This window comes from Rhizobium sp. FG113 (assembly GCF_057809895.1).
This window is the reverse complement of sequence record NZ_JBMDKV010000017.1, coordinates 57106-113961: the sequence shown is the minus strand read 5'-3', so window position 1 is coordinate 113961 and position 56856 is coordinate 57106. Positions and strand designations below refer to the sequence as shown.

Annotated in this window: 53 protein-coding genes and 2 pseudogenes (2 of these 55 cut by a window edge); 10 read left to right on the top strand and 45 right to left on the bottom strand. The window is 57.8% G+C overall.

Going from position 1 to position 56856, the window contains the following annotated elements:
- The 8 genes from ACODTZ_RS28415 to ACODTZ_RS28380 form a co-directional block, all read right to left on the bottom strand.
- Positions 1-276, bottom strand: the start of a protein-coding gene (locus ACODTZ_RS28415) for a hypothetical protein (protein ID WP_011982959.1). Its footprint begins 324 nt before the window's first position; the window shows 276 of its 600 coding nt (coding positions 1-276); the start codon lies at positions 274-276; its stop codon lies off the left edge, out of view.
- Between the two features lie 410 nt (positions 277-686).
- On the bottom strand, positions 687-1022 hold the full coding sequence (locus tag ACODTZ_RS28410; RefSeq protein WP_011982958.1) for a hypothetical protein: 336 nt from the start codon (positions 1020-1022) through the stop codon (positions 687-689).
- Positions 1019-1909, bottom strand: a complete 891-nt coding sequence (locus ACODTZ_RS28405) for a DUF7007 domain-containing protein (RefSeq protein ID WP_011982957.1) — start codon at positions 1907-1909, stop codon at positions 1019-1021. The genes ACODTZ_RS28410 and ACODTZ_RS28405 overlap by 4 nt, the downstream gene beginning before the upstream one ends.
- Positions 1906-2379: a hypothetical protein gene (locus tag ACODTZ_RS28400; RefSeq protein WP_011982956.1), complete on the bottom strand. Its 474-nt coding sequence runs from the start codon at positions 2377-2379 to the stop codon at positions 1906-1908. The genes ACODTZ_RS28405 and ACODTZ_RS28400 overlap by 4 nt, the downstream gene beginning before the upstream one ends.
- Positions 2380-2475: 96 nt before the next feature.
- Positions 2476-2949, bottom strand: coding sequence for a hypothetical protein (locus ACODTZ_RS28395; RefSeq protein WP_011982955.1), 474 nt, complete (start codon positions 2947-2949; stop codon positions 2476-2478).
- Positions 2950-3040: 91 nt separating this feature from the next.
- A complete protein-coding gene (locus ACODTZ_RS28390; protein ID WP_055971816.1) occupies positions 3041-4831 on the bottom strand; it encodes a ParB/RepB/Spo0J family partition protein in 1791 nt (596 codons plus the stop codon).
- Between the two features lie 685 nt (positions 4832-5516).
- Positions 5517-5942 (bottom strand): type II toxin-antitoxin system VapC family toxin, encoded by a 426-nt coding sequence (locus ACODTZ_RS28385; RefSeq protein ID WP_055971813.1) that lies wholly within the window; start codon positions 5940-5942, stop codon positions 5517-5519.
- A complete protein-coding gene (locus ACODTZ_RS28380; RefSeq protein ID WP_055971985.1) occupies positions 5942-6196 on the bottom strand; it encodes a type II toxin-antitoxin system Phd/YefM family antitoxin in 255 nt (84 codons plus the stop codon). Before ACODTZ_RS28380 ends, ACODTZ_RS28385 begins: the two co-directional genes overlap by 1 nt.
- A gap of 268 nt (positions 6197-6464) precedes the next feature.
- On the opposite strand from ACODTZ_RS28380, the gene ACODTZ_RS28375 reads away from it, so the two are divergent.
- A complete protein-coding gene (locus tag ACODTZ_RS28375) occupies positions 6465-7202 on the top strand; it encodes an NYN domain-containing protein (RefSeq protein ID WP_055971810.1) in 738 nt (245 codons plus the stop codon).
- Between the two features lie 155 nt (positions 7203-7357).
- Here ACODTZ_RS28375 and ACODTZ_RS28370 read toward each other — a convergent pair whose 3' ends face one another.
- From ACODTZ_RS28370 to ACODTZ_RS28335, 8 genes are all read right to left on the bottom strand, one after another.
- Positions 7358-12466 carry a lactate dehydrogenase gene (locus ACODTZ_RS28370; protein ID WP_055971807.1) on the bottom strand — a complete coding sequence of 1703 codons (5109 nt, stop codon included), beginning with the start codon at positions 12464-12466 and terminating at the stop codon, positions 7358-7360.
- 103 nt (positions 12467-12569) lie between these two features.
- The gene (locus tag ACODTZ_RS28365; protein ID WP_055971803.1) at positions 12570-12971 is read right to left on the bottom strand and encodes a DUF3085 domain-containing protein; all 402 of its coding nucleotides are present in this window, start codon (positions 12969-12971) and stop codon (positions 12570-12572) included.
- 631 nt (positions 12972-13602) lie between these two features.
- Positions 13603-14241, bottom strand: a complete 639-nt coding sequence (locus ACODTZ_RS28360) for a hypothetical protein (protein ID WP_082496417.1) — start codon at positions 14239-14241, stop codon at positions 13603-13605.
- A complete protein-coding gene (locus ACODTZ_RS28355) occupies positions 14238-15311 on the bottom strand; it encodes a hypothetical protein (protein ID WP_055971800.1) in 1074 nt (357 codons plus the stop codon). The genes ACODTZ_RS28360 and ACODTZ_RS28355 overlap by 4 nt, the downstream gene beginning before the upstream one ends.
- Before the next feature lie 95 nt (positions 15312-15406).
- Entirely contained in the window at positions 15407-15991 is a 585-nt protein-coding gene (locus ACODTZ_RS28350; RefSeq protein WP_082496416.1) for a DUF1419 domain-containing protein, read from the bottom strand.
- 42 nt (positions 15992-16033) lie between these two features.
- Positions 16034-16711 (bottom strand): hypothetical protein, encoded by a 678-nt coding sequence (locus ACODTZ_RS28345; protein ID WP_489029792.1) that lies wholly within the window; start codon positions 16709-16711, stop codon positions 16034-16036.
- A gap of 38 nt (positions 16712-16749) precedes the next feature.
- Positions 16750-17355 carry a DUF1419 domain-containing protein gene (locus tag ACODTZ_RS28340; protein WP_055971793.1) on the bottom strand — a complete coding sequence of 202 codons (606 nt, stop codon included), beginning with the start codon at positions 17353-17355 and terminating at the stop codon, positions 16750-16752.
- A 128-nt stretch (positions 17356-17483) separates the two neighbouring features.
- Complete coding sequence (locus ACODTZ_RS28335; protein WP_055971982.1) at positions 17484-18458, bottom strand: DUF3991 and toprim domain-containing protein; 975 nt, start codon at positions 18456-18458, stop codon at positions 17484-17486.
- 713 nt (positions 18459-19171) lie between these two features.
- Here ACODTZ_RS28335 and ACODTZ_RS28330 point away from each other — a divergent pair.
- Entirely contained in the window at positions 19172-19474 is a 303-nt protein-coding gene (locus ACODTZ_RS28330) for a hypothetical protein (RefSeq protein WP_055971979.1), read from the top strand.
- A gap of 604 nt (positions 19475-20078) precedes the next feature.
- On the opposite strand, the gene ACODTZ_RS28325 is transcribed toward ACODTZ_RS28330, so the two are convergent.
- Positions 20079-20579, bottom strand: a complete 501-nt coding sequence (locus tag ACODTZ_RS28325; protein ID WP_055971790.1) for an ATP-binding cassette domain-containing protein — start codon at positions 20577-20579, stop codon at positions 20079-20081.
- A 154-nt stretch (positions 20580-20733) separates the two neighbouring features.
- Between ACODTZ_RS28325 and ACODTZ_RS28320 the strand changes: the two are divergent.
- Positions 20734-21384: pseudogene (locus ACODTZ_RS28320) on the top strand (CobW family GTP-binding protein); the annotation flags it as partial.
- 47 nt (positions 21385-21431) lie between these two features.
- Here the strand turns inward: ACODTZ_RS28320 and ACODTZ_RS28315 are convergent.
- Genes ACODTZ_RS28315 through tnpA form a run of 4 tightly spaced genes read right to left on the bottom strand, consistent with a single transcriptional unit; the run spans position 21432 to position 24402 of the window.
- On the bottom strand, positions 21432-21983 hold the full coding sequence (locus ACODTZ_RS28315; RefSeq protein ID WP_055971787.1) for a YecA/YgfB family protein: 552 nt from the start codon (positions 21981-21983) through the stop codon (positions 21432-21434).
- On the bottom strand, positions 21980-23530 hold the full coding sequence (gene tnpC, locus ACODTZ_RS28310; RefSeq protein ID WP_055971785.1) for an IS66 family transposase: 1551 nt from the start codon (positions 23528-23530) through the stop codon (positions 21980-21982). Before tnpC ends, ACODTZ_RS28315 begins: the two co-directional genes overlap by 4 nt.
- 48 nt (positions 23531-23578) lie before the next feature.
- Positions 23579-23911 carry an IS66 family insertion sequence element accessory protein TnpB gene (gene tnpB / locus ACODTZ_RS28305; RefSeq protein ID WP_210309521.1) on the bottom strand — a complete coding sequence of 111 codons (333 nt, stop codon included), beginning with the start codon at positions 23909-23911 and terminating at the stop codon, positions 23579-23581.
- Between the two features lie 20 nt (positions 23912-23931).
- Positions 23932-24402, bottom strand: coding sequence for an IS66-like element accessory protein TnpA (tnpA, locus tag ACODTZ_RS28300; RefSeq protein ID WP_055971973.1), 471 nt, complete (start codon positions 24400-24402; stop codon positions 23932-23934).
- 85 nt (positions 24403-24487) lie between these two features.
- On the opposite strand from tnpA, the pseudogene ACODTZ_RS28295 reads away from it, so the two are divergent.
- Positions 24488-24835, top strand: a pseudogene (locus ACODTZ_RS28295) (GTP-binding protein); the annotation flags it as partial.
- A gap of 200 nt (positions 24836-25035) precedes the next feature.
- On the opposite strand, the gene ACODTZ_RS28290 reads toward ACODTZ_RS28295, so the two are convergent.
- The 12 genes from ACODTZ_RS28290 to ACODTZ_RS28235 all read right to left on the bottom strand — a co-directional run bounded on the left by ACODTZ_RS28290 (position 25036) and on the right by ACODTZ_RS28235 (position 37312).
- On the bottom strand, positions 25036-25347 hold the full coding sequence (locus tag ACODTZ_RS28290) for a hypothetical protein (RefSeq protein ID WP_156381129.1): 312 nt from the start codon (positions 25345-25347) through the stop codon (positions 25036-25038).
- Between the two features lie 167 nt (positions 25348-25514).
- A complete protein-coding gene (locus tag ACODTZ_RS28285) occupies positions 25515-25814 on the bottom strand; it encodes a hypothetical protein (RefSeq protein WP_055971779.1) in 300 nt (99 codons plus the stop codon).
- 715 nt (positions 25815-26529) lie between these two features.
- The gene (locus ACODTZ_RS28280) at positions 26530-27051 is read right to left on the bottom strand and encodes a hypothetical protein (RefSeq protein WP_055971776.1); all 522 of its coding nucleotides are present in this window, start codon (positions 27049-27051) and stop codon (positions 26530-26532) included.
- A gap of 167 nt (positions 27052-27218) precedes the next feature.
- Positions 27219-27653, bottom strand: a complete 435-nt coding sequence (locus ACODTZ_RS28275) for a transposase (protein WP_055971773.1) — start codon at positions 27651-27653, stop codon at positions 27219-27221.
- 2164 nt (positions 27654-29817) lie between these two features.
- Positions 29818-31032 (bottom strand): plasmid replication protein RepC, encoded by a 1215-nt coding sequence (repC, locus tag ACODTZ_RS28270; protein WP_055971766.1) that lies wholly within the window; start codon positions 31030-31032, stop codon positions 29818-29820.
- Between the two features lie 156 nt (positions 31033-31188).
- Positions 31189-32160: a plasmid partitioning protein RepB gene (repB, locus tag ACODTZ_RS28265; protein WP_055971763.1), complete on the bottom strand. Its 972-nt coding sequence runs from the start codon at positions 32158-32160 to the stop codon at positions 31189-31191.
- Positions 32157-33383 (bottom strand): plasmid partitioning protein RepA, encoded by a 1227-nt coding sequence (repA, locus tag ACODTZ_RS28260; RefSeq protein ID WP_055971761.1) that lies wholly within the window; start codon positions 33381-33383, stop codon positions 32157-32159. The genes repB and repA overlap by 4 nt, the downstream gene beginning before the upstream one ends.
- Before the next feature lie 587 nt (positions 33384-33970).
- Positions 33971-34735, bottom strand: a complete 765-nt coding sequence (locus tag ACODTZ_RS28255; RefSeq protein ID WP_055971758.1) for a YoaK family protein — start codon at positions 34733-34735, stop codon at positions 33971-33973.
- A 265-nt stretch (positions 34736-35000) separates the two neighbouring features.
- On the bottom strand, positions 35001-35648 hold the full coding sequence (locus ACODTZ_RS28250; protein ID WP_147182402.1) for a helix-turn-helix transcriptional regulator: 648 nt from the start codon (positions 35646-35648) through the stop codon (positions 35001-35003).
- Positions 35605-36675, bottom strand: a complete 1071-nt coding sequence (locus ACODTZ_RS28245) for a tyrosine-type recombinase/integrase (protein WP_055971749.1) — start codon at positions 36673-36675, stop codon at positions 35605-35607. The genes ACODTZ_RS28250 and ACODTZ_RS28245 overlap by 44 nt, the downstream gene beginning before the upstream one ends.
- Positions 36672-37058, bottom strand: a complete 387-nt coding sequence (locus ACODTZ_RS28240; RefSeq protein ID WP_055971746.1) for a type II toxin-antitoxin system VapC family toxin — start codon at positions 37056-37058, stop codon at positions 36672-36674. The genes ACODTZ_RS28245 and ACODTZ_RS28240 overlap by 4 nt, the downstream gene beginning before the upstream one ends.
- Positions 37058-37312 carry a type II toxin-antitoxin system VapB family antitoxin gene (locus ACODTZ_RS28235; RefSeq protein WP_055971743.1) on the bottom strand — a complete coding sequence of 85 codons (255 nt, stop codon included), beginning with the start codon at positions 37310-37312 and terminating at the stop codon, positions 37058-37060. Before ACODTZ_RS28235 ends, ACODTZ_RS28240 begins: the two co-directional genes overlap by 1 nt.
- Positions 37313-37584: 272 nt before the next feature.
- On the opposite strand from ACODTZ_RS28235, the gene ACODTZ_RS28230 reads away from it, so the two are divergent.
- Positions 37585-38538 carry a DUF1403 family protein gene (locus ACODTZ_RS28230; RefSeq protein ID WP_489029783.1) on the top strand — a complete coding sequence of 318 codons (954 nt, stop codon included), beginning with the start codon at positions 37585-37587 and terminating at the stop codon, positions 38536-38538.
- 2 nt (positions 38539-38540) lie between these two features.
- Entirely contained in the window at positions 38541-39242 is a 702-nt protein-coding gene (gene scpB, locus ACODTZ_RS28225) for an SMC-Scp complex subunit ScpB (RefSeq protein WP_489029781.1), read from the top strand.
- Between the two features lie 204 nt (positions 39243-39446).
- On the opposite strand, the gene ACODTZ_RS28220 is transcribed toward scpB, so the two are convergent.
- The 5 genes from ACODTZ_RS28220 to ACODTZ_RS28200 form a co-directional block, all read right to left on the bottom strand.
- Entirely contained in the window at positions 39447-40862 is a 1416-nt protein-coding gene (locus tag ACODTZ_RS28220) for a UvrD-helicase domain-containing protein (RefSeq protein WP_489029779.1), read from the bottom strand.
- Positions 40855-42588, bottom strand: a complete 1734-nt coding sequence (locus ACODTZ_RS28215) for an ATP-dependent nuclease (RefSeq protein WP_489029777.1) — start codon at positions 42586-42588, stop codon at positions 40855-40857. Before ACODTZ_RS28215 ends, ACODTZ_RS28220 begins: the two co-directional genes overlap by 8 nt.
- Before the next feature lie 55 nt (positions 42589-42643).
- Positions 42644-44041 (bottom strand): hypothetical protein, encoded by a 1398-nt coding sequence (locus ACODTZ_RS28210; RefSeq protein ID WP_489029775.1) that lies wholly within the window; start codon positions 44039-44041, stop codon positions 42644-42646.
- An 88-nt stretch (positions 44042-44129) separates the two neighbouring features.
- A complete protein-coding gene (locus ACODTZ_RS28205) occupies positions 44130-45452 on the bottom strand; it encodes a type II toxin-antitoxin system HipA family toxin (RefSeq protein WP_489029773.1) in 1323 nt (440 codons plus the stop codon).
- Between the two features lie 3 nt (positions 45453-45455).
- Positions 45456-45812: a helix-turn-helix domain-containing protein gene (locus tag ACODTZ_RS28200; RefSeq protein WP_489029771.1), complete on the bottom strand. Its 357-nt coding sequence runs from the start codon at positions 45810-45812 to the stop codon at positions 45456-45458.
- A gap of 354 nt (positions 45813-46166) precedes the next feature.
- Between ACODTZ_RS28200 and ACODTZ_RS28195 the strand changes: the two genes are divergently transcribed.
- Positions 46167-47021 (top strand): HAMP domain-containing protein, encoded by an 855-nt coding sequence (locus tag ACODTZ_RS28195; protein ID WP_489029769.1) that lies wholly within the window; start codon positions 46167-46169, stop codon positions 47019-47021.
- 404 nt (positions 47022-47425) lie between these two features.
- Here the strand turns inward: ACODTZ_RS28195 and ACODTZ_RS28190 are convergent, their stop codons facing one another.
- Together ACODTZ_RS28190 and ACODTZ_RS28185 are read right to left on the bottom strand one after the other, a co-directional pair.
- Complete coding sequence (locus ACODTZ_RS28190) at positions 47426-48940, bottom strand: MFS transporter (RefSeq protein WP_489029767.1); 1515 nt, start codon at positions 48938-48940, stop codon at positions 47426-47428.
- The gene (locus ACODTZ_RS28185; RefSeq protein ID WP_489029765.1) at positions 48937-49446 is read right to left on the bottom strand and encodes a GlcG/HbpS family heme-binding protein; all 510 of its coding nucleotides are present in this window, start codon (positions 49444-49446) and stop codon (positions 48937-48939) included. The genes ACODTZ_RS28190 and ACODTZ_RS28185 overlap by 4 nt, the downstream gene beginning before the upstream one ends.
- A 111-nt stretch (positions 49447-49557) precedes the next feature.
- Here ACODTZ_RS28185 and ACODTZ_RS28180 point away from each other — a divergent pair, with 111 nt between their 5' ends.
- The 3 genes from ACODTZ_RS28180 (at position 49558) to ACODTZ_RS28170 (ending at position 51556) form a co-directional block, all read left to right on the top strand.
- Positions 49558-50445 carry a LysR substrate-binding domain-containing protein gene (locus tag ACODTZ_RS28180; RefSeq protein ID WP_489029763.1) on the top strand — a complete coding sequence of 296 codons (888 nt, stop codon included), beginning with the start codon at positions 49558-49560 and terminating at the stop codon, positions 50443-50445.
- A 79-nt stretch (positions 50446-50524) separates the two neighbouring features.
- Entirely contained in the window at positions 50525-51115 is a 591-nt protein-coding gene (locus ACODTZ_RS28175; RefSeq protein WP_489029761.1) for a DUF433 domain-containing protein, read from the top strand.
- A gap of 3 nt (positions 51116-51118) precedes the next feature.
- A complete protein-coding gene (locus ACODTZ_RS28170) occupies positions 51119-51556 on the top strand; it encodes a type II toxin-antitoxin system VapC family toxin (protein WP_489029759.1) in 438 nt (145 codons plus the stop codon).
- Positions 51557-51805: 249 nt separating this feature from the next.
- On the opposite strand, the gene ACODTZ_RS28165 is transcribed toward ACODTZ_RS28170, so the two are convergent.
- The 5 genes from ACODTZ_RS28165 to ACODTZ_RS28145 all read right to left on the bottom strand — a co-directional run.
- Positions 51806-52588 (bottom strand): AbiJ-NTD4 domain-containing protein, encoded by a 783-nt coding sequence (locus ACODTZ_RS28165; RefSeq protein WP_489029757.1) that lies wholly within the window; start codon positions 52586-52588, stop codon positions 51806-51808.
- A gap of 31 nt (positions 52589-52619) precedes the next feature.
- Positions 52620-54365, bottom strand: a complete 1746-nt coding sequence (locus ACODTZ_RS28160; protein WP_489029755.1) for a DUF262 domain-containing protein — start codon at positions 54363-54365, stop codon at positions 52620-52622.
- Positions 54366-54518: 153 nt separating this feature from the next.
- Entirely contained in the window at positions 54519-55379 is an 861-nt protein-coding gene (locus ACODTZ_RS28155; protein ID WP_489029753.1) for a hypothetical protein, read from the bottom strand.
- Positions 55380-55709: 330 nt separating this feature from the next.
- The gene (locus tag ACODTZ_RS28150; RefSeq protein ID WP_489029751.1) at positions 55710-56507 is read right to left on the bottom strand and encodes an ABC transporter ATP-binding protein; all 798 of its coding nucleotides are present in this window, start codon (positions 56505-56507) and stop codon (positions 55710-55712) included.
- A protein-coding gene (locus ACODTZ_RS28145; RefSeq protein WP_489029749.1) for a FecCD family ABC transporter permease crosses the window boundary here: on the bottom strand, positions 56504-56856 show its 3' end. 742 nt of this gene lie beyond the right edge of the window; the window shows 353 of its 1095 coding nt (coding positions 743-1095); its start codon lies beyond the right edge, outside the window; the stop codon is at positions 56504-56506. The genes ACODTZ_RS28150 and ACODTZ_RS28145 overlap by 4 nt, the downstream gene beginning before the upstream one ends.

The following is a 56856-nucleotide window of genomic DNA, read 5'->3' as shown; positions in this document are numbered from 1 at the left end:
ATAGGCGCCAACGACACGCTGGAGATGGATCTGCATCGCCCGCTCGCCCAGGCCCTCGGAAAGGCTGTCTGCGGTTTCGATAATCAGCCGCTCATGCAGATCGCGGATGCCGCCGCTATCGACCACGGCGGTCCCGAAACTCTCCGCGATCAGCAGTGCCTGTGCGGTATCGGGGCAAGTGAGCCGAACCATTTCGAGGGTGGCTCCCTTGCGGAGCTGGACGACGCGTGCCGACGGACGGGGCGACTGACGGGAGGGGGTAGCGGGCTTTGCCATGAGGGTTTCCTCTTCGGGTTTTCCTCCGGGGACCCGAAGCGGCCCCTTGCCGCTCCGTCCCTCGGGTGCGGTCTGGAAAAGCCGGCGGAATGACGGTTGCTTCAGGGTCCGGGGCGGCCATGACGAGCGTCATCGGCCTGCGGCCAAGCGGGGTGCAGCCCTGCGCGGGACGCGGGATGGTGATGTGAGACAGGCTGTTCCGGCCGCCGCGCGGCGCGATAGCGGCCTTGAAGCAGACGGCCGCCGGTTTAGACCGCAACACAACCGAGGGGCGGAGCGGCAAGGGGTTTAAGGCATCATTGGAAACGCGTGGTGGGATACCCGCCCGACAATGACGCGCCCTCACCACAATTGGCGATCACCGTGTCAGCACCCCGGGTCCCCTTCGCAAGACCGTCCCTGCGAGGTGCTCACGCAACCCTGCGGCCGGCCTCTTCGCCGAGTTTTCGACGCAGCGTGTCGATCGCCTGCTCCTGACGAGCCAGTTTGCCGGCGAGCCCATCGAGTTCAAGACGCCGCTCGAATTGAAGCCGATCGAGATGTGCCTGAAGCAGCATCTGGTCGTTTCGGCACCACCGCGTACCCGACCGCTTGCGGGATGAGTGTCTCGCCTTTGCCTTCTGTGTGATCGTAATGCGTTCGGCGCGGCATGCGATCTGCCGATGAACGAGATCGAGGTGCCGGCGGGTGTCCCGATGGGCTGCCTCCATTCGCTTCAACAGCACGCGAGGATTGACGGGTTTCATCCGGCCGTCCTCCGCGCCTTCCAGCCCACGAAGCTCGACGAACCGTCGTAGAGTTGATGACGGCCCGGATCGATGACGAAACCGAGCGGGTTCCGGGTGCCATATTCGGGACTTGGCACAAGATAGCGCCGCTCCCCGGCAGAAAGGTCGCGTTTCCCGCCGAGCGTGGCGATCACTTCGGTCATGCCTTGATGCTGGTCGGAAAGGATGGCGGAAATGACCACCCAATCGTCTGCATGCGCGGTGTCGAAAAGCCTGCGGGCCTTTTCCCAGGATTCGGCAGGATCCAGCACGCAGCCGTTGATTGTTTCCCACGCATCCGGCCAGCTATTGCGGATCGTATTTCCGGCGATCCGGCGCTCGTAGCTGGTGAATAGCTCCGGGAAAGTCACGGCGACGATCGCCCATTCGGCATCTTCTTCGTACCACGGGGTCTCCTTGCGAAGCGAAGGATGGATTCGCAGATTGCGTTCCATCGACAGGTGAAATCCGCCGTGACCGGCCGTCATGTGTGACGTCACACCCTCGGCATAGACCGTCGCCATTTGCGAGGCGCCCCATGGGGTGCTGCAGGCGATCCGCCTCTCGACACGGTCAAGACCTGCAAGCTCGCGACGGTGTTCGGCCGTCTCGAACACGCGATCGCGGAATGCCGCCTCGTCGTCCAGCCGGCGTTCGTGACCGTAAAAATCGGCTCGTGTCATCTCCGCGAGTGGCCGGTACACACGCCAGGCACTGGCAAGGAAAACGCCGCCATCAACCAACGGCAGCATCGCGAGCGTGATATCGCCGATCCGGGCGACCGGGAAATCATCAGCACTGCGCGCGAACTCGACCCCTGAATTTTGGGGGGTCATTGCATCATGGGCGTTGGCTTGCCTGTTCATGCCACCCTCCCCTCGATCCGGTCAGCGGCAACCTCATCCGCGGTGACCTCGCGCAACATCGTATTGCTGAAGCCACAGCTCCGTACCCAGATCTCGGCATGGGCTTGATCGGCCGCAAGATGCAGGAGTTCAGCATCCTCGGCATCACCGTCAAGAATACGGATGGAGCCGACCTGAGGCCGTTCAAGCACGGCGAAAGTGAGCACGCTGCCGACGGAAAACATCCTGAAGTCGGCGCCGATGATGGCACCGAGATCGTCGATACCGTCCGTGGCAACCTTGAAACTTGCGGGAATGCGAGACTGTGCCATGACAGTACGGCTGCGTTTACGCACCAGCCGTCCAACCGCATTGTCGCGTTTCCATCCGGCAAGCGTGTGAATTCTGTCCTCGGACGGGCGAGGATTGCCGTCCGACCAGGAAATGACGGCGCCGATCGGCGCAAGGTCGAAGATCATGAGTGCGGACATCTATGTCCTCCTTCTCGATAAGGGAATTGAACACGAAAGCGCCGCCGGACAGGCCGGCGGCGGTAGATGATTTCGATGTACAAAGGGAATGGCGGCTTATGCGGCGGCCTTGTCCTCGGACGGGCTTTCCTGGCTGCGCGTTACCTCTTCCAGCACGGCGTGCGGATGCCGGTGGCGGGCGAGCCATTCTTCCGCCGCGGGATGATCGGCAGCGACATGAACGAGCTCCGCGCCCTCGCCGGCGCGATCGAAGATGCGGACCGAACCGATCGCCGGACGCTCCACCACGGTGAAACTCAGGGAGCAGGCGCCAACATCGAAGGTGCGATAGACACGCAGCACGATGGTGCCCTTGCTGCCATGGTCGCCTTCATGGATGGTGAAGCAGTCAGGCGCGGTGTAGCTGCCACGGGTCTGGCTGGGCTGCTTGCGGATCAGGCGGCCGGAGCTGTTTCTGGTCCTCCAGGCAGCGAGTTTTTTCTTATGGCGCTCCGGCGGCTTGGGCGTTCCATCAGACCAGGACACGATGGATCCGATCGGAACGAGCGTGAAAACGAGAGACGCGGACATGCGATTTCTCCTGAAGATTTGAGGATCTGTAAACGAAACCGCCGCTGGTGATAGGCCGGCGGCGGAAACGATCTTGATGAGAGCACCGCCCCTATTCGGCGGCGATGCCGTAGGCACTGTCTTCGTCGTCGGACTCCGGAGTGTGCGATCCGTCGTCCGTGTCAGCCGGATCCTCGCCCGGTTCATCATCGCCGGCTTCGGACGGGTCGCTGTCAGCCACCTCGGTTTCAGCCTCGGCATCCTCGGAGACGGCAATCTCCTCCTCGTCACTGCCCGAGCCGTCGTCATCGGCGTCGATGACCTCGCCACGCTTGATCAGATCTGCCACGTCGCCGGCCTCCGGCGCGAAGAGAGCCGAAGCGTGCACGAAATGGCCGTCCTGGTAGTGGTCGACCAGCGCAGCGCGGGTTTCCCTCACCTTCTGGCGCGGAACGACCGAAGCGTCCTTGCAGGATGCTTCCAGCGCCTGGCGCGACAAGCAAAGCAGGAAGTCTCCGGTTCCCATATTCGGCAGATAGCCATCCGCCCCGATGGCATCGCCCGCAATCCGGGAGATGACGCCGCTGTTCGACATGCCACGGCGGCATGACAGCACCTCAACCAATGTCGAGCGGGCAACGACCCGCAATGTGTCGAGATCGAAGGACAGCTTGCCATTCTCGTCGATCAGGCGAACGACATGACGGGCGAAACGCTTCTGGCCGAAGACAGTGTCACCCGCGCCGGAATCGACGCGTACGTTGGTCCCGGCAAAGGCCAGGACGAGCAGAGCAAGCAATGTATCGTCCTCAATCGGCGCGCGACCGAGCGCCTCATGCAGGGCGTCCGTGCGGAAATCACCGACCATGTCGAGACCCTTCTGGGTGACATCCGGGCGCGGCTTTGCCCCGACGATCGTGTCGTCGGCCTCGCCGGCACCGCCCGCCGTCGCACCACCGGCGCCCTTCGGCTTCTTCACCTCGGGGAGACGATAGTGGACCGTCTGCACTTTCCCGTCACGATCGAGATACATGCCTGCATGGTCCGATTTCTGTGGCTTACCGTAGACACGCTCTGCCTTCTTCGGCAGTTCGGGCTGTCCCCAGGAATTGACCTCGACGATGGCACCGCGCTTGGGCAGGTTGGCGGTCATCCATTCGTGCTGAGCACCGAGGAAACCTTCAACGTTGGCTGTGTAACGCGTGTCCTCGTCAGCGGGAGCGAAGAGGTCTTCGACCCATTCGACACCATAGGCGGCCGCAAGATCGTCGCCGAAGCTCGCATCCTTGGCGTACATGCGCTTCTTGGCGAGCGCATTGGAGATCTGGTGCCAGGATGCCCGCTCGCCCTTCTTCGGCTTGTTGGCCTTCCAGACCTGCTTCTGTTCTTCGACGCTGGCGGCTGCGATCGTGCGAAGCTGCTGCTCGGACGGCATGTCGCCGAGCGCCATCTGATCGAGCATCGCAGGCAACACATTCGCAAGCAGCCTGAGCTTGCGGACCTGCCGTACCTGCAAAGTGAGCGCCAGCGCGATCGCTTCCTCGGTCCAGCCGAGAGCGACGAGGCGTTCGACGCCGCGCCATTGGTCGACAGGGTTGAGCGGCTCGCGTGCCGTGTTTTCCACCATGGAGCGCATCGCACCATTGTCGTTTGCCGCCTCATCGACGAGAACCTGAATTTCCTCGAGGCCTGCGGCGATTGCCTGGCGCACGCGGCGATGGCCGGCATCGATGATATAGCCGTTGCCACCATCCTTCTCGGGTTCGACGACCGGTGGCTGGATAATGCCGACGGCCTTGATGGTGGCCAGAAGAAGCGCATCGGCTTGTGCCGATGATTTCGACTGACGGGTCTTGTCGGGATTGTCTTTCAGCGCGCGTGGATCGAGCGTGACAAGATACATGGGTTTCTCCTTGACCGGATGCGGAGCGGCCCTTTGCCACTCCTGTTCGCGTCTTCTTTTTTCCGAAGACACCTTCCGGCCCGCGGGGCGGCCGGACCGGCGCAACTGCGGCCGAGCGTCCCTGCGGCGAAGGACAAGCGGGGCCGACGGCCTTGCGAAGGACGAGTTGCCGGGATGCGGCAGGCGGCAGTTGAGCGCAAGCGTCGGCGGGAGGACCGATCTGCGACCGGTTCTTCTTCCCCCTTTTCTTCCTCCCTATTCATTTTGCGCCCACGGATCGAAAGGGACAGGGCGATGCCACCTCTTGCGAGGAGCGCGACAGCGGAGTTGAGCGGAAGACAAAAAAAATGGGCCCTCGGAAACCGCGGCCCATGAAGTGTGGAGATTTTGAACCTCCAGAGGGGAACAGCTGATGCGACGGAACTGGGAGGTGACCGTCCAAATGCATCAGCTGTGTGCTCTATGGCTAGTTTCTGAGCAGACAGAAACTATTTATTGTGCAATGCAGCCATGCGAATGCTGCACCGCCTTTATGAATGGACCCAATTGCCGAGCACAGTTCCGCTGAGCACATGCCCGGAAACGGGTTGGAATTCTGTGGTCCGGATGCTGCTTTGCCCGAAGATTGAGCGCTTTCGCGGTTTCGTCGCGATGTCTTGGGCGAACGAAGTCTACCACACCGCTGCTACGTGAAGGGATCCCACGGATTGACAAGTTTCACGCCCATACCCGCAAAATCCTTGATGTTGCGCGTGACGAGTGTCATGCGCCGGGTGAGCGCCGTCGCGGCGATATAGGCATCGTTGATCGGCTTGGGGTCAGGCACATGCCATTCGGCTGCCTGCAAGGCCGCCGCCTCGTCAAGGGGAAGAATGCGACCCGAGAACGCTGTGATAACCGTGTTGTCCAGCCAGTTGCGCAATACCTTCCCGGCGGCGCTATCATTGTGTTCCACCAACCGCACGCCGATCTCAAGCTCATGCAGCACGACGGAAGAAATGAACGTTTCGTCCGGATCTACGGTTTCATTCCAGACCACGACATTGGGATGTGCCTTGCCGCTCACAATCTTGCGCAGTTCGGAGACAACATTCGTATCGAGCAACAGCATCAGGTCAGGTCAACTGCCTGCGCTCGTTCCGTCCGCGGCGAAAGTGGCAAGTCAATTTCGCCCGCACCCGGTGCGGCCAGCATGTCGCCAAGCGTCCGCATTTTTCCGGTCAGCCGTTTATATTCGTCGAACGACAAGAGGACATGCGCTGGCCGTCCTCTGTCGGTGATAATGACTGGACCCTCGTTGGCCGCGCGTTTTGCACGGCCAAGATCGTGATTGAGTTCCCGGCCTGAAAGCGTGGTGACCGTCATGACAATCCTCCAAAATATCGTGGTTACGTAACTACATTTAGCTCGCATCACCTTAAATTGCAAGATAAGCCACGCCAGCTGGCGCATAGAATGCGGGAACGAAATCCTCGCGTACTGGTATATTGCGCTCCCGTTTGTCGGATGCGCAACCCTCGCCAATCACTTAGACGGGCCACCGCGTGTGAAGAAAAAACAACGCGCTTGCCACACGCCACCCACTCGTTGATGCTGGATTCCCGTCAATTGTGATAGGCAGGATGCTTTAAGCATGGCAGAATCCCGTTCGCCGCGGCTTGCGGTACTTATCGACGCTGACAACGCGTCTGCGAAAATCGTTGATGGCCTGTTTGAAGAAATTGCCAAGATCGGCGAAGCGAGTGTTCGACGCATCTATGGCGACTTCGCCAATGCCCGTTCAAAGGCGTGGACCGACGTTCTCGCAAGACACGCAATCATTCCCCAGCAGCAGTTCGCCTACACGGCCGGCAAGAATGCTTCCGATATCACGCTTGTCATCGACGCGATGGACCTGCTGCATAGTGGTCGCTTCGACGGTTTTTGCCTGGTATCTTCCGACAGCGATTTCACCCGCCTCGCCTCTCGCATCCGTGAACAAGGCATCGACGTCTTCGGTTTTGGAGAGCAGAAGACGCCTGAAAGTTTCAGGCAGGCCTGCCGGCGTTTCATCTATACCGAAAATCTGTTGCCCGTGGCTGCCGCGAACGGGACAGATGCGGTACAGGTGACAGCCTCCCTCCAGCCCCCGACAGCCGCCACGCCCATCATCAGGAAGGTCATCGCCCAGATGGAGAGCGAGGATGGATGGGTACCGCTTGGCGCCGTCGGCAATCAACTTGCAAATCTCGCTTCGGATTTTGACCCGCGAACTTATGGGTTTCGCAAGCTGAGCGATCTCGTGAGGAAAACGAACGCCTTCGATCTGGAGTATGCAGAGGGCCGCCCGCTGCGAATCCGGGTGAAGCAAAAATCAGGAAAAAAGAACTGATAGAACTTGTGTGCCGCGTGTGAGACTTAGTCGGAATATACAAATTATTTGACTATTTTGCAAATGCCAGCGGTTCTGCGTGCGTGAACAGCCAAGGACAGGCGTCAAACACGATTTGTCCCCCACGATCAGCGGGGGACAAGAGATGGAAGCGATCAGGCTGCCTGTTCAACACCTTGGCTGTCCTCACGCATCGAGGCGGCCAAGGCCTCATCGACATCGCTTAACTGGCGACGCTTCAAAGCAAGCTCTTCAGCGAAGGCGAAACTCCCGCCCTCACGTGTGCGATATGAAACGAGCCGTCGGCGAGCGTCTTCGAGGCGATGGCGATAACGATCACGCTCCTCCTCGAACCCATCGAGCGCATGTTCGAGGCGAGAGATCGCCCCGAGCGGTGTCACCGTCACGGCCAGATCGACCTCGTAGTCCGCACCGGTGCGCTGCAGCAACGTCGCATAACGATAGCCCTCGGCTTTTCCAAACCGTTCCCCCTCATAGACGAGATCGAACCCGCCGATCGATGCGAGATGAACCTCGCCGTGCTGGCGAAGCTGTACGAGCGTCAGGATTTCCCGCATCAGCGCCCGACCGGCGTCCTTGCGTTCATCTTGGACCTCACCGAGAACTGTCATGGTGAAGGAATCCGCTGCGGTCGGAATAGACCGCTTCAAGTCCTCACCGATCTCACCAATCCGGCGGGTCGCGGTTTCGATGTCACGCTCGGCGTCACGGATCTGGCGTCGAACAGCATATTGATCGTCGTCGTGCGCGGCGCGCAACCGTTCGAGCCGGGCGATATCGGCTTCCAGACCTGCCTTTTGCATGAGCCTCTCGTCACCGCTGGCGATCGCTTTCGCCATCGCGAACTGGTTGGCCTGGCCCTCGCCCAGATCCTCAAGCCTGCGGATCGAGGTGTCGCCGCTCAACGCGGCAGCGATGAACCTCGCCTTGCGCTCATTGTTCTGCCACATCGACGCATCAAGGCTGCCCTCCGTCGCGTAGGCGAAAATATCGACCTCGTCATGCTGGTTGCCCTGTCGCACGATCCGGCCCTCGCGCTGTTCGATCTGGGAAGGGAGCCACGGCACATCGAGGTGATGCAAGGCTTTCAGGCGTAACTGCGCGTTGACACCTGTTCCCATTGTCTCGGAGGATCCGAGGAGGAAGCGTACCCTGCCGGCACGCACGTCGCCGAACAAGCGTTGTTTCGCCTCGGTCTTCTTGTAGTCCTGCATATAAGCGATTTCGGAAGCGGGCACGCCGAGGCGGATCAGTTCATCACGTATCCAGCGGTAGGCCGAGAAGCGGCGTGTCTTCTCGACATTTATGGTCCCCAGATCGGAAAAGATCATCTGGGCCGCACCCGGCAGATCGTAGTCCTTGCCATCCGGGCGGCTATAGATGCTTTCACCTGTCTCCTGCCAGATCCGGAAAGCGTTGCGGACGAGCATGTTGAGTTTGTTTTCGTCCTCGTTGTCGTTCGCCGGCATGACCAGACGAAGATCGATTGCCGCATGGCGACCATCGGTGATCACCGACAAGAGAATGTCGTCACCGGGCTGCGCCGGTCCCTCTCGCATCTCGATTGCCTTGATACGCGCTTCGAGGATTTGCTGATACATCTTGAAGGCAGGCGTCGGCTTAGCGGTGACGATCTGGCGGCGGCCCGTCGAAATCGCCGGCACCCTGACATATTCGCGAAGATCGTCGGGCATCACGACGTCGGCGAAGGCGCGGAACATGGCGATCAGTTCCGGCACATTCACGAAGCTCGCAAAGCGGCTGACAGGGCGGTACTTGCCGGACGGCTGGATCTCCAGTTCCGTTGACGTATCGCCGAAGCAACTCGCCCAGGCATCGAATTCATGCAAGCCACGTTCGGCAAGCGCCTCATGTCCAAGCAGCCGCTGGATCGAGAACATCTCGCCGAGTGTATTCGTAATAGGCGTCCCCGATGCCAGAACGAGGGCTCGACCCGGATTTCGTGTTTCAATGTAACGCGATTTCACATAGAGATCCCAGGCGCGTTGCGATCCGTTCGGATCGATGCCTTTCAACGTCGACATGTTGGTCGCGAACGAAAGCTTGCGGAACTCCTGGGCTTCATCAACGACGATCTGGTCGACGCCAATTTCAGAAATCGTCAAGAGGTCGTCCTTGCGCGTCGACAGCGCCTCCAGGCGCTCTTGCAATCCCTCCTTCAACCGTTCCAGCCGCTTGCGTGAGACACGGTCCTCACTGTCGACCCGGGTTAGCAGCTCCTCATAAAGCTCCAGCTCGTCGTGGATCATGCCTTGTTCGAAAGCTGAGGGAACACCGATGAATTTGAAGGCCGAATGGGTGATGATGATCGCATCCCAGGTCGCGGTCGCGGCGCGCGATAAGAATCTCGCCCGCTTGTCCTTGCTGAAGTTGGTCTCGTCCGCGACCAGAATGTTGGCGGATGGATAGAGCGCAAGAAACTCACGCGCGGCCTGAGCCAGGCAATGGCCTGGCACGACCTGCATGGCTTTGGCGATCAATCCGAGACGCTTTTGCTCCATGATGGCGGCGGCCATCGTCATGGTTTTCCCCGCACCGACGGCATGCGCGAGATAGGTGGAGCCGGCGGAAATGATGCGCCATATGCCACGCTTCTGGTGCGAATAGAGGTGGAAGGCCGCGCTGGCGCCGGGCAGTTTCAGATGCGAGCCGTCAAAGACCCGAGGCGCGATGTTGTTGAAGCGGTCGTTGTAAATTCTGGCCAGCCGGTCGGTGCGACCCGGATCGATCCAGACCCACTTCTGAAATGCCTCCTTGATCTTTTGGAGTTTGTCGCGTGCGGCTTCGGTGTCGACCACATTCAGGATGCGCCGTTCGCCACCGATATCCTTGATCACGTCGAAGATCTGCGGCACGCGGGAGTTCAGGGCATCGGCGAGTAGTTCGCCGGCATCGCGCCGGCTGGTCCCCCATTCGGACGTACCTGCGGCACTGTATCCGAGCTGGCGCGCCTCGACCGTCCAGCTTCCCAGTTCCGGCATGTGATGGATACGGATGTCGGCACCCATCAACTCGTTGACAAAATCCACGACGTCGGCTGCGGGGATCCAGGGCGCGCCTAGGCGGGCGGTAATGTCGGAAGGCCGAAGATCAGCCGGCTGGACAGCCTGCAATGCTCGGACATTCCGCGCGAAAGCTGGATCGAGCGCCGCGGCGGCCTCCGCTTCTGTCAGTCTGGTGCGAACCGGACCAGAGAGATAGGCGTCAGAGGTCTGCCAGGAGCCGTCTGCGGGATTTTGGAAGATTGCCTCCCCGAGGTCTTCGATCACCTCCTCGGCGGACATGTGCAACAGTTCGGCGATGTGCTCGAGGTCGACACGTCCGCGTTCGTTAAGCACAACAGCCAGCGCATCGCCAGCGCTGGTGATGACAGGTGCGACCGGTGGCGCTATCACCCGTTCAGAGAAGATCGGACCGGGCTTTGCCGTGTCGGTGTCGAGGTCGTAGTCCTCAATTGACGCGACCAACCAGCAATCGGGATCGTCCCTGAACGGCGCGAGGTTCGGCTGGCGATGGCTCTCACGCATCTCACCGGTCTGTTCGTCCTCGCTGATTGAGACCGTGGTATGATTGATCGGGCCGAACTCCCGAACAAAGGCACCCCAGGCGATGCGTAACCGGACCTGAAGATCCCGCCAGGGTCGATCCTGCTCCTGGGCCTTCAGCACCTCACGAACGGCATCGCGGATCGGCAGGAGCTTGCGAATGATTCGGGCATGCTTTTCGGGGATACCGTCGCTGCTGCGACCCTTGCGGATGCCGATCGGAACGGGGGAACCGTCAATCAACTGCATGAGGTTATGCTGGCCGTCGAGGAAAAAGCTGCCTTCGCGGACTTTGGCGTTATCGGGCTTCAGGTCGACGATCTCGGCGAGCTCTTCTTCCAGATCGAGATCGATGATGCTCGGCTCGCCATCATAGAGATGTTCGGGAAGCAGAGAGATCGCGGCCTTCAGCAGAATCTCAAGGTCCTCGCCGGGACGCGGCTGGCATGTATAGGTTTCGCCAAACGGGCCGGAGGTGAGGGCATGGTCACCGAGCACAAAGACGGGATGTCTGGCGAACCAGCGATTGACACGGATCGCGCCTTCATCGGCGGTGGCTGGCCGGATTTCGTCAACGTCGAGCCAGGTGACATCGCCTTCGGGCTCACCGGCCTTGCGTTTGCGGAAGAACAGGATGTCGACCACGACATCGGTACCTGCAGCCGCGCGGAACGCGCGTTCCGGCAGGCGAATGGCAGCGACAAGGTTGGCCGATTTCGCAATATGCTCACGGGCCGTCGTATCGGCCTTGTCCATCGTGCCGTGGGAGGTGACGAAAGCGGCGAGAGCGCCTGGCTTCAGCAGATCGATCGATCTTGCGATGAAATAGTCATGCAATCTGAGACCGAGACCGCGATAGTTACGATCGGAGCGGACAGTTCGATCAGAAAACGGCGGATTGCCGATGGCGAGATCGTAGATCACCCCGAGATCGGTGCGGGCAAAATCACCATTAACGATCCGGGCCTTCGGCTGGAGGAGACGGACAATCCGGGCGGTGACCGGATCAAGCTCGATGCCGGTGACATAGCTGGATGCCCGGAAGGCCTGCGGCATCAATGCAGGGAAAAGACCGGTACCGATGCCGGGTTCAAGAACGCGGCCGCCGCGCCATCCCAGACGTTGAAGACCTGCCCACATCGCACGGATGATGAACTCCGGTGTGAAGTGGGCGTACTGCGTGCAACGCGCCAGCGAGGCGTAGTCCGTCTCGGAAACCACACTTTCCAGCGAACCGCCAAGGTCGTCCCAGCCATCCCTGAATTCGACCTCGCCGGGGCGACGGAACATGCCGCTCGCCAGTTCGGAGGCTCCGAAACCGGTAAAACGGATCAGGCGCTTCTGGTGTTCGCGCGTGACCGGAACGTCGAGCTTCTCGATCTCGTTGGCGGAGAGGATGGCGGCGACATTGATCCGGGCGCGCTCCTTCCAGCTTTTCGGAAGGTCGCGATCATCGTCATCAAGATAGAAGTTGAAACGATCGCCCATCTTGCCTGGCAAGGGTGGTTTGGCCGCAACAACCGGTAACGGGACGACATGCGCTTCAGGCGCGGTAGCTGTGTTTTCATGCGCTGCCGGTCCGGGGGCAAATTCTTCAGTCGTGCCAAGGCCAAAACCAAGCCCGGAAGAGAGCGCAGTATTGCCGAACATATCGAGGGAAAAGGGATCGTTGGACATCGGATGAATGCTCCTGAAAAAAGACGAGCGTCATCGACCGGATGAACCGGCGTGGCGCTCGCGTGGAAGGGGGAAGGTTGTGGTTGCAGCGGACGCTGATGCGTCAGCCGCGTTGGATGACCGAGATCTGCATCGCGTCTTCCTCAAAGGCGAAAGACAGATGCGTACCGCCAGGGCTGGCCGCGATCATGGCCTCGAGGCTCTCGGCATCGATGAAATCGACACCATCATCGCCCCCGAAGGTCTGGCGTTTGACCTCGAACCAGTCGTCGTTTTGCTCGGGGTGGCATTCTTCGGCATAGACGACCAATGGCTTGCCGTTTTCGGGCAACTTTCCGTTGGACATCAAATACACCCCATGATCTCCAACAAGCCAGAGGCCGGGCTTTTCGCCCTTTCCGGGTTCGAGGCCATAATAGGGATCGCGGAAGCCGCCATTGGCCTCGGCGTCGGCGCGACCACGTGCGATGACGTCGAGGACGGATTGGACCGGGAAAGTCAGCATGGTCGATCCTCCGTCAGACCGCGATGGGAAGCGGCGGGATCTCATTTGCCACCGACGCTGGTTTTACGGCGGCCGCAGGTGACGGCGGCGTTGGATCCGGATCGTCATCATTGGCGGCCAGTGGAATGAGGCGGCTTTCCGATCCGCCAGGCCGTCCTGCAAACGGTCGGCGCGATGAAGGGGGGAAGAACTTCATGGGCATGTCTTTCACCATTGGTTGGGACGAACGACCATGCCGCCGGATCTCGATCCGTCGGAGCATAGCATTCGCAGTTTCGGGATTTGGACTGGAGAAATTCGGCGCTGTCCTCGCCTCTTCAGACTTTCCAATCCAGCTTTTCACCGCTGCATTGGCGATGGCCGGTCAAAGGCCGCTTTAGCGGCGAAGCCCGCCCTTGACGGGCTGGAGCCACATGCGGCAGGGGTCTTCTTTTCTTCCCCTTCCTTTCCCCTTCACAGGGTCCGGAACCAGAAGCGACGGTCGGCCTCCAGCCGTACTCGCTTGGCGCACGCCTCCCATTCTGGCATCAGCCGCGCCTTGCAGCGTATGATAAGGCGTGTCACACGGCGCGACCGTTCGTCATCATCGCCAAACAGATCAGGGTTGGCCCTGAGGCGCCACAGAAGACGCTCATAGTTCATCGGAGCCACTCCAGACGTCCGCAACGTCGTCGTCCAGTCGAACTTCAAAGGGGCCGGGCCAGTCCCGGATCCATTGTGGAGCATCACCTTCGTGACGCAGATCATCCCTGATCTGCGCATTGGCATCCCACTCTGCCTCTGTCGGAAATCGTTCGAGGAGCAGTGACAGCGCCACGGTCCAGTCTTTTGGTTCAGAGACATCAACCTCGATCGCCTGATCATGGCGCCAGATCTGGGGCATGAATGTCAGTGTCACGCGCCGGTCTTCCAGCGAGACGAAGGGCGGACGCCGATGTCCGTCATCCAATATTTGCGGCTCGTGGTCTGGACTGTAGCTCCGGGTTTTCTCATAGTCCGGGTCGTCCGCTTCATCGACGAGATAGCCGACCACTTCCTCGGCATAGCCGGCCTCGATCACGCCGATACCGCGGGGATTGAGGCTGACGGCAAATCCGTTACCAAACAGACGTTCGTCGGCCGCGGTCATAGCGGCCCGGTGGTTTGTGGCATCGACTTCAACCTTGACCCGGACCACGGCGTAGACATGCACGAAATGCTTGCTGCACGCGGGATCGGCAGAAACCTTTGCAGTTGCCGGCGGGATGGAAGATGGTGCTTTCTCGCTCATCGACGTCCTCCTTCATGCATTTCCAGCTTCTTCAGCACGCGGGCGGCGGCATCCTCGAGCGGTGTTGCGAAGTCAGGACCATTCTCTGTCCATTCAAGCACTTCGAGAACCGCCGGGATAAATCCATAGTCGAACGGTGCATGGCGATCGATCAGCTCCCGTCCAAGATGGTCATGGATCTGGAGCGCGCAGATGGCAGCCGGGCGCGCCCAGCGCCGCAGTTCGATCGAACCGAGCTGGGTCCAGAGCAACATCAGAGCGTGAATGTTCCGCACCAGCGGCTTGTCGTGTTCGAACAGGATCCGGTAGTCCTGCATGGCCTCCCAGCAGCACAGGGCCGCGTCCAGTTGTCGGCTATCGATGTCGGCGATGGCCGGCGCAGGCGTGGCGAAGGACTCGATGAACCGGCGGATCGTGGTCAGCGAGTTGCGACCGCCAGCATCGAGCAGGAACTGGTCGTGCGGCAATCGCCCTGTCATCTGGCGGTCGATCGCACCGCGCATTCGCTCAAGAACGGGATCAGCTTTTGAGAGATCAGGCGCGCCGGGAAGGTATCTCAGGCCCTCGGCCGGCCTTTGTACCTCGTTTGCTGCGCGCAGTTCCTCGAAGAGATCACCGCTGGATCGGCCTGCGCATTCCGTCGCGGTGATCAGCATGACGCAGGCAGCGAAACTGTCGGGTCTCTGCGATGGATGCCGGGACCATTCGAGTACTCGGACTTCCGAAAGCGTTTCGGAGCGTGCGACAATGTCCTGCAGAATGAACTCCCAGGAGCTTGGTCGCAGATCGATTTCGATCCGGTCCCGACCATCGATCTGGTCGCGCCAGCATTCGGCAACGATCCGGTTCAGTTCGCTCTTCGGTGAGCGGCGAGACGTTTCATAGGCTACCGATAGATCGCCTGCGGCCAGGCTGAACGTCAGGGCAGCGCCGCTGTCGGTATAGAGCAACAGCGCGTTGTCGACCTCACCAGCATCGAACACGCTGGAGAGAACCAGCCGTTCAAGTTCGGTGATATCGGTAAGTGGGATCGCCGGGTTGATGACAATGGTGGTTTCGAGGTCGTCCATGGAACTCTCCTTTTTGGAAACGGAGAGGCCCGAAGCGATGCTCCGGGCCAGCTGATCGAAATGAAGTTTGTTGACCGCCGCGTTGCTGGTGTCAGTCAGTCCTCGGGCAACAGCTGCTGTACCTCCTCGGCACAAAGATGCGCGAGCAATTTGAGAACAGGCCGGAAGCCGGGCCTGCGAATAACGATGGTCCTGAAGCCTTCATTGCCGGGCGGCCAGACCTCGTCGGCATAGCCGCGGTCTGCGCCCGCAGCGTTCCAGATGCGTTCGAGCTTTTCCTGGCGGATGTCGGGGACAGGTTTGCCGGATTCGCGTGCAACAATCGCCGCCCGCATGGTCTCGGGCGTCACGGCGGGATCGGTGACGCTGACGAAACCGTGGAACCAGCGTTCGCCATCACTGGTCACGAGGCTGAAGAGGACGGACCGGATCTGTTCGGGACGGCGTCCGGGGAGAACAGTCAGACCTCCGGGCCGTAGACTGGCGAGGAACAAACCGGCCATCGCGCGCGCCGCGGGCTCCTGCAGCTCGAACCACTCACCGGCGTGCAGGATACCGGTGAATCGTCGCAGGGACATGGGTGCTGTATCGTGCCTCGACAGCAGCGCTCGAACTTCAGCTGCAGGCGCCGTCCCCGTGTGGATCCGACGAAACGGTGAAAAGAGAGAGGTGGTAGGCATCCGGATCGCTCCTTCGAGGATGGGGCTGGGACAGGACTGACGTCAATCCGTCTCGTCGCAGGCGAGGCTGTCGAGATATGCGGCCAGCGCTTCGGTATGCCGGTCCCGATCAAGCCAGCGGGAGATTTGCAGCAACAACGTGAAACTGTCCCATCCGGCGGTGGCGGCGATGCCCTCCAGACGGCTGCGGGTTTCATGCCCGCCGGTGTCGATACCAGGACTTTCTGGCACCGGTTGAGTTGGCTGCTCGTTCGACATTTGCTCGAGCATGTCGGTCGTCGAGGAATACTGAATTGCCGTGCCGGTAATGCGCATGACACTGCCGCCAAAGCCGTCTGCGCACATCTTCGAGCAGGTAAACGCCGCCCAGACCACGATTTCCTCGATAGTATTGGAGCGCCGCACAATATCCTGCAGGATCTCGGGCCAACCACCCTGGCTGGTGGTCAGGTCGATCTCGATATAGAAGCCACGCTCGGCCTCGTCTTTGGCATCGAATGCCGCAAGCAGGTTGGCGATATACTCGTTGAACCGGCTTTCCGATCCAGGAGAGCCTTCAAGCGCCACGCGCAGTTCGTCTTCGCGTGGTGAGATCCATTCGTTAGGACTGTTCCAGGTGCTGAAGAAGGTCCCGTCGCTCCACGCCTCTTCATCGAAAACAAGAGAGAGCATCAGACGCTCGAGCGGTGTCATGTCGCTTGCCGGGATGTCCGGCGTCACGACAGTCTCGGTGCGGTAGTCTGCCATGTCACGCCCCCTTACGCTGCGATGAAGACGGGAAGGTGGCGCAGATGCACCGGCAGTTTGGCGGCGATCTCGTCGTCGGTCAGGTCTTCAAGGAGCTTGAGTATGCTGCCGGTGGCACCGCCATAAAGCATCACTGTGCGCTTGCCGCGTGAGGCGTACGGCCAACGATCGCCGGCATAGCCGCGATAGTCGTCGGCCGTGCTGCTCCAGATATGGTCCAGCCGCTCATCCCGGGTCATGGCGCGCACCGGTCGGGTTTCGCGCTCGGTGATGGCAAGCCGCATGTTCTCGACTGAAGAGGTATCAGAGAGATCGCAATAGCCGTGGAAGTGGCGGATCGATCCATCGATGCGCAGCGCGAAGAAGACACTGGTGATCGATCCGGTCAGAAACTCGCGCATGGCGAACATCGACCCGCGGATCCACAGCGGTGGCAGGATCTCGAACATGTAATCGTGTTCGCTCTCGCGGATCTCGAACCATTCTCCGCTGTAGAGCCCAGTTGCATCGACGTTCCAACGATCAGGTCGCTGGGCGTGGCGGTCGAACATGCGGAACATCTGGTGGCGGTCGGCGACCCCCTGATAGACCTTGCGGATTGCGGGTGAGGTATTCATTTTCGGCTCCTTCGGAGTTGCTCCGGACCGATGCGCGGCGCTGTCCTCTCGACCTCACCATCCTCTTCAGTCCTTCATCACCCCTCCCGAGCCGCCGGCATCGCGTCCGGCCGGGTCAAGGGCCGGCTTCAGGCCGGGCGAAGCTTCCCTTGATGCGGCCGGCGCGTATGCGGCACGCCTTCCCTTTCCCCCCTTCTTTTTCTTCGTTCCGCCTCCCTCTCCTGCAGAGCCTCGTTCCAGTCGTCTGCAGGAGGCCGCAATCGCTGCCAGCCGCAGCCCGCTTCTTCGGCAAGGGTTCGAAGCCGATCGGCGAACGTGTCGCCCTGCGTGTTATTGTCAGTTGCCGCGACCAACTGGACGCCGGAAGAACCGGTAAGTACGCGCAGCGCCGCATCTGTTGCCGGAGACCACCCCCCGCCGGTACTGAGATAGAGGGTACCATCACGCAGACCCTCGAAGGCAGCAAGGCTCATGGCATCGATCGCCGCTTCGGTGACGCAGAGTCGGTAAGCCGCAGACCGGCCGAGACGAAACAGGACCTTTGTTCCCCCCGTCGAAAAGCCCCTCCATTCCGGGCCGCGCTCCTCCCAGCCCGTGATTGTGCCAAGATCGTTCGTGTGGGCGGCCCACATGCTGCCGTAAGGTCCTTCGCGAAGATGGTTCTGGGAAATGGCAGCATGAAGTGTATGGGGTGGCAGCAACCTTACTGCCGAGAGATAGTGCCAGGTTTGCGAACCAAGCCATGGACGACGTTGGCGGTTCCATCGGTCGACAATTGCAAGGTTTGGCCCTGGGACACGACCAACCATCCGTCTGGCGGTGTCTTGCGGGACATAGCCGATAAGCTCGGCAACGCGCTCGCGCGCTGCCTTGAACCCTCCGCCATCAAGATGGGCGACGAGCGAAAATACATCACCCTTGGCTTCGGAAAGCGGGTCGAACCAGCCGTGACCGTCATGGATCGTGATGATGATTTCGTTTTCACGGCGATACTTTACCGCCCGCCGTGTGCTCTCTTTCAGATCAATGAGGAACCCCGCCTTTTCCAGCACCGCAGAGCATGGCACACGGTTGCGAAGTTCCTCGATTTCCTTCTTTTCCATTCTCTTCTCGGCCTTTTTTGCCGCCCTCTTTTTGGGTTGCCTTCCCGCAGATTTCGCGAGACCCCATCTGTCAGCCGCGAAGAGCATGCGGAGGCAAGGGCGCGGCGGGAGTTGCTCGGAAATCGGGAGCCACAAGCGCCACCTGCCCGCTGCGGCGAAGCTTCCCTTGCCGCCGCCGGCTCGCAAGCGGCACCCGAAGGGGCAGGCCGGTTTCTTGAACCGGGCTCATCAAGGCAGGCTCGATCAAACCACTGAAAGCGGCAATGTCACTGAAGAGCGGGAGCCTCTATCCGGACCGTTGGAAGATTGGAATACGAAACTCGCTAGCCTTTCACCTGGCGGCAGTTTTGACTGCCTCAGACCCCTCCCACGCTTTCGTGGGAACATGCCCATATCCGGAATGTCGAGGGGGCGCCGTGATCGAAGATAAGCGAAGAAATTTCAGGACAAATTCAACAGGATCACATATCTTCCGCAGCGAAGCGGTACGCGCCGCTTTGGGGCGTCGAAACCCCTCATACCCGGTTGGTGCCACCCGTAAGGCATCAGACTCCTTGACCTTTGCGGTCGGGGGACCTGTGGCGTATGCAATAGGTTCTCCGGGACTAAAGGCCATGGGGCCGTGGTATGCGGTTTCGAATCCCCCGATCACCAGGGGTCAATGAGCAGTGGACGGCGGGGGCGCACCGCCGCAGTTGCTTTGGGAGAAACCGTTGGCACAGGATATTGTGTTCACTTTCTACACATACTCGAATGCCGGTGTTCGCGCCGAAGAGCGTTGGAAGCCAACCGGTATTCCGGACATTTTCTTCGACAGTCACCGAAAGGCGCAACGCGCGTTGCAAGAGATGCGCGACGATCTGATTGACGATCCCGAGATGGTGTGCCCGGTTATGAACATCGAAAAGGTGGTAACCGTTCCGATCAGCCCGGCAAGCATTCTCGCGTTATTGAACGAAGGTCTGGGATCTTTTGTCGATCGATATGAAATCGTTGAGACCATTGAGTCCAAATGAACCCGAAGCTTAAACGTTTCGACCGGGATTCTCATGAGATTTCCGCGGCGTCATGGAGAGACGCTCAATGACTATCGGTTTTCATAACAGGAGGCGTTCACATATCGAACGCCCAGGAAGAACAAACGCATCGTTCCCGGCAAAACTGGCACAAAGAGGGCCAACCTGGCTTGCCGCTTGAGATCTTCCCAGGGACGGCATCGTTGAGACTCTACGATTTTGCGGGTGCTGAATGAGCGGTTGCGGCGACTGCGAAACCAATTGCAGGATTGCGAGCGACGCACATATCAAACCTCCAATATCGGCGATTGGAATTGTGTCGATGTCATTCGGACTTGATCCGGCAAGGGCGACTTCGATATCGTCGCGTGTCACATCGCGGACCGCTTTGTGGATCGACACCTGAAGCACAGGTACTCCTGGACGCATGACCAGCACGACGGTTTCCCTGGGCGGGTATCCGGGCAGATGGCAGGTGACTCATTGACGGAGACGAGTGCGTCTTCACCAAGCGTGAGTGCATCGCGCGCCCATTGCTTTATGGCTCGGGCACTTGCGACGACGCCAGGATCGTTTCGTGACAGCGGATTGGCGAAGGTACGGCTCATGCTGGAGCACTCCGCCTGCGGGAAGCACGTGGCGCAAGCACATCGAATAGGTCGCGGATCGGTTTTTGCGGCATGTCCTGTCCGATCAGGACGACGCGGGTACTCCTGTCGTCGTCGGGCCAGGTGTGGAGGCGGTGACCCACGGCATCAAGACATCTTTCCAGATCGGCTTTGTCTTCGGCGGTAATTCTCCCGAGTAAACCCCTCCTCTGCCAGAAGCCGAGCGATATGAGGTCGATCACATGGGCGGGAAAGCTTCGGTCGATCTCCGACTGCTGCGGAAGATAGGCAAGCCGCTGGCACCGGCTCTCGCAGCGTCCACTGATCGGCTTGATAACGCCTGCAATCTCTTTAATCAGAGTCGACTTGCCCGACCCGTTGGCTCCGACGACTGCCGTCATCGATCCATATTCCATATTGCCAGTAAGATGGTGTACGGCGGGGTGACTGTCATAACCGAGAGTCAAGTCTTCGAAATGCAGGCAAATGCCGGTCATGGCCGCTCCGGAGGTTGACACTATCCAACAAGGTAATGTTATTACATGTTCCTATCCTATGTTATGTAATAACGTTTCTGCAACAGAGTGCAAGCCCGGTTCGATGCCTGCGTCCGTAATTCGCTATCAACCGGTCAATCGCGAGGACAAGATCATGACCCAGCAGACCGCCCCGACTCCCGTCATGGTGCTGACCGGATACCTCGGTGCCGGGAAAACGACCCTCCTCAACCGCATTCTCTCCGAGCCGCATGGCCGGAAGTATGCAGTGATCGTCAACGAGTTTGGCGAAGTCGGCATCGACAACGATCTCATTGTCGATGCCGAGGAAGACGTATTCGAGATGAACAACGGCTGAATCTGCTGCACGGTTCGCGGCGATCTGATCCGCATCATTGAAAGCCTGATGCGACGACGCGACCGCTTCGACGGAATTCTGATTGAAACCACCGGCCTCGCTGATCCCGCCCCTGTCGCTCAGACATTTTTCGTCGATGAGGACGTACGCGCCAAGGCCCGACTCGATTCCATCATCACCGTGGTCGATGCCAAGCATCTCATCGGCGAGATTGGCCGGGCCCATGAAGCACAGGAGCAGCTTGCTTTTGCCGACACGATCATCGTCAACAAGACGGATCTAGCTTCTCCGGAAGAACTGAAGGCGGTAGAGGACCGCATCCGCCGGATCAACCCGACCGCCAGCATCCTCCACACCCAACGCTGCGCCCTCAATATTTCAAGCCTTCTTGATAGGAGGGCCTTCGAACTCGACCGCATCCTTGAGGTCGATCCGCACTTTCGTGAGCGCAACGAACGCGCCACGTTGCCGAGGCGGCTGGTTTGTGCCGACGGCTATTGGCGAGCGGCCCGGGTGACAGCGTAGAGCTGGGTCACAGCGGCTCGGATATGGATATGAGCAGTCGCTCGGATTTTTCGTTTTTCCTGCGGTGACATGCGGAACAACAGTTTGGCGAGCTGCGGATTGACGGTCATGATCGGGGTGATGATGGGCTTGGGTGTGGCCAGCAGGATGGGTGCCCACGCCTCGCCACCCAAGCCCAGCCCCAGCGCAAAGCCGATTGCCCAAGCGTCGACGACCGTCCTGCCTTTGTCATGCATGAAGATCGGATAGTAGTCACCAGGGGCATGTGCGAGGAGGTGGTCCACTTCATCATGCCGGTTGAGGACGGTGTTTACGAGACGTTCCTCGATCGAACCGGGCTTCGTTTGTGGCAAGGTGCCACCGAAGACATTCGGCATCCAAAGTGCTGGCGCAACCGGCACGGGGCCAGCGACGATCGCCGCCAGCAAGCCGTCGATCGCGCTCATTCCGACATAGTCATTATGTCCGTCGCCGCGCAGGCGTTCATCAAGCTCATCATAGGAGACACATGGGCGATTCATGCTGCTTGCCTGGTCTGCTCGGGCGACCAATTCCAAGGAAGCAGTGTATCGAGCTGGTTGATTGTCGTTTGACCGGATACTACCCGCTCGAGGACATCGGCAAGCCAAGTCTGCGGATCAAGCCCGTTCAGCTTGGCCGAATTGATCAGCGAAGCCAGGATGGCAAAGGTCTCGCCACCTCGGGCGTTGCCGACGAACATCGAGTTTTTCCTCGTGAGAGCAACGGACTTCATCGAACGTTCAACAATATTGCTGTCGACTTCGATCGTTCCATCGTCGAGGAAGGCTGTGAGCCCAGTCCAGTGCGTGAGGGTATAGTTGATGGCCTTGGCGAGAGCCGATTGGTTCGAGATATCTCCCTTGAGGTCAAGCAGCCGGGCCTTCAATGACTTCATGATCGGGAGCGATTTTAACTGCCGCGTCTGACGGCGCTCTTCTGCGCTCTGCCCGCGGATCTGCTGCTCGGTCAGATAGACCTCCGCAAGGATCGACACGATCTCCAGGGCCTCCGATGAGCCGGTCAGCTTGACGACGTCCACGAACTTGCGTCGGGCGTGAGCCAGGCAAAATGCCAGCCGCAATGGATGCGCATTACTTTTGCCGCGCCGTTTGGCGAGGGTTTTGTATGCCGCATATCCGTCCACCTGAAGGACGCCATCAAAAGAGGCCAATTGGCGCTCGGCCTCACGGGCGCTGCGGCTCTCGGAGAAGATGTAACCAACGGCAGGAGGCGCTGGACCATTCCAGGGCCGATCGTCCACGGCTTGTGCCCACAGCTGACAAACCTTGGTTCGCTTACGCCCGGGATCGAGACGTGGGAGGCGTGTTTCGTCGGCGAAGACCCTGGGCTGTGAACGAATGAAGGCGAGAAGCCTGTCATAGAGCGGCTCGAGCCACCACGCCACACGCTCGACCCAGCTCCCGAGTGTTCCCCGATCCAGCACGATACCGTGGCCTGCGAAGATCTGGGTTTGTCGATAGAGTGGAAGATGCCATGCAAACTTGGATGTCACGACATGCGCCGCGAGTGCAGTCGTCGCCATTCCGCCATCCATGAAGCGTGTCGGCGCTGGCGCCTGCGTGATCCCGTTTGTGCAGGCCCGGCAGGCATAGCGAGGGCGAATAGTGCGCTTTACCCTCAGGATGGCGGGAACGATATCGAGGGCTTCGGTGGTCGTTTCTCCAACGCGATGCAGGTCGCCTGCGCAGCACGAGCATGTCTTGCTCTCCGGCTCGATGACAACCTCATAGCGGGGGAGATGCTTGGGGAGTGCACCAAGATTGCGTCCTGGAGCTCTCCGGGGAGATGGAAGAGGACTTTGCCCGCTATCATCGTTGGCAGCAACTGGGATATCCGCGAGGTCGCCGAGATCCAGACTAGTTTGTGTTGGATCGATGGTCGCAAGCTTCTCCGACCGAGCCCCGTGGATCAAGCGCTTGAGATAGTCTATCTCGGCTTTGAGATCAGCGTTCTCTGCACCGAGAGCACGAACCGTTCGGCTCAAATGCTCGATATTCTGCAGGAGTTGATCTTGGCTTGGCGACATGCTGGAGACTACCACATCCCCTAAAATCTTCAAGCAATTACAATTACATCATGCTGCTTTCGTCGGTCTTTTGACCTGCTGTGAGCCGATCCTCGTCCAATCCAATCCCGCGATCAGAAGGGCAAATTGTTCGGCCGACATCGTCATCGCACCATTCGTGATCGGCGGCCAAACGAACTTGCCAGCCTCCAACCACTTCGTGGCCAGGATCATGCCAGATCCATCCCAATAGACATAACGCAAGCGATCGAGACGCTTGGCGCGGAAGACAAACACGTCACCACAATAGGGATCCGCCGCTAGCGCCGACGCAACCAAAGCCACCAAGCCATTCATGCCGCGTCGAAAGTCGACGGGCTGCGTGGCTACCATGATCTTCATCCCAACAGCAGGAACTCCGATCACCGGCGACACCGGAGAGCTGCCAACATCGCCTGGGCCAACTCCGGTGCCACCGAGCCCACCACAGTCATGCGCGCACCGTCGAGCTCGATCTCAATTCTACCCGCAGCACTGCTGGCGACATCGAATGCCGTCGCGCGTTGCAGTCTTTGGCTATCGACCACATTCACCGGCACGAACGCTGGCTCCTGACCCAAGGCCTTGCCCGCTCTTTGCCCGATCAACCCAGCCTCCCGACGCCAGGCGTTCAGCAAACCACGATTGACCCCGTGCCGCCGGGCAACGGCAGAGATGTTGGCGTCAGGTTCAGCGCTCTCACAAACAATCCGCGCCTTCTCCTCGTCACTCCAATCCCGCCGCTTGCGCCGCCCGGTGATCACCTCAATCAGTCGGTACCCGCCTTCATGACGAGCCTCATGCATGGCTTCATCCATGACTCCAAGCATGGCATTAGCGTAATCCCTGGCCATCCCATTCAGCTCCTCTCGATGAAGGAGCATATCTCGCGGCCGCAATCACAAAAGAAAAGGTGGGGTGTTCGTCGCGCTCACGCACTTTCTTGAAGAGGCGCACGATCACGAGCACGACGACCATTTGACCAGCTTCTCGCTTGTCGAGCGCGATCCCCTTGATCCGGAGAAATTCTTCCCCTGGCTGCAGATGATCATCCATGCCTTTGGCCTGGATATCCTCCGTCTGAAAGGAATCATTTCCTTCTCCGGTGATGACGACCGTTTCGTCGTTCAGGGCGTCCATATGCTGCTGGAGGGAGACCATCAGCGCCGGTGGAAAGATGCAGAAGAGCGCGTCACTCGGCTCGTATTCATCGGTCGCGACCTGCCGAAGGATGTGATCACCGATGGTTTCCTCAAATGCCGGGCTCTCAGCCAGGCATCTGAGTAGGCACTCAAAGCAGATGTCCTGCTCTTTCAGACGCTGGCTTGGGCGATGGTTTGCAGTAACGTCCCGCCGGAAACCGCCTTGCTGCCGCGGCTAAAGGCCACGGTATGCCTTGGATACGGGGCTAAGTGACGAGGCCCCTATCCGACCACCAGCAAGGAGCAACAGATCATTGCTTCTACCGCGTGGTTGTCGCCGGACATCTATATATCATTCGCGTGAACCGTCAGGTTCTTCAAAAGGATCGATCGGCTGCTCACCTTGCGGTAACAATGGTCGCTCACCCCCATTCTCCGGTGATCCGAGCCCATTCGCCGAAGGCTTAGTTTTTGCTGCGATACCCGTTCCACCAAGAGTTGAAGGTAGTTCTGCCGAAATTGAGGCATTTCGATTTCGCCGGCAATCCATTGCTCGATCCAAGCCAGAAAGCGGGGATCGGTCTCCATTGGAAAGCCTGCGCTCCGAATTCGCTCGAAAACCCTTTCAGCAATGTTTCGTCGTTGTTCATTCTTCATCGGCTGCCACTCATTTGATTTGCGAGCGAAGACTGTCTATCGCTCAATCGCAAGGAATGTGCGCGGCGGCTAACGGTAATCTAGCGTGCGTATGGGCCAGTCTATGTGTCTATATTGATCAGTAATATCACGCGCCTCATGCAGAACATACCATGAGTATCTGCATTTTATCGAACAATTCCAAGGCGTTCACCAATTCTCGGCGCGTGCGGCTGCGCGGCCAGCTTGGTCATTTCGATGATCGTTTCCCGAGATATATCCTCGATCTCATACCCTTGGCTCCGGGCCCCCTCGGTGAGGGCTTCCAAACTAAGGAACTCTTCCAGAACGGTGCCAAGCCAGATCTCCCTGGACTTACCCATGAACGCTTGCAGGAAAAAGGTACGCAACGGCGGATCAAAGCCGATCACGGCGTGACGATCGGTTTTGCCCCCCTTGGTGACTGTGATTTTATGTCTGCGATCCAATAACCTTCTCCTTTCTTGCAATGTTACATCTTAACTCGGCAATGTCCGCGTTGAACCCACTGCCACCAAACGCCGCGATGGCCTGTTACATGGCTCGTCGCTCGTCGACTGAGGGAGCTATCGCGAACCGCCCTCTCAGTTTACTGGTGTCTCTTGGCACTCGATTGCAAGGCGCCGCGTACAACCATCCGAACAAGATAATAAGGTATTCAATCTGAGATCCTCACCGCAATATTGGAGCGTGATCCAGAATTATCCACCCGAGAGACCATAGTTGCCCTCGATCAACTTAATCAAAAGCCCCAATACGATAGTGGTTATTTTCAGGATGGCGGTGTTAAGTGCTGAAACCGCACCGCAAAACCTTAAATTGGGTACTGATATCGGCAGAAACGGGCGCACTCTCGTAGGGGACGGACGTTTCAATCAGACCCATTAAGTGCAGCGGAGCGGAAAAAGGCCATAGGTGCAGCGATTGATGTGATCAGAAAAGGTTCGCGGCGATTATACCGCTCGGGCCTCAGCGAGGAGTAGTTGGCAATTGCAGTGCCTGCAGCAGGACACCCCTGACTTCGGCCGCACACAAATCCTAGCCAAGCGCCGCGGTTTCACTGGTTGGTTGAGCCAAAGAGTCCGATCGCCGCGGATAAGATTGCCTTTCGAGTTTCCGAAACGGCTTACAACTCATCACGGGCTACAATGACAAGCAACAGCGTCACACGCTTTCGAGCCGATTGAGCACAGACTGCATCCACTCGTTTTCCTCCCGAAGTTTTACGAGCATGAGGCGTTTGAGGTAGCGATTGTCAGCCTCAAGCAGCGCGAGCGACTCTGGTGCGGCATGCCGACTGTGAGCGTTAGGGGATTTGAGCTGTTGCAAACGCCTTTCCTGGCTCCCCCTTCCCTTTTGCTTCTCTGCCAGCCCATTCGCCGGCCCTACAAGATCGTCGGCCTTCGCCTGGTCCGCAGATAGAATTTCACTCGACTGGTCATCGAGTTCCCCAATATCCAACCTCTCGCGCGGAATATTTTCGCGACCTGCAAGGATAGTTGATTTTTCGTCTTCTGAGTGCGCTTCCGAAATCAATGTTGGAAAGGCTCTATCAACTGTCACCATCGACGTTGAGGCATACGGTTCTGAGATACCCTGTGGCACCGCCTCGTCGGTCTCAATCTGCCGCGCGACGGCCTGCAGATCGAGATTGCCCCAAATGGAAGCCGATCGTGGCTTTGCCACGCGCCTGCTCGTCTTGTATTCGACGACAAAATTAGATCGTGGTGTTCTCATGTTCCGGATATTCAGAATTGGATGGAGTGAAAAGACCAATCGATTTGGACCGATGAAAACGCGCTTGCCCCAGAGGTACGTGCGCTCCTATGGCACGGACGCCGCATTACAACATGCTACTTCAAGCCCAATCTGCGGCGCAAATCAGCGTTTTCTGTTCGAAGTTTTTCCGCCAGAAGTTTGCGTAGCCGGCGGTTTTCTTCATCGAGCTGGATGAACTCCGCAAACTCGTCATCTTCTGCAATAGCGGATTGCGAAGTGGACCCAAACGCCTTTTTCCACTGATAGTAGGCCTGGTCGGAGATGCCGGCCTTCTCTACTGCTGCTTTGAGGGTATCTCCAGCCGCAACCTGCTCGTCGATGTGACGAACACGCTCGATCTTCTCCTGCTCACTGAGACCTCGGCTCTTGGGTTTCACGGACTTCTTCACATCCCCGCGAGCCTTGCCGGACGCAGCACTACGTGCCCTCGCAGGTAACTTCGCAGCGCGCTGTTCGACCTCAGTCGGTGACGCACCGTCGGCAGGAACATGGTTATCTTCGTCGGCCATTGGTCATCCTCTTTTGTTGCATGATCTTCTCCGTCAGCTCTAAGCGCCTGTCAACTCATCGGTGAAGACTCTGCGATAAACGAGCGATTTATGGCAGAATATGACAGCTCACATCGGACGAATGTTCTCTTATTTGGGAGCTACATTTATCCACCCCGGAGCATTCGACGGGTTTCGAATTGAACACCGCTGCGGTTTCGACCGAGGGGTAGAAGGATACCGGGGCCTAACAGACCGATGGTTCAATGACAGTAAACAGCGCGTCCATCTTCACGGCGAGGCGCTAACTGAATCAGTTACAACATTGTTTCAGCCCTTATATGCGCTGCATGTCCCGGTTAGGGTGATGCTTTACGGTCAAGGAAAATCTCAGTGTAATGTAACAGAAGACGCCTGCGCGATGTGAAATGGTCATGCACAAGACACCCAAAAAGATACAATATGGAAAACTGTTTGTTTTCCGCATATTAGTCGCTGTGGGAGCTCCCACAGAAAACCAGCGGTCTGTTTGCGCCTGTCTCGGGCCCGAAACCGAAGGATGGTAACGAAACGGCTGTCGCTCTCATCTGCGGCACGTACTGCAGCAAGCCTTCACGGTCTTGCGCAAGAGGGTTGTGACGATGATGAGTACGATGTTGCCCTCGCCGAGGGAGGCGGAAGTGAGCAGCTCTGGGCCCCTGTGATTGAATGGTGCATCGCTGGACGAGACCAGATCGAATAGAGCTTTGGTGAAGGCATTATACAAGCGTTGCCTAATCGGAGGGCCGACTGCCTTCGCGAAGAGTAGGGACAAGTTCTCTTCCAGTTACCCGGACCGGAGGTGGTTGTTCAGCGGTCTTTCCATGCCACGCTTCTTCACGAGCGTAGCGTTGCAGAGTCGACGATTTTAGGCCCTTTTCCCAATAACCCTTGGTCGCCACTCTCGCGCGCTTCCGAGCCATTGCGGGGAAAATCGTTTCCAGTGGTGGGCGTCCTCACGAACGCGGTTTATGACGCGCACGTGATGCGCCTTTATATTGGCGCCGCCTGCCCGTTCTCCATATCACGGAAGGCACCGGTTGCTCCTCAGTTAACTGCTGCACCGTTGCCTGGCGCGGCGCCGCGGCTAGCCAGCCTGATGGGAAGTGGGCGTGGTCCCTGCCCGCATGTCATGCTGACACCTCCATTTCTGCTTTGAAATCCCGCGACTGTGGAACCGAACGGTCATCACCGCATGAGCCTTCGTGTTGTCGGCATCCACGTCGAATTCAAGTTCGAATTTCGTCTATCTGACCCGTGCCACCGTCCCGAGCCGTATGTTCTAGACGTCTTTTTCATCTGTGTTCCCTAGCTCCAGGAAATGAGGTGATATCAGGTACCCCCACGCTTATACATTCAGACTCTTTAGTACTGCGCTTATAAATCATCGCTCTACGCACAATCAGGATATCGCTTTATATCCCCTCATAGCGGATGGTACCGATCGAACCATGGCAGCGGCTTCGTTCGATTAAAGCCGAACAGCCACTGGGTCTCCCCACAAAGACCAAGCTCGCTTAAACAAGATGGGATCAGGTGGATGATGTGGGTGGATCTATGTTCTGAAAGGCCGGTTCGATGTGCCGTCGTCAAGAGCGCGCCTCTCTGTTGCGAATGACAACCGGGGCAGGTGTTCGCTGATCCAATGCTTTGGGTAGCGGGACAAGACCGATCCATTTAATGCTGAACGATCGCCGCCTTCGTAGCTCGTTCAGCCGGAAGATCTGGCTGCTGCAGGGCAAGATGAGCCAATCGCTCGCAGCGATTATCGGCCGCGGCGTCAAGAACTCACCGAGGAGGCGCGAGAACGCAGCAAGCAACTGCCTATCGATCGAGACTGCTGAGCGGATGGCCGATGGCTGTAACATTTGCCGATCTTGCTTCCGATGGACATTGAGGTCTCGCAAATGGAAGGGCAATAGCCTCATCTGCGGCACTCGGGCACACCCTGCACAAAGTGCTGTATCCAACGGTCGTGGCTGAGGGTTTCAATTCCTGCGTCAACGGCGAGATTGCTGGCGCCATTATTCATATCAGCACGTAGACCCGTAGAGCCACGGGTCGGCTACCGTCGTTCGCACCACGTTCTCTTGGCAACGCATCTCCAAAATATTACGACAACCGAGGAGGGGCCCTCTCACCGTGCTTATCCCGCATTTCGCCCTTCCCGCGGGCTAACGTTTAGGAGCGCCATGACCATGGGCCCGATTGAAAATTCGCCACGCTCAGCCCTTCTCGTCAGATCTCTGAGATAGCCCCCCGGAGAATTGATCATATTCGCTTTCTCGAGAATGCAGGCAACCGCTACCGCAGCATTCTCAGGCCCCATAACCTCGCAGGCTTCTTGGTAGGCGGAAGCGCTGATGCCGAGCATTGATCGAACGACGACTCCGGCGGACATGAACTCTCGCCAATTCGCGATTTCACCATTCTTGCCGTAATCGGCAATCTGCGGGCATGCTCTCATCACCAACCCTAGCGGAAATACCTTCGGCGGCTCGCTCCGTTGCCTGTTACCAGCACTCGACTTCGCCCCCAGCCCTTTTTCGGAGCTTGGTTCAAGTTCATATAAGGATTCGGTTTTTGAATTCTGTATGTGCTGCTCAATACGGGCAGCATTGCTGCTAGAATTCTTCTCTTTATCATACGTTTCCAGTCGGTTGAGCACTTCTTCCTTCAGCATTTTCATCTCATCGAGCAGACTTGTCACCACCTCGATGTCTGCTTTGCGTGGAATGCGGGATACGAGCCGCACATACATGTCCTCAATGGCGTCCCAGTCTCCATCAGCAGCCTCTTCGATTGCCGCAGAAACAAGCTTCCTGACGTCTCGCCGGCAAACGGTCAGTGCTTCCCTGGCGTTCTTGAGGGCAACGCGGTCGGCCAAAGTCTGCTGTGCCATAATGGCGAACTCGTCAGCGCGTGCGAGCAGGGGAGACAAATCGAAGCCGAAGGCATGGTTGACAATGCCAGAGTTATCCTTCCGCGCGTAACGCTTTCCATTTGCGCTGTCCTTTCGGACAATCAGCCCGGCTTCGACCAGAACAGCGATATGCCGCCGAAGTGTCGAACCAGGCATACTGTGAGCTCGCAGGGACAGCTGAATGTTTGACGGGAAAACGATGAGTTGCGCATCCTGACGCAGCTCATTTTCGGGATAGAAGCTTAGGAGCGCGTCCAGGACCGCAAGGCTGTTGGACTGTATTGCCAACAGCTCAATAGCCACGGAGATGTCCCGGAAGACTTTCCACTTGTCTACGCTTTTGCCTGCTCTGATTTCCCCGACAGCTTGTTGCCGCCGTACGAGGGCAAGAGATATCGGCCGCCGTCCGAACGGCGTTGTAACATTTCCGCTTTGCATCGTTCTTTACCTGTCAGCAGGCAAAAGAAATTTGTTCGCCAAATTGGCGCCGAAGACTCTTGACGATGATTCTCGAAAATGCGATTCTGAGCTTGCTAACGAACAGAATAGGGCTTCCGAGACGGCGACGTTTTGGGGGCTCTTTTCTTTTGCGGGTTAAGCTTCCTTCTCTTTTTCATTGCTGGCCTGATACTCCTCGTAGAGTGAGGCCAATCGTTCGAGCACGAAGGTCGCGAAGTCTGGCGTCGCCTTCTTGTCGATTGTTATTTCGAGTTTTGCCCGGCTGTTCTTAACTTGGGCCAAGCGGCTACCTGTGGATGTCGACAGGACGTCAGGAGCACCGCGTCCAAGACGAGCGGGTTTCAGATAAGAGATAACCTTTTTGAACCGGTCCTCTGATGGAAGGGCGCTCAGTGAGCGAGCCAGATCGAGAACCTTTGGAAGTTCTGGAAACTTTTCGACAAGCTCCGCCAATTGCTGCCAGTTACCGCGTCCTACACCCGGCGCCGGTCCGATAGCATCGACTAGATCGGCTGGGAGGGCATCCACAAGCGCCATCATGCGCGAGACATCTGCTCTGTCGATCGACATCGCCGCGACGATAATCTCGCGTGTGAACCGATCCTTGAGATTGGCGGCGAACCGCGCTTTCTCGATATAGGTCAGGTCTGCGCGTTCATTGTTTTCTTGTCCCTGTGCGATCACCAACTGCTCATCGGTGAGCTCACGGACAATGGCCTTCGCCTTGATTCCGAGTTCTTTGAGAGCCCGCAGGCGACGATGGCCGAACGCAACCTGATATCTATCGGGAAACTCGGGATGAAGACGAACGAGAATAGGTACCTGCTGCCCTTGTTCAGCAATCGAAGACTTCAAACCTTCGACATCACCGTCCATACGGTCTTGAACAAAAGAAGGTTCGATAATGGCGGTGTCGATCTCGATCACCGCCTGGCCTTCCATCAAACTCTTTTCGATCTCCTCAGCGCGCCGGCTGCGGTCGTTCAGGTCTCCAACAGACCGCTTGATAGCTGACATCGGTTTCGCGGTCCCTTGGAGAGGCCTGGCGAGCGGTGGCGCGGTTCCCCCTGGTGTGGGGAGGTCGGCGAAGAGATTTTTACGGCTCATGTTCTACCCCATGTCTTTTTGATGAGGCTCTCAATCTCGTGATTGACACTGTTCATCGATTCGAGTGCCCGATCATAGGTGGCGCGGTTGAACTGACTTCTGTCGACCTCAAAGAGGGTCTGGTTGGTCAGGCCAGCGTCTGAAATCGCGGTACTCTTCACCATTGAGTTGACCATTACATTTGCACCGAACAAAGACCGCAAAAACGCGACCATCTGGTGCTGAGGCCCGTCGGTGGGTTCAAAACGGGTGACGAGATAGCGCATCCAGTTCTGCTTATCTTCAGCTCCCGCTTCCCCAATGGTGTCTAAGAGGTCACTGGTCATTGCCAAAAACTGATTCATGGACAGAACATCGAGCATCTGAGGATGGACTGTGATGAGGACGGACGTGGCCGCGGTCAGGGCTGAAAGCGTGAGATAACCAAGTTGGGGAGGGCAGTCGATAACGACGACATCATATGCATCGGCAATTTGGTCGAGTGCATCTGACACGCGAGCGAAGAATAGCCTATCGCTGGGATCTCGTTTTGCGAGAGCCATGGGAGTCGCGTGCTCGAACTCCATGAGTTCAAGATTGCCGGGGATCAAGTGAAGGTCAGGGATATACGTCGCTCGGACGATATCCTGAATTGGCCGTCTCTCCTCATCATACCGGATAGCGCCGTAAATCGTGTCGTTTTCGCCGACATCCGTCTCCGGTTGGCTGCCAAACAGTGCTGACAAACTCGCCTGGGGATCAAGATCGACGGCAAGGACGCGGTACCCACGAAGTGCGAGGTACTGGGCAAGATGTGCCGAAGTTGTTGTTTTACCGGAACCGCCTTTGAAATTCATGACCGCAAGGACCTGCACTTCTTCACCATCGCGGCGATGCGGTAGGTATCGCCCAGCGGGCCGGCTGCCTGCGTCCATATATTGGCGTATCTTGGCGATGTCTTCGACAGAATATACGCGACGGTTGCCCGGACCAGAAGCCACTTTGAAGTTCAGGCTTTCATCCTTCTCCATTTCGCTAACGATGGTCCGCAGATATCCTTCTGCACAATCGAAGAGCTTCTCAGCCTCTGCTGGCGAGAAGTTTCTGATCGTCTTGCGTGCGTGAGGCGGGAACACCTTCGTTTGGTAGGCTTGAAGTTGGGCCGAGAGCGCAGCCGAATGGTTTCGGACAAGATCCCGAAAACCCGAAAACTCCTCGATGGGTGCCAAATCCAAATTCACCATTGCCGCACTTTCTTCCCCAAGATACGGAGTTTTGCCAACGCACGGCTAAACTCCGCAAACAGATAAGACGCGATTTTCCGATTTCCGCAAGCGCTTTATAGTTAATGAAATATTAACGCGGGACCTTGCGCATCGCGTATGGAGCCTGAATTTCGCCTTAAACCGCTAGAAACAGGCGGTTGTTTAAACTTTTCAGTCACTAACACGGGTTGTCAAAAAAAGAGTCGATAAACCGCGTTCGATTATCTTTACCCTCCGAATGGGTGCACCTATTGAAGAATCCCTCCCCATCCAGCTGACGTGAGTCGGCACAAGCTGTGACGCAGACAGGGGCCAACGGCGGTTGTTCAAACGCAAGAAATTCGAGATTGATCGGTCGGCTCGAGTGCCTTCCCGGGAAACCTTGACCAACCCGCAAAATTAAGTGGCCTCATCGTCCAGTGCATGCCGCCACTACGTTTGGAATAGATGCACAGGAGTTCTTGCGCTGCCCCGCAGTTGTAAGAAAAACAACATTCCTCAAATGCAGGATAATTGACTAGGCCTCGTCGAGATCGCCGAAACAACCATGGTGTCCCTCGTTCTTTTCATCGCTCGCTTCGTGGCGGCCAACGAAGTCGTCTTGTGGCAGTGGTTGTGTATGTGCCGCGCCTTCGCCGGATACCTTTAAACGAAATCACAAACAGCAGCGCTGCACAGATCAGTAACAGGTATCCGCCCACATGCTGATAGGCGAACACGCCCAATACACCTCCGGTGAGGAAAGCTCCGATCGTCCAAATGTGTAGCGTGAGCCTTGTTCGGTTCTCGGCCGCGTGGGCGTCCGGTTCTCGTCCCCGCAAAATGTCCATCGCGATACCGAGCTCAATGCCGATATCGGTTGCCATGCCGGAGATATGTGTCGTCCGCACGCGAGCGTCAGAGATCCGGGTGACGGTCGCATTCTGCAAGCCCATCAAGAATGCCAAGCCAAGAGTGAGTAGGGGAGGGCGCCACGCCGCGAGTAACCAGATGTCCGCGATCCCGAGCAAAGCAAGCAGGATGGCTTCTACGAGAATACTATAGGCGTAAATGGCAGCGATACCGCGGCGTCGACCCGAATTGATAAGGAGGGATGAGATCGCTGCGCCGAGGACGAAAATGATGACCACGGCAAGGAAAAATAGCGCCTGATTCCATCGCGCCGTTGCAAGATGATCAGAGAGAGCCGAAACATTACCGGTCATGTTGGCCGAGAAGAAACCGACTGCATAAAAAGCCGCAGCGTTCAAAGCCCCTGCAATCAAGGCCAGTGAGCAGGCGAGGTTTAGGTTTATCCGCTCGTTGCGGGCGGAGCCTTGGCTGATCAACATACACGCGATCCAACTTGTTCAGCGCGTAAGATTTGCGCCTGCTCCGTCAATAACATTGCCATTTGCATTGCGGCAATCATAACAGGGAGCCTTGGCGAGATTGTACTAGAACCAATCTCACTGCGATTGGTGTCGATCGGGCGTTGCGGCTGAAGCGTGCACCGTTGCCTTTGTCGATCATGCTAGAGGCCGATCCCCTGCGAATGGAATGCTCTGCAGATTCAAGAGAGCGTCCAACCGACGAGAGCGATTCTCGGGCGGGCGACTAGATCTTTGCAGCAAATCTCGAAATCGCCTGCGCGCGTGTTGCCACACCAAGTTTCCTGAGGATTTCACTCATGTGGTATTTCACCGCGCGTTCTGAGCAGTTCAAGATCACCGAAATGTCGCCGTTGGATTTGCCGGAAGCAGCCGATTTCAGGACTTCGGACTGCATTTCGGAAAGTTCGCTCAATTGCTGGCGCTCATCGATCGATACATCCGGACAAAGACCCAAGGCTACCGCCTTCATCACCGCCGAGTTTGCGATCACCGTGTCCTGCTCGTCAACGAAGCGGGCCATGCCCTTAAGTTGATAGGTGGCAGGGTTCATGCGATCGACGAGCAGATCGATGGCATCGTTCAATCGGCACAAGAACAGGCGATCGGACTTCGGGATATCAACAATGCTGTGACCAACCTCGATAGCATCACTCAGAAGAATGTCGCCATGATGGAACAGACCCGCGCGACTACGGCAAGGCTCGCAGAGGCGAGCATTAGGCTTTCCGACCTTGTTGAAGGCTTCACATTGCCCGGAGGCCGGTCGTTGACCGACATTGCGACGGGGCGCAATGATGAATTCCGAAGGTCTGCAGCCTGACCAATAATTACAAACCCGCAGCCTTCGTGAGATTGACGCGGAAGCGATCACGCCGGCGCTGATAGCGTCGCGTCATCTCAGCAGAGGCATGACCTAGTTGCTTCTGCACATAGCGCTCATCGACTTCGGCCGAAGACGCCAGTCCGGCGCGCAGCGAATGCCCTGAGAACTTAAAAGCCCGTTCGATCTCTGCCAGATCACCTCGGATGCCTGCATCCATAGCGGTGCGCTTGACGAGCCGCGCCACTTCCTTGTCGTTGAGCCGGTCCGGCCCGACGGTCTTCCCTTGCCCTGTAACACGCCGGAAGAGGGGACCATGGGCGAGCCTGGCGAACCGGATCCAGGTCTCAACCGCGGCAACGGGGCAGGTGGCTTCGGAGGACCCGCGCCCGATTTCGACCTCCCGCCATCCAGTCTTGCCGCGAAGCGTCACCAGCAAGCCTTTCTCAAGGATTTCGATCCATCCGCGGCCGTCCTCCGTCTGGTCGGCCTTCAGATCCAGCCCGACGATTTCCGAGCGCCGCAGGCCGCCCGCGTAGCCGATCAGCAGCATGGCCCGATCCCGCAGACCGCGCAGGGTCCCCCGGTCGAGCGTCTCCAACATGGCAACGATATCCTCAGCCAGGACCGCCTCTTTCTGCAGGGGCGGGCGAGCATGGCTGTTGCGAATGCCGGCCATGACTGTGGCAATGTGCCGGTCCTTGCGATTGAGCATCAAACCGCGCTGCGAATAATTCCACGACAGCGAGGAGAGGCGACGCTCGATCGTCGAGACCGAACTCGCCTTGGCGCCGCGTTCGGCGGTCCCCGACGCGCAGGCGGTAATGTATAGGCCGACGGTCTGAGGATGTGGGGGGAGGGGAGAGAGGCCCGAGCGCCGGCACCAGGCGGAGAAGTGTTTCCAGTCGGCGGCATAGGCGCGGCGGGTGTTGGCGGAACTGGCGGCTTCGACATAACCCCGCGCGCGATCGGTGAGATCCTGAAGATGGCCCAGCAGGCCGGACGCCGGTTGCGGGGGAGGAGAGGGCGCCGTCTCTGAGAAATGTTCGCCAAGTATGATCTCGCCGCCGCTATTCATGCCGCCTCGATATCCGTCTGTTTAAAATCGTTGCCCTTGAACAGGAGCGGTTCGCCAGTCAGACTGGCAAGCGCATAGGAGAAGCAGTCGCCGTAGTTCAGGGAGGCAGGATGGCGGCCCTTGCCGTAACGGCGCCAGGCCCGGCGCGCCTGATCGGCATGCTCGGCGGTCACCGCGACAACGTCCACCTTCGCCTTGTGCAGCCACAGATCAAGCTCTGCGCCACCAGCCTCACCGAAACGGCTTTCTACCACCATAGCGGCTTCGACAAGCGTCGCCGCCGAAACGAGCCGAATGGGATCGTCGGCGACGCATTCGCGATAATGTTGGGCGTCCGGTTCATTGAAAAAGATCGCGACAATCGCTGAGGTATCGATGACCATCAGTTCGGAATACCATTTTCGTCGTAGCCGATGATCTCTTCATCGCTGCGATCATCGAGGACCGGCAGCACGCTCAGGCGCCGCTGCATTGCCTCCATGTCCTCAAGGAGAGCAGACTTCTTGGCTTGCGAGCCCATCCGCTTCAGCCGATCCTCGAGGGCGCGCCGCGTCGCAATGGTGATAGTTTCGCCGGTGCGCGCGGCAAGCGCGCGGGCGAGCTTCTCTGTTTCGGGATCTTTGATGCTCAGCGCCATTGAAGGTTTCCAGGTTCCTTAGTATACATATTCTACCTAAGGCCTGCGCGGCGACCGGGGAGTTTAACCATACCGCCGCCGCACTCTCTCGCGTCGCTCAGCCGGAAAAGCGGGGATTGGTGCGGCTGAAGGCCGCGAAACGGCCGTTTCTTATATAGAGCACAGAACGTCCGATAAGGCAAGATTATCGGACGTTTTTTGTTGGCGACAGGCCGTGCGTTTTGTGTCGATAATGGTAGCACAAACTGCGCACTTAGTTTATGCTCCACCGCATGGATTCGCTCACCCCTGCCGCCCCAAAGACAATGGCCTGGTCGCCTCGTCTGCCAAGCTGGACGCGGCCACACGGCCGCGACATCAGCGAATCCGACGCCGCCTTTTCAGCCGGTATCGCACTGAAAGCACTCGATGATCTGATCCGCTCAGATCTGTCATGGATCGGCTGCTGGCGCGATCGCCTTGCCCTTAAATCGGCCACCACCGCCGCCCGGATCCTCGGTCGCAACGAGGAAGACACTGCCATCCGTGATGCGGTTTTGCTGACGGCACCAGGCGACGATCCCGGGCCGGCCGGCAAGCTGTTTCTTGCCACACGAATGGCGGCGCGCCGATCCGGGACAATCACCACACCCTTCGTTAAAGAGCTTGTCGCGCTGCTGGGGATGACGTGGACCGATAGCCTTGCTTCGATCCCCGACATGGTCGATTCTGCAAATCAGTCCGGGCGAGCAGCACCCTTCGCGGTGGCGGACCTGATAACGGCGATCTCTGCCGTTCGCCCGGACGCCGAGGTACTGGCGCTCGGCCTTGCCGAGGTCGTGCTGGCGCAAAAACTGAGCTGGCCGAAACCCGTGCCGCTGCTGCTGCCCGCGCGTTTTGGTCCGGCGTTCCGCACCATCGGCGGTCGGGGTCGCTTCCGGCCGGGTGAGCCCGCCTACCCGAAAGCGATCTGCCTGGCGCTGGCCGGTAGCGTTGAGGCCGCGCTGCGCTCCGCCGTCGAGATTGACCGCCGGGCGGCGCGACTGCTGGCGGTGGCGCCGAAGGTGCGGACGAAAGGCGCCGAGCCGGTGATCCGGCGGTTGTTGACCGAGGATGCCGTGCCGGCGTCCGCGCCGGGCTCAAAACTGTCGCGCTGGGCGGCCAACCGGCTATTCGAGCGTCTGGAAAGTTTCGAGGCGGTGCGCGAGCTCTCCGGCCGCTCCTCCTTCCGAATTTTTGGGTTGTGATCATGGCCGGATCTCCTGCACTCAAACCATCACGTCGAAAGGCGAACGCCGCAGACGAACTTCTTTATGATCGTGAACTGGATCAGTTCCCGGCGGAGATGCGCTGGCGGGAATGGATGATGCGGGTCGAGGCGGTGATCTTTGCCTCGGCTGAGCCGGTCACCCGCGAGACGCTGGGGCGGGTGGTGGGAAAAGATTGCAGCATCGATCTGTTGATCGACGACCTCGTCGAGGAACTAAGGGATCGCCCCTATGAATTGGTTTCGGTGGCCGGCGGCTGGCAGCACCGAACCCGACCACGGTTCGCCGAAACGATCCGCGCCTCGTCGGCGCCGACAAGGGGAGGGGCGGCGGCCCTGTCGGAGTTCGAGGCGATGGTGTTGATGGCGGTGGGATATTTCCAGCCGGTGACCCGCGGTGAGTTGTCGAAGATTTTTGGCAAGGAAGTCAGCCGGGACGTCATCGGTAATTTGCGGAGTGCGGGATTCATTGGCTCCGGGCCACGCAGTCCGACGCCCGGCGCACCCTACACCTACGTTACGACGCAGCATTTTCTTTCGGCCTTTGGCATGGAGACGTTGCGCGACTTGCCAAACATCGAAGCGCTCGAGGACGCGGGATTGCTCAACCGACATGCCGTGCGGTCGGAAGCTGCGGTTACGGAGCGCGCCGCTGACGATGGCGAAACCTCTTTCGAAGAATAAAGAGGGATTGTCCTGCGCGAGCAATCGTGTCGAAAGACACCGGCGAACATCGCGAAATTGACGGCAGGTTTTTACGTTTGGCCTGGAAGCAGTTTAATACCTGCAAACGTCAAGAACGCTTCCAAGGTCGCTTGTATCCCACGGCGCGACTTGGAGTAGATACGAACCATTGGCCGTGACGCGAAGTTACCTCCACGCCTCGGTTTATATGCGGCGCACGAGGATGGGTTCGGTCGAACAAATCACCAGGCGTCGCGAGCCACGCGTCATCGCGACATATAAATTGCGTGAGTCGAGAGTATCGGTGTCCAGTACGATGGCAACGTCTGCCTCTAGCCCCTTCAACAGCAAGGTGCTGCCGACTGCCCGATTGGGAAGTGCTCTGCCGAGCATGCGAGATTGCTCGCGGGTCCGAACCGCCATCTCGTGAAACTCCGCGGGAGATCTGCAGGCGTTCAGGGCCTGGATACAGGCTCGTAATATGGCCGGGCGTAATTGCGAGACGCCGGACTGCCTGTTTATCTCAACCAGGAAGTCCAGCGCGGATTTTGGGGTCGGATTTCCTGCAAAAAGGACTGCGGCATTTTCTGCCTCTGTCGGCGACTTCTGAGATCTGCCGGCGAGCAACGTAGCAACCCGCTGTTTCAGCTGAGCCGCTCCTACCCCTGTAAGCGTGCTGCCGGCGAAATCAATGAGCGCGTCAGCTGCAGCCGGAGCGGCGAAGTCAAATCCTTCCGCGAACCTGATGAAATCCGAGAGATCCGCGTTCTCGACGACAACCGCTCCTCTTACCCGGCTTGCTATGTCCCGATGTCTGCGTGGTTGACGGCTATCGCAGACGATCAGCGCGCCACCGCCAGTAACAGGCGACGCCGTATAGGCCGCTCGCGTTTGGGCCGCGATATCGTCGGGGCCGGATGTCTGGATCCAGGACACTTCGCCGGGCGCCTGTCGCAGGTCGATCGGTGTTCCGTTCTTCAGAGCCTCCCGAGTCCAGAGAAGCCATTGTCCGAGGGTTGTCGATCCTGCGTTGTTCCAGCGCCACGGAGTGCTCAGTTGACCGATCGGCGGGAACTCGGTTTCAACCTCTCGTGACCAATCGACGAGAACATTGGTTCCCCAGCCGAATATCGCCTGCATGTCATCGCCCAGGACACAGGTAGGCAGGATATTGGCCAGACGGGAGATCGCTCGATGTTGCTGGGTAATACAATCCTGATATTCATCCACGATTACGCGCGAATAGGTCACTTCAAGAATGCCGTGCAGGTGGTGGCCGTCCAGAATATTGAGCGCGCCGTCCCGGATTGCGGGATAATCGGATGCCGGATTCCTCAACGACAGAACTTGCGGATCCTGACCACTTCGGCCAGGAAATGTGCCGACAAGTCGCATGGCCCAGCCGTCAATCGTAGTGATGCGGTAGCGATCAGGAGGAACCCCTGCGGAGTCGAGGCGTGATCGCAAGGCCGCAACCCCGGCGTTGGTATGGGTGAGGATCAGCACCGGCCTCTGGTCAGTCGACGCTCTAAGGCAAGCAGCGATCAGATGCGTCTTCCCACACCCAGCCGGCGCGGCGATGCTGCCTATATTGCTTTTGAGAATAGAGGTCTCATCCATGCACGGCCTGCGCCCAGATAAGCAACTGGTTGACTTTGGCTTTAAAGGGTTCGGTCGCACCGGCAAAGTTGGGCGCCAGAATGTGCCGCGCGACATACTCCATGTGGCCGACCGACTTGAACCAAGCGTTCTTTCCTGCGCAGGCGCGAGCCAGGATGTTTCGTTGCAATGCGGAAGCCGAATGCTGTTGTGAATGAAGCACGGCCCGGAGGTTATCAAGTGTCTCTGCACCTTGAGACGCGGTCGAAACGTGCGCTGCGATCAGATCGATGCCGTGTACCGAAATCGCATAGTCGATCATCTGGAGCAGAATGGCATCGTCGACATTGAAGACGATTGCCGTCTCGATATCCTGCCTTTCGTCCCACGTAAACGTGAGCCCACCGAGCGCGGCGACTTCAGACTGTGCCGCCGGCGACGGCTTTACGTCGTCATCGCGAAAGATCGCAGCGCGATAGCCCAGGCCGATGAGGGCCTTGGCGCGTTGATAGGGACGATCTGCATGCCCGCCGCCGCAATCCACCACCGCGATGCCGGCAGCTTGCAACGAAATGCGGCCATGAGCGACACAAAATTGGTCGAACCCGCGAATAAATCCGACCTCGGTGGCTCCCTCGCAAAGCAGCACCGACGGAGCGAGGAATGCTTCCGGAAAAGCCCGAAGCGTGCCTTGGGTGTCTGCCGGTACACTATATGGGTGATGCGCACCAGTCGCCGTTTTTCGAAGCACAAAAAGCTGATTGCAGCTGAGTTCGCGTAGGACAATAGGAGAGTGGGATGTTGCAAAGACTTGCTGTGGCGCAGGCTGCGTTTTCGCGCCCAGCGATCCTATAAGCCGCATGATCCTGTGAGGCTCCAACCCATGCTCGATCTCATCAACGAGGAGAATCGATGTTTTGTCCGCGACCTCGCGCTGCAGGCCGGCAATCAGCAGCCTTGTGGATCCGAGACCAAGAGCACGAAGAGGAACGCCAATCTCGTTATGAAGGGCAATCGTCCCGCCACTGACGGAAACCGAATGCGTGTCGAGCAGTGCCTTGGCCGCACTTCCAATCGGTACACCCAACTCTCGAGCAGCCTTATTGACGATCGCCAACGCCTGGCCCAATTGTTTTTCGGCTTCCGTTCCGAAGGTTTTCCGGGCATCTCTCGCTGCGTTGGAAAGCGCTTTCGAGGCATCGGGCTTCTCGTCACTCAGGCGGTTCAAGACCGAGCCGCGTCGCCAGGCGAGATTGTGTTCTGCCCAATCGCCAAGGCGCGTGGGAGAAAGCGCCAGACGGTCTCCCCAATTGAGCCCGCGATCGAGGCCTCTGTCTTCCGCCCGCTTGGAAAGCAGTCGCCATCGGGGTTCGAGATCGCCAGCGATAGTCAGGTTCAGCCGCAGAACTGTTTCGAGCCCGTGGCCTGGTTCGTCTTCAATACCTCCATCGCTGCTGCGCAATCCCGATAGGAAGTCGCCATAGGCTTCGTAGTTTTTCAGGCTGTCGTCGAGGCGACCAAGGACCACTGTGATCGAGATGTCGTTTTCGACCTCGAGGTTGTGAAAATCGGAATCGCTGATCGTCAGTGAGCGCCGCGCGCCTAAGCAGTAATCGATCGCGTCCAGAACGCTGCTTTTTCCGGAATCGCCGGCACCGATCAGACAATTCATACCATCGGTAGGCCACCAGTCGAGCGACTTGATCGATCTGAAATTCCTGATTTCTATCTTGCGGACGACCGCCATGAAATTTCCCCCGAAGTCATGCCAGATTCGCAAGCTTCAACCATCTTTACGTGCCTTATTTTCCCAATACAACTGCTGCCGGCTCGTCCTCCGCTACATCTTCAAACCCTGTCGGGTAAAGTCCCAGGTCCGGCTTTACATCGACTGTCACCTCTTCGTCGTCTGGCTTATCATCCGATTTAACGGCGAACGTGATCGCACGCCCGGTTTCCATGACTTTTCGGATCCAGCGCTCGATGACGGCTGATTGATTGACGACCGTTCCGACCCATGCGCCCTTGACCATGCTGGCAAAGGACGAGTTGTCGAAGTATCGGCGTACATTGGAGTAGGCGAGGCGGCGACCACCGCGGGGGCCGAGAAGACCATCGTCGTCTGCAAGGCGCTTCCAATAGGACAGGGGGACATACATGCCTTTTGTGACGCCGCTGGAATCTGGGTCGAATTGCGTCCGTGGGCAAAACTTCAGAAAGAAGGGTTCGTGGCTGAGGCGGAAGTCGTCGACTGTGCCGCCCTCCTTCAGCTTTGCGAGCTCGGACAGGAAAGCATCCATGCGCCCGATCTCTTCCGACAACTTCTTTTCCGGAAAGCGAAAGATCGCGCCTTCCTTGTCGTCGGTCTCCATCGCCTTGTACTGCACGAGAACGAAGGACTTGAAGGCCTCATTGTAATAAATGAGGTCCGTTCCAGTCTGTTCCTCCAGCGGAAGGCGGTTGGCGAGTATGACGGTCAGCCGGCTGCCTGTTTCCTTGTCAACGAAAAGCGCGGCCGATGCATTGGGCACGTGGCGGAGATAGTCGTATCCAGGAACTTCGGATAGATCCCGGATGATCATTTCGTCTTCGCGCTGCCTTGACTCGGAGAGACCGTCAAGGAAGGACGTCGGCGTTTCATCTTCGCCCAGCACCCATTCCCTCAGTGATGTGCGATCGATACCAGCGAGCAACATGGCCGTCGCCACGCTCTCCTTCTGGGCGCCAAGCGCCTCGCGGGTTTCACTATTCAGCTGAGCAAGACGACGGCGTGTCGATTTGCTGAACCGATCAATGGAGCGCGCTGTTTCAGGCGCTCGGCGCGCGACGAGATCGACCACCTCTTCGAAAGCCTTCGGCGTGAGCAGACCGCCATGCTTGAAGCGCTCCTGGACAAGCTTCCTGTTTCTTGCAGGAACGCCGTCGATGATGTCCTGAGTAGTCAGCCGTGTCTGAAGCGCTTCTATGTCGGACAGATTGAGGCGGCTTTGGTAGGTGCCCGCATTCACACCGCGGCGTCCATTCGCAATATGGGAAATCCGGCCGCGCGAATTCACGACGAAGCAGACAAGTGGTGCATTGCGGCTGTGAGAAAACGACGGTACCGCTTCCGCGAAGAATTCCATCTCGTCCAGGGCATCGCGAAACACCATTTCGCGTTCCCTTGTAAGCTTCAACACAAACGCACCCGGTTTTGCCATGTCGGCAGTTCCTCCAAATCCCAAATGTCAGGACTGATGCACGCCGCTCATTCCTATGAGCGGCTGGCGAGCGTCCTTCTCCGCCACCTCAGGCAATTGACCTATGTGTTTTCCCGATCTTTCGTGCGGTGTCCGCATCAACACCCGCCTCGTTTGCATATTGAAGCCAATTTGAAACGGCATCGCGAACATCGGAAATCAAAGTCTTTGCCTTTGTCGGCTTGATCGACGCCGTCTCGGCAAACGCGAGCAGATCTTCGAGAACAAACCCATCTCTCTTGCCGTTCAGGCTCATCTGATGTTGGCCGGTCCAGTCACCCTTGGGATTGTAGGAATAATTGACGTCGAAAGCGGGCGACAGTTTCCATTCCCCGGTCTGGTCCATCAAAAAGGCGATGTTCTTGACGTGGTCGTCCTGGTTTCTTGCAATCACGTTGAAGACCGCGCGAAGGAATTGCTGCTCCAGCGCACGTGCCCCCAATCCAAGTTGGCGGATGGTCAAAATGGCCTGCTCGTAGGAATAGCCACGTGGATCATTAAAGTCGTAGTGCTGCAATGCGCACAGAGACTGCATGTGCAGTTTGCGCGACGCGCCGGTTTCATCGACAGGTCTGTCAAATCGTCTGGTCATGAAGTGGCTTCGTCCGCCCTCCTGATGCAGTCGACAGGGCATCATCTCGATTTTGGCGGCGATCGCCATCAGGTAGTACGCATACTCGATCAGGCCGAACCCCTGCGGATCCGGTTCTTCCTTGTCCCGATTGTTGTCGATGCCATCGAACTTCATCAGCCAGTGTTCGAAACCATCGCCGGCATCGATCTGACCGTGCCGAAACTCCCCGGTTTGCTGGTTCCAGGCGAGGATGGCTTTTGCACGGGCGCCGCCGGCCGAGGTGCCGACGCGAAGAATATCATCAATGGCGGCGAGGTCGTTTTTGCCCGACAGGATCCCCTCCAGGCTGGCCTTCTCATTCAGGACCATATTTGCCAACCGCACGAGGTTGGCGACCTCGACCTTGCGCGCTTTTACATTCGACCCCATGACGGCTGGCCGGAATTCAAGCGCCCCCATCCCACGTGTCCCGACATAACAAAGTCGCTCAACGGGATTGAAGTTCTCTGGCGTGCGGCCCTGTTCCGCGAGCCAGGCGTTGATCAAGCGGTCGCCGTATTTGTCGGGGAGCGCATCTGCCAGCAATCCCGGCAGTCCCTTGAAGGTATTCTTCGGCAATGACGGAAAGGAAAAAGGGGCGGGGCCGAGCGGCATTACCAGTGGTGAGAGCTCTATGCCAGATTCGGCGAACTCCGGATCATACTGGAAAACGGCGTGTCCGGTATCTGTGAGCCAGGAGACGGCAGCAACTTCCCGTCCCCACAACACAACGGACGCATCGGTAGAAGCATCAGCCATTCATCACCCCTTTGTTCCCCATTCCCATGGCTTCCCTTTCTTCGTGGCTTTCGCCGAGCTTGATCTTTGCCGCTCAGCCCCTTTTGTACGGACGCGCTCGATAGGTCGTATTCGCGAGTCGGGAACGAGAAGATCAATATTCTGCTGGACCCTGAGTGCAATGAGAACGCGAACCAGTGAGTCGAGCGTCGGGTTGTCGCCTGATTCAAGTCTTCGAAGCGTTCGTTCGGATATTCCGGCATCCGCCGCGAGCTGGCTTTGAGTGATGTTTCTGGACAAGCGCAGACGCTCCAGCTTCTGCCCGATTTCTCGGGAGATCGCGTCCGGTGACCGGGCATCCACGATATTTGAATCGGACATATATGACCTCGAATCACTAAGAATATGAGATTACCGGACTCATAAGACCGATTAGCGTTTGCGAGTCAAGGAGACCTCAAAAGGACGTATACGACCGATTATCATAAATTACAAGATTAAGCGGCCATTTGCGTCCGCTTATCGCCCGCGCAGCCGTTCGATTGTTCAGATTACGCTTTATCCAATCTCCCAGACCCAGTGGAAGCGGTGGACCTTCACTGAAGGGCCTGCCCGAACGCAATACCCGGGAGTAGCGGCCAATCACACCGCCTCTCTATCTTCGGACTGTCCCGCTGGGCGCAGGCATTCGGCTCCCTTAAGCCTCCCTTTAGCAGTAGGAAATAGTATCGAGGGATGAGAATAAGTACGATCACCAACTGGGCCTACGGCGTTACAGTCCTGCTGACGGCTTTGTCCGGCGGCGCGTTTATCGTGTCGTCCCGTAGCGCTATCGACGAACGGGTCGCGGTGGAGGAGCACCTGGCACTGGATTCTTTAGCGGAAGAACTGGCAATCGGAGCTGAGGTCAGAAGCGACGAGGCAAGGCTTTACGTGATGCGCGGCGAGGAGCGCCACCTCACGGTCTTCAAAACCGAGGAGGCAAGCGAAAGCCGCCGCGAGGCTGCGATCTCTGGATTGCTATCAGTGGGGCTGCCCGGTGCAGAAGCCGATGCACTGAACCAGATCGAAAAGGATGCGGAGGAGCTCGACAAGCTCGAGATCACTGCGGTCGAGGCTTTCCAGCGCGGTGACAAATCTACCGCTCAGATGACGCTCTTCGGCGCCGAGCATGAGAGGCTACAACAGGACCTGCTCAGCAAGGTCGGACACTTCCGGGATATGACCGCTGCGCGCACCGGCACGCAATTGCTCTATGCCAGGGAGCGAAGCGATTGGTGGAGTTTTGTCGCCAAAATCATGCTCGGATTGACCGGAGCGCTGTTCCTGGCGGTGCTCTACTTCATCCTCAGACGACGGGTCGCCATGCCTTTGGTGCGGATGACCGACATCGTCGGCCGGCTGGCAAAACAGGACTACACGGTTGAGGTTCCCCTCGACAGTCGGCGCGACGAAATCGGCGAGATGAATACCGCGATCGCACTACTACTGCGTCAAATAGGTCCCTCGGAATGGGCTTCAAACGCTTTTGCGCGGTGGTCCCTAGGCCCAATGATTGTCAGTCTTCCCGACTCGGGGTGGAAGGTATAGGTGTTTCTTATGCTCCCAAGCCGGGAATGACGATGGCACAATAGGCCTCGACGACCACAGAGACACAACCAACCGTCGTTTCAACCGCAGAAGCTGGGATGGCGAGAGAGGTGGCTGGGTTTGTCAGAACAGTTCCCGGCGTTTCACTAAGTGGATATCCTCCTCGACTATGCTGCGGCTTTCATTGGCGCCAGCGCGTTGAAGTTGGTCTGATCCGGCGTCTGCCGTTCAAGCGATGAATGTGGGCGTCGGCTGTTATAAAATCAAAATAAAAAAAGAAATATTTCCTTGTTTATCAGCACCTTATACGTGCTTGCGTATAAACTGTAATAAACCAGCACCTCGACGTTGAGGTTCCAGGAATTTAGGTGGCCGTTTCGCCAAACTCCGAGATCCGAAGCCATCTACCGGCTTCGCATCAACCGACAAACGAAGAACGATGAGGCAAGCGCGAAGATTGCCGCGGTAATAAGGGCAACCGAGAAACCGAACGAGAATGCCGTTCGCGCCTGTTCGATGGCGAGTTCACGTGCTGAGCCGCTCAGGCCAGAGACCGCCTGGGGTAAATCACCTGCGATGATCGCGTCGGCGAAGGAGGACGTTGGTGAGCATGATGCACCGCAATCCGGATCAGCGAACTGGCCTCGCACCACAGTAGCAAGCACCCCGCTGAGCAATGCGAAGCCAAGCAGAATACCAGAGAAGCGAGAGGTCGTGCTGATACCCGACGCCATGCCAGCTCTTTCGCGAGGGACGACGCTCATTATGGCCTTCTGCGTTTCTCCGTTGAGTAACCCACCACCACTACCCAGGACCAGCATCCCCACCATCACAACGTGCCACGCTCCGAGCTGCGCACCCCACGCAGTCGTGGCGTTGCCAACACCTACGAGGACTAGACCGGTTGCGAGAATTGCGCGTGAGGAGAAACGGCTTCCGAGCATTCGACCGACCTGAGGGAAAAGCAACATGGTGAGTGCGAAGGGAAGCATGGCAAAGCCAGCCTCAAGAGCGGTGTGACCTAAACCGTTTTGCAGAAACAATGGCAGCATGGAAGCCATAACCTGAGCTGCTGCTGCATAGGCAAACATTGCCCAGACAGCACCTACAAAGCGCGGATTGGAGAAGAGCTGCAAATCGAGCATGGGACGCTGCTGCGACCGCTCGGCGACGATGAAAGTCACAAGTGCAATAGCGCCACCAATGAATCCGAATAGTGCGCTGGCCGAACTCCATCCGTGTGCCTGACCGTTAATCAGGCCCCATGTCATGCCAAACATCGTCGCGGTGAAGGACATGATGCCGGCCGGATCAAGACGACGGGCAGCCTTGTCGCTTGATTCCTCCACCAGAACAACAACCGCGGTCCCAAGTAGAATGCAGATCGGGGCATTGATATGGAACGCCCAACGCCATCCGAGAGCATGCGCAATCACGCCTCCAACGATCGGCGCCAGCACCATGGTCAGCCCCATCATTGCGCCCCAGATTGCCCATGCGCGATTACGCTCTGCTTCGACGTGGAATGTATGACCGATGATCGCCAGAGCTGGCGCCAGCAAGAATGCTGCACTGCCCCCCTGCAGAGCTCGAGCCAAGTATAGTGCCATCGCCGAGGTCGCGACGCCGCATAACAGAGAGGTTATCGCAAATGAAACAATACCAATCAGGAACACGCGGCGCCGGCCGAACCGATCTGCAATCGCGCCAGCCGGAAGGAGCAGCGACGCGAAGCACAGAACATATGTGCTTATGACCCACTCGATTTCGGCGAAACTTGCCTGGAAATCACGAGCGATGGTCGGGAGGACAATCGCCACGACATTCGTATCCAGGACGGTCATTGCGCAACCGGTAGACGCCGTCACCAGTACAAAAAGCGGATTCGCGTTCTTTCGAGTGAGTGCTATTTCGGTCATTTGCTGATCGCCGCCACGCCGGCCTTCGCGATCTGCTCGTCATGATCAGGCGTGTCGGTCGATACGCCAATCGCGCCGACGACCTTGCCGTCAACGACAATCGGAACGCCGCCGCGCATCAGGATAAAGCCCCGGGCTGTGATCGCCGCAGGTCGCTGACCATTGATTGCATCTTCGATTGCTCCACTCTCACGACGGAACAGCGCCGCAGTTCTTGCTTTCCCCGGTGCCAGATCGACACCTGCAGGTAAGAGTGCATTGTCCATTCGCACGAGGAGAATCGGAGATCCAGCATCGTCAACGATCGAGATCACACATGGCCAACCTTCGGCCGAAGCTTTCGCCTCTGCAGCGGCGGCGACGGTTTGGGCGGCGTCGAGTGTTAGGACCGCGCGTGTCGGAAGATCAAGCGACAAGGCCGGTGTAGCGAAAGCTGCAGCCGCGAGGACAGCAACCGAGATACGGGGGAGGGGGAGGGGGAGGGGGAGGGGGAGGATACTTGACATGTGCGGCTCCTTGACCGTTTACGAGTATCGGTTTAGCGGCTTTCGTAATTCCTCGCATTGTCTGATTTTTTCGATATTATTAGGTAAAACCTAATTGCAATCGAAGTAGCTATGGAACTCCGACACCTCAGATATTTCGTGGTTCTCGCAGAAGAGCTCCACTTCAGCCGCGCGGCAGATAAGCTGAACATTGCACCCCCGACGCTGACCGTACAGATTCAGGAGATTGAAAGGTCGCTTTCAGCGCAACTTCTTGTAAGAACGAAGCGATCGGTAGCACTGACACCTGCCGGAGAGGTCTTTCTGAATGAAGCTCGAAATGTTCTGGCGCAGTTCGAGAAGGCACAGAGCGTTGGCCGACGCGCCGGTCGTGGCGAGATCGGCCGCATCGAAGTCGGCTATGTCGGATCTGCAGCTTATGCGGGCGTCCTTCAGGATCAGATGAGCGAGTTCCTCAAGGTTTGGCCTGGCGTGTATTTCAATGCGCGAGAAATCGCGATGGACGTGCTTCCAGAACTCATTCTTGAGGGTCAAGTTGACGTTGGGTTTGTCCGTTTGCCTATGACAATTCCGGATTCGGTTCATCAACACGTTCTGTTGCGAGATCGGTTCTGCCTTGCCATTCCGAAGGGTTGGGCGGAAAAACAAGAGCAGAAGGCGATCGACCCGCACAATCTCAAAGATGAGGCATTCATTGCTCCCGAACAGGATGCCGGTACATTTGAAGTCGCATGCCGCGGCGGCTTCCACCCGCGGATTGTATCGGCTCCGGGCGGTTTGCTGGCTGTGCTCACACAGGTGTCACTTGGCGCAGGGGTATCGGTCTTCCCATCTGTCGCTTGTGGGGTTCTCAACCTACCCGGAGTGGAGTTTCGACAAATCAGCGGCGAGCCAATAACCTCGGAGGTTGCTGCTGTCTTCCGGGGCGACGAAACCTTTCCAACTGTGAGCAATTTCATAGCGCAGCTCTTGGCAAGTCCCGTGAGGGAAATTTTCTGAGTGAGGCAAACGCTCCCCGCGTCCTTGCGTTGCGGTTAATTCGGCCCTATGTTCAGGGTCGCATTAGAGAGGATGTGCAATGGAACACCTCACAACAGCTCAGGCGGCTTTTGTTGTTGGCCAACCGCTCGACAGCTTCAAGAAGGTCGTCGAGCGTGCGCCAATCAAGCCGAAACTGGTGAAGCGCGGAGGGCGCAAAATACGACAGTTCGGGCAAGCCGAACTGGTGTTTCTTCACGCCTATGACGAGCTCAAGGAGGCTCTGACGCCGAAGAGCCAGACGGCGCTATATGTTGCTCTGCGTTCTTCGCTCAAACACGGAAGCGATAAGGAGGTCGTGTTTGGAAAGCAGCGGTACGATATTCACCAGCACCTCGTTTTCGTCGATCAACGCCTAAAGGAGCTCGGCAAGCTGGCGGACCAGATTGACGCTTCACGAAAAGAGCCGGTCGTTCGTGGAACCCAAATTGAGGCTTACCGGCTCGCTTCACTTATCGACGGAGGAATGTCCGTGAAGGATATCCTGCGGGATTATCCGTCACTACGTGAGCAGCAGATCGTGGCGGCAAAAGCTTATGCTGAAGCAAATCCCAAAAAGGGGCGACCTTATCCAAAGCAAAGTGCAAAGGCCGCCATGCGCGCGGCCGATCTCAGCGCTCTGGACGATTAAGCCTTGAAATATCTCCTCGATACGAACGTCCTTAAGGAGATCAGTCGGCCCAAGCCTCACGAAAACGTAGCGGCATGGCTTGAAACGATCGACGATATCGATCTTGCAATCAGCGTGCTATCCGTGCGTGAAATTTCCAAGGGCATCGCGAAAAAGCGACAGAAAGACCAGGCGATCGCCGATGTAATCGCTGCTGGCGCCGCCGGGATCTTTGCCGCCTATTCTGGCCGCATCCTGTCGGTCGACGAGGCCGTCGCGCGGTGTTGGGGCGAGGCCCTTGGTCACGTGGACAACCATGTTGACGACACGGGCTTGGCCGCTACAGCAAAGGTCAACAATCTGATTGTCGTGACGCGCAACATCGCGGACTTCGAGAGGCTAGGGGTGACACTGCTTGATCCCTTCAAAAAGAACCCAAAACCAATTCCCCCAACGCCGTGAAGACCTGAAGACCGGGCTGGCGGCAATCTGCCTCGGTCTTTTGGCGAAGGCCATGTTTTTACTAGTCGCACCTTGCCCAATGCATTAGATTTTTTCGAGATGACGGCACGGCAGCTAAGATTGCCTATCAATTAGCCATGCCGGCACGTCCTGCAATTTCTGCAATCTGCTATTTCCAAGCTCAGCAACATCTGCTTTCGTCGTGAGGCTCCGTGTCGCGGTTCAAGCGTCGTACTTCGGCGCAGCATTTCATTGCCGTCGCAGCAGAAATACCGCGACACTACAGGCGACGCTGACGACGAGTTCCGCTTCGACTGCGGAAGCGTTTCGCCCCTCCTGAACATGCCGACCGTTTTGGGATGCATACCCCCAAAGCTTGTGGATCGCGTCGCTTAGCGGCTGTGTGAGTGCCAGTCCATTGATGATCTGCCCCAGATTTTGGTTCGGAGAATTAGTCAGATCACGAGCGACACATTCGAGCGCAGCCATCGAGTGCTGAATAGCACCCGTACGGTCCGGTTCGGGCCGCCGCGATATATCTTTCAGCGCCTCTCTGATCTCTCCGGCTGCCGTGTGCTTTCCACTGCTCGCAAACACGTCGGCTGCTTCCTGCGTAGCAATGGCGAAAGTGGCTTCGCCCCTGAATACGATACCGTCGGGACTTTTCAGCTCCCACCCAATCCCTTTTTCACGGAACAGGCGATTGAGATCCGCTTCGAAACGCTCCTGTTCGTCCTCACGATATTCGAAAGAGCGCCAGATTGCTTCAGCGATGTCGTAGACCTTGTACCATTCGCAGTTCTGAAGCAGGGTAACGGCTTCATCGAAGACATTTGTGTCGCTCCAGTTGTTCGGATCCGGAACTTCAAGCAGTATGTTGCAGACGAGCTTGCGGATTGTCTTTGCGCTCAGACCGCAGTCTCGCGCAAGCGAGGCAACCTGGTAGCGCAGGAAGGCGGGAGCATTCTCCCGGATCGTGATCGGAGGTTCGGGGTCCCGGTACCCATGTCTGTCTGAAAAGAAGCGGTTCATCGGCTTTCCTGCACAAAAAAGCAAAAAGGGTTCAAGGGCTCTGATCGAGGGCGACAACAATACGCGTCTTCAGTGCGTCGCGGCGGCGATCGTAGAATTCCGGAAAAGCGCTGATCGTTTCAGGAAGTGATGCAATCTCAAGACCCGCAAGGTATTGGGCACGAGCCGCCTCGTCGGGCTTGATCCACGCATACCACTCATGCGGCATTTTCTGCCGCTTCTGATTGTTGATCGAACCTTCCAGAAGCTGGAGGTTGGGCAACCGGTTGTACTTGTCCTGCAGGATTTCCCAGAGATCCTGAGTGACACCAGCCTTTCTCAACTGCGCGTCGGTGAACCGACCTTGTGGATAAATATGGTCGACGTGGAAATGGCGCGAGAGGTCAAAACCGGGGAATATTAACGATAGCAGTGCGAATGTCCTGCCGTCGCCATAGGGCAGATCGCACAACTCATCGATCTCCACGTCTGTAAATGTCAGGGATTTACCACGTAGGGCCATAACTGCCTCAAGTTCGCTGACAGGAAAGCCTGTCGATGCCTTCCCGGCGATCTTTTCTCGCAAGGCCGTCAGAAGCGTATCGAGCCCGCTTCCCCAAATTCCGGATGCCTTGAGCACGCTTCGGATCAGCCAACGGCGAATACCTTCGCGATCTGCGGCGAATTCAGCACGATGAAGATATGATCCGTCAACCTTGCGGCAATAGAGATAATAGGCGATCGGAAGGATGGAGCTTTCGGCGCGAAGGTTCTGGCTGCTGAAGCCGAAAGACGCGAGCAACTGCACGGCAAGTAACATTGCATCGTGAATTTGCGGCCAATTCTTTTCTAGTATGGCCATGTTGGTCTTGTTGAAGTTTTCGACCTTGAAGCCCACGCTGCCGATGTCAGACAGCATCAGCCCCGCCTTTAGCGCCAGATCCTTGGTGAACTTAAATCCGTCACCCTGCTTGTTCATCTCATCGACGAGAGAATGAATTGCTTCTCTGGCGTCCACCTTCTCCCATTGGGCAACAGCCACAGACAAAAGGAGATCGGAATAGGAGAGGGGTGTGCCGCCATTGTTCATACGGATAAAAATATTCAGCACGTGCTCCAGGCTTTGGCTTTCCTCCTCGTAATAGGTAATCAGATCCTTGTCGTGGATCGTCTTGTGGAAAAGACGCAACGTCGCCCGTGCCGTTTTGATGTCCTCTTTCTCCAGGTTCAGATCATCGAGGGCGTCGATCAGATCGTCGTATTCTTCTTCGAGGATGCGCCCGCACCGGAACCATACCTCTCCTGCTTCGGGTTTGGTGAACTGCTGATCGGTCAGGAATTCGAAATGATATCGGCAGGCCGTCTCGACATCGAGTTCGCTGAGCAGGTTGAGGTAAAGATGACGGATGGGAAAGGCTGCATCGGTGCTCCACCGCTTGCCTGGCATTTTCCACGCGTAAGATCCCCGCAGGCCAACATTCAGGGCCGTCATTCGCTGTTGGCCATCCAGAACGGCGGTCAATTCGCGATTGGGGGGATTTTTCAGGAACGCGCAGTGGAAGCGATCCCGTTGGTGATAGTGGCGAACAAAATCATAGAATTTGTACTCACTACGACGTTCCTGTTCTATTTTCCAGAACAGGAACGTGCCGAACGGGTAACCCTGCATAAGGCTGTCAAATAATTCGCAAATCTGATCCGGCCACCAAACAAACTCCCGCTGAATGGCCGGCAGGACATAATCTTGACCCGCGATCTTGTCGAGAAGAGATTTGATAGTGCCGCCGGGCTTATACATATGTAATTCTCTGCTTTCATGGATGTAGTGAGTTTGGCTGCCGAGAATGTGCGTTCGCGTCTTCGTCCGCGTCGCGAACTGCGCGAGTGCACATTTCGTTTTTAGGCAAAGATGTCGGACCGCCTTAAAGACCTGTCGGCCTCCTTCTTGCGGTCAGGGCCAGGGGCCCAGGATTGGCACTATGTCGTCCGTCCAAATCGTGATCCCAGGGACTCCTGCACTACCCTCTGAATTGACTCCTTCCAACGGGGCATCCGGAAAGCTGATCCCAGCTGGCACATAGCGAATGTCGGTTGAGCCGCTTACAAACTGCTTTGCAGGAAACTTTTCGAGTATGCGCTTCTGGTCTGGGAAAACCTTGAAATGCAGGTCTGGATTCCTGGGCATCTGCGCCCTGAGTTCCGGAGCAATAACATCTTGCGGGCGAGCTTTGATGCTTGCCAGGCCATCACCGAGAACAATCTCGGGGATCCGCCGCTGGAAATCATCTCCCCGCCATCGCTGATAGTGCAGAGTCACGTCGATGACGTCGTACGGAGGCGCGATTACCCACATGTGACCCGTGTCAAACCCGCTCCCCTCGTTCTCGTCGATGATAGCGAAGTGGCGCGACTGCCCCCCGGAATAGACCGATGCTGAACCGCGCACCGGGATGTTCCAGATACCGAGACGATCGAGGATCCGGGTCAAAATTGCGGTGAGCGCGATACAGGCGCCATGCCAGTTGTGCTGCACAATTCGTCGTTGCAGGATCTCAGCGACCTGAGGAACAACGTCACGGACACGCGCGTCATAGTCCTGAGTACGATCGCGCAGCAAGACCCATTCGGCATAGTTTTCGGCAAATCGCGAATTTTGCTCTTCGCGCGCTAGAAAACCTGGATCGTCGTAAAAGCCCGGCCGGCTGATGTCGATGTCCATTTCCTGAAAGAGATCAGCAACTTCGATTCGACGAGCTTCTCGTGCTTCAGCCAGCTTTTCCTGCGCCTGCTTCTTCGTCTTTGCTTGGCCCATAGCTCCCCCTTGCAAACCTGTTCCCGACCGCGTTACGGGACAAAAAGACAAGACGAATCAATAATCGCAATACTTGCATTCGGCAATAATCACGCATTCGATTGCGGTTTAATAACTTCGCACAAAGCAAGTGCTTGTTAGACCTGCCATGTGAGACAAGGGCAGGACTGGCCCACTCATCGGCCCAGCCGCCGACGGGCGGGATGGTACCTTCCCCTCCGACAAACTTTTGGCTTTCCCAAGCAGTCCAACGCGTCACAGAGGACAACGTACCGATCCGGCTCCTCGACCTACATAGCGGCTGGCTGATGCGGCGTTGTTTTCACGCGATCAACTTTCTTCGTCGACGATGACCTGGAGATGGTTCTGCGAGCACCTTTCGACCCTGGCTTCGACACCGTAAACGGCACGGAGCATGGCGCTGTTTACAACCTCCCCAGGTTTTCCAAATCCGTAGAGTTCTCCGTTCGAAATGACTGCAACGTGGTCTGCATGACGTACGGCAAGGGTGATATCGTGCATGACAACGACGGTGATCAGTCCTTGCGCCTTCGCCAGTCGCCTGACCTGCCACATGACACGGGTCTGATAGCGCAGATCAAGGGCGCTTGTCGGTTCGTCGAGCAGGAGAACCCGTGGGCGCCTGGCGACGATTTGCGCGAGGCCGGCAAGCTGCCTCTGTCCGCCCGACAGCTGCGACAATGGCCGCTCGCCCAAGTCCGTAATCCCGACGTCTTCGAGTGCCGAATAGGCATCACGGGCGATGCTTTCCATGGACCGCTCGGATCTTGCTGACCTAGGCAGAGCACGCAGCGTCGCAACGACCGATTCAAAAACGGTCAGCGCCACTGGCGGTGGGAGTGTCTGAGGAAGATATCCGAATGCGTTCGACCGATCCACCGCCGTCATCGTACGCACATCGCGACCATCAAGGGATATCTGACCCTCAACTGTTCCAAGTCCGGCAAGGCCGCGCAGCAGCGTCGACTTCCCAGCACCATTCGGACCGAGAAGCGCCGTCATGGATCCTGGCGATAATCGTGGCAAAGCAATTCCGTGCAAAATAGTTTTGCGACCGTAGCCCGCATCTACCCCGTCCAGTTCCAGTCCAGATAGAGCGTCCATCATGACGGCCGCCCCTTCCTGATAATGAGGATCACGAACGCCGGCACACCGACGAGCGCGGTCACGATGCCGACGGGCACGACGACGCCAGGGATAATAATTTTGCTCACGACAGATGCCAGAGACAGGAGAACTGCGCCGATCAGCGCGCTTGATATGAGCAGAAATCGCTGATCCTCTCCAACACAGAGCCTTGCAATATGGGGAGCAACGAGTCCGATGAAGCCAATCGGCCCCACACAGGCAACAGAAATGGAAGCGACAAGGCTGATGCGGACCAATGAGAAGAACCGTAGTCGGCCGACGTCGATCCCCGAGCTTGCTGCGCGATCCTCACCGAGCCGCAAGACAG

Coding starts and splice junctions, on each gene's coding strand:
- ACODTZ_RS28410 (WP_011982958.1), bottom strand. CDS start 1,022: ATGAAACCCGTCAATCCTCGCGTGCTGTTGAAGCGAATGGAGGCAGCC.
- ACODTZ_RS28405 (WP_011982957.1), bottom strand. CDS start 1,909: ATGAACAGGCAAGCCAACGCCCATGATGCAATGACCCCCCAAAATTCA.
- ACODTZ_RS28400 (WP_011982956.1), bottom strand. CDS start 2,379: ATGTCCGCACTCATGATCTTCGACCTTGCGCCGATCGGCGCCGTCATT.
- ACODTZ_RS28395 (WP_011982955.1), bottom strand. CDS start 2,949: ATGTCCGCGTCTCTCGTTTTCACGCTCGTTCCGATCGGATCCATCGTG.
- ACODTZ_RS28390 (WP_055971816.1), bottom strand. CDS start 4,831: ATGTATCTTGTCACGCTCGATCCACGCGCGCTGAAAGACAATCCCGAC.
- ACODTZ_RS28385 (WP_055971813.1), bottom strand. CDS start 5,942: ATGCTGTTGCTCGATACGAATGTTGTCTCCGAACTGCGCAAGATTGTG.
- ACODTZ_RS28380 (WP_055971985.1), bottom strand. CDS start 6,196: ATGACGGTCACCACGCTTTCAGGCCGGGAACTCAATCACGATCTTGGC.
- ACODTZ_RS28375 (WP_055971810.1), top strand. CDS start 6,465: ATGGCAGAATCCCGTTCGCCGCGGCTTGCGGTACTTATCGACGCTGAC.
- ACODTZ_RS28370 (WP_055971807.1), bottom strand. CDS start 12,466: ATGTCCAACGATCCCTTTTCCCTCGATATGTTCGGCAATACTGCGCTC.
- ACODTZ_RS28365 (WP_055971803.1), bottom strand. CDS start 12,971: ATGCTGACTTTCCCGGTCCAATCCGTCCTCGACGTCATCGCACGTGGT.
- ACODTZ_RS28360 (WP_082496417.1), bottom strand. CDS start 14,241: ATGAGCGAGAAAGCACCATCTTCCATCCCGCCGGCAACTGCAAAGGTT.
- ACODTZ_RS28355 (WP_055971800.1), bottom strand. CDS start 15,311: ATGGACGACCTCGAAACCACCATTGTCATCAACCCGGCGATCCCACTT.
- ACODTZ_RS28350 (WP_082496416.1), bottom strand. CDS start 15,991: ATGCCTACCACCTCTCTCTTTTCACCGTTTCGTCGGATCCACACGGGG.
- ACODTZ_RS28340 (WP_055971793.1), bottom strand. CDS start 17,355: ATGAATACCTCACCCGCAATCCGCAAGGTCTATCAGGGGGTCGCCGAC.
- ACODTZ_RS28335 (WP_055971982.1), bottom strand. CDS start 18,458: ATGGAAAAGAAGGAAATCGAGGAACTTCGCAACCGTGTGCCATGCTCT.
- ACODTZ_RS28325 (WP_055971790.1), bottom strand. CDS start 20,579: ATGACCGGCATTTGCCTGCATTTCGAAGACTTGACTCTCGGTTATGAC.
- ACODTZ_RS28315 (WP_055971787.1), bottom strand. CDS start 21,983: ATGAATCGCCCATGTGTCTCCTATGATGAGCTTGATGAACGCCTGCGC.
- tnpC (WP_055971785.1), bottom strand. CDS start 23,530: ATGTCGCCAAGCCAAGATCAACTCCTGCAGAATATCGAGCATTTGAGC.
- tnpB (WP_210309521.1), bottom strand. CDS start 23,911: ATGAAGATCATGGTAGCCACGCAGCCCGTCGACTTTCGACGCGGCATG.
- tnpA (WP_055971973.1), bottom strand. CDS start 24,402: ATGGCCAGGGATTACGCTAATGCCATGCTTGGAGTCATGGATGAAGCC.
- ACODTZ_RS28290 (WP_156381129.1), bottom strand. CDS start 25,347: ATGAAGAATGAACAACGACGAAACATTGCTGAAAGGGTTTTCGAGCGA.
- ACODTZ_RS28275 (WP_055971773.1), bottom strand. CDS start 27,653: ATGGCCGACGAAGATAACCATGTTCCTGCCGACGGTGCGTCACCGACT.
- repC (WP_055971766.1), bottom strand. CDS start 31,032: ATGCAAAGCGGAAATGTTACAACGCCGTTCGGACGGCGGCCGATATCT.
- repB (WP_055971763.1), bottom strand. CDS start 32,160: ATGAGCCGTAAAAATCTCTTCGCCGACCTCCCCACACCAGGGGGAACC.
- repA (WP_055971761.1), bottom strand. CDS start 33,383: ATGGTGAATTTGGATTTGGCACCCATCGAGGAGTTTTCGGGTTTTCGG.
- ACODTZ_RS28255 (WP_055971758.1), bottom strand. CDS start 34,735: ATGTTGATCAGCCAAGGCTCCGCCCGCAACGAGCGGATAAACCTAAAC.
- ACODTZ_RS28245 (WP_055971749.1), bottom strand. CDS start 36,675: ATGAATAGCGGCGGCGAGATCATACTTGGCGAACATTTCTCAGAGACG.
- ACODTZ_RS28240 (WP_055971746.1), bottom strand. CDS start 37,058: ATGGTCATCGATACCTCAGCGATTGTCGCGATCTTTTTCAATGAACCG.
- ACODTZ_RS28235 (WP_055971743.1), bottom strand. CDS start 37,312: ATGGCGCTGAGCATCAAAGATCCCGAAACAGAGAAGCTCGCCCGCGCG.
- ACODTZ_RS28230 (WP_489029783.1), top strand. CDS start 37,585: ATGGATTCGCTCACCCCTGCCGCCCCAAAGACAATGGCCTGGTCGCCT.
- scpB (WP_489029781.1), top strand. CDS start 38,541: ATGGCCGGATCTCCTGCACTCAAACCATCACGTCGAAAGGCGAACGCC.
- ACODTZ_RS28220 (WP_489029779.1), bottom strand. CDS start 40,862: ATGGATGAGACCTCTATTCTCAAAAGCAATATAGGCAGCATCGCCGCG.
- ACODTZ_RS28215 (WP_489029777.1), bottom strand. CDS start 42,588: ATGGCGGTCGTCCGCAAGATAGAAATCAGGAATTTCAGATCGATCAAG.
- ACODTZ_RS28210 (WP_489029775.1), bottom strand. CDS start 44,041: ATGGCAAAACCGGGTGCGTTTGTGTTGAAGCTTACAAGGGAACGCGAA.
- ACODTZ_RS28205 (WP_489029773.1), bottom strand. CDS start 45,452: ATGGCTGATGCTTCTACCGATGCGTCCGTTGTGTTGTGGGGACGGGAA.
- ACODTZ_RS28200 (WP_489029771.1), bottom strand. CDS start 45,812: ATGTCCGATTCAAATATCGTGGATGCCCGGTCACCGGACGCGATCTCC.
- ACODTZ_RS28195 (WP_489029769.1), top strand. CDS start 46,167: ATGAGAATAAGTACGATCACCAACTGGGCCTACGGCGTTACAGTCCTG.
- ACODTZ_RS28190 (WP_489029767.1), bottom strand. CDS start 48,940: ATGACCGAAATAGCACTCACTCGAAAGAACGCGAATCCGCTTTTTGTA.
- ACODTZ_RS28185 (WP_489029765.1), bottom strand. CDS start 49,446: ATGTCAAGTATCCTCCCCCTCCCCCTCCCCCTCCCCCTCCCCCGTATC.
- ACODTZ_RS28180 (WP_489029763.1), top strand. CDS start 49,558: ATGGAACTCCGACACCTCAGATATTTCGTGGTTCTCGCAGAAGAGCTC.
- ACODTZ_RS28175 (WP_489029761.1), top strand. CDS start 50,525: ATGGAACACCTCACAACAGCTCAGGCGGCTTTTGTTGTTGGCCAACCG.
- ACODTZ_RS28165 (WP_489029757.1), bottom strand. CDS start 52,588: ATGAACCGCTTCTTTTCAGACAGACATGGGTACCGGGACCCCGAACCT.
- ACODTZ_RS28160 (WP_489029755.1), bottom strand. CDS start 54,365: ATGTATAAGCCCGGCGGCACTATCAAATCTCTTCTCGACAAGATCGCG.
- ACODTZ_RS28155 (WP_489029753.1), bottom strand. CDS start 55,379: ATGGGCCAAGCAAAGACGAAGAAGCAGGCGCAGGAAAAGCTGGCTGAA.
- ACODTZ_RS28150 (WP_489029751.1), bottom strand. CDS start 56,507: ATGATGGACGCTCTATCTGGACTGGAACTGGACGGGGTAGATGCGGGC.